This is a genomic window from Phocaeicola faecalis (assembly GCF_021730445.1).
Lineage (GTDB): Bacteria > Bacteroidota > Bacteroidia > Bacteroidales > Bacteroidaceae > Phocaeicola > Phocaeicola faecalis.
Map to the genome: position 1 here is coordinate 1 of NZ_JADNRM010000010.1, position 57,671 is coordinate 57,671.

The 57,671-nt window shown below is 41.8% G+C and carries 36 protein-coding genes and 3 pseudogenes (1 of these 39 running past the window's edge); 13 read left to right on the forward strand and 26 right to left on the reverse strand.

Annotated features, from left to right (window positions below):
* The 11 genes and pseudogenes from IR173_RS18225 to IR173_RS10915 all read right to left on the reverse strand — a co-directional run.
* A pseudogene (locus IR173_RS18225) lies at positions 1 to 202 on the reverse strand (S26 family signal peptidase); the annotation flags it as partial.
* Between the two features lie 272 nt (positions 203 to 474).
* Positions 475 to 1,626 (reverse strand): 6-bladed beta-propeller, encoded by a 1,152-nt coding sequence (locus IR173_RS10875; RefSeq protein WP_237039628.1) that lies wholly within the window; start codon positions 1,624 to 1,626, stop codon positions 475 to 477.
* Between the two features lie 63 nt (positions 1,627 to 1,689).
* The gene (locus IR173_RS10880; RefSeq protein ID WP_237039629.1) at positions 1,690 to 1,932 is read right to left on the reverse strand and encodes an NVEALA domain-containing protein; all 243 of its coding nucleotides are present in this window, start codon (positions 1,930 to 1,932) and stop codon (positions 1,690 to 1,692) included.
* 188 nt (positions 1,933 to 2,120) lie between these two features.
* A pseudogene (locus tag IR173_RS10885) lies at positions 2,121 to 2,962 on the reverse strand (DUF1573 domain-containing protein).
* Between the two features lie 3 nt (positions 2,963 to 2,965).
* Positions 2,966 to 3,217: an NVEALA domain-containing protein gene (locus tag IR173_RS10890; protein ID WP_237039630.1), complete on the reverse strand. Its 252-nt coding sequence runs from the start codon at positions 3,215 to 3,217 to the stop codon at positions 2,966 to 2,968.
* Positions 3,218 to 3,319: 102 nt separating this feature from the next.
* Entirely contained in the window at positions 3,320 to 4,342 is a 1,023-nt protein-coding gene (locus tag IR173_RS10895) for a hypothetical protein (protein ID WP_237039631.1), read from the reverse strand.
* A 251-nt stretch (positions 4,343 to 4,593) separates the two neighbouring features.
* Positions 4,594 to 4,725: pseudogene (locus IR173_RS18305) on the reverse strand (DUF1573 domain-containing protein); the annotation flags it as partial.
* A 656-nt stretch (positions 4,726 to 5,381) separates the two neighbouring features.
* Positions 5,382 to 6,419: a BF3164 family lipoprotein gene (locus IR173_RS10900; protein ID WP_022507892.1), complete on the reverse strand. Its 1,038-nt coding sequence runs from the start codon at positions 6,417 to 6,419 to the stop codon at positions 5,382 to 5,384.
* A 152-nt stretch (positions 6,420 to 6,571) separates the two neighbouring features.
* Positions 6,572 to 7,453, reverse strand: coding sequence for a bifunctional methylenetetrahydrofolate dehydrogenase/methenyltetrahydrofolate cyclohydrolase FolD (folD, locus tag IR173_RS10905; protein WP_117462830.1), 882 nt, complete (start codon positions 7,451 to 7,453; stop codon positions 6,572 to 6,574).
* A 112-nt stretch (positions 7,454 to 7,565) separates the two neighbouring features.
* Positions 7,566 to 8,888, reverse strand: a complete 1,323-nt coding sequence (gene ffh, locus IR173_RS10910) for a signal recognition particle protein (protein WP_022507890.1) — start codon at positions 8,886 to 8,888, stop codon at positions 7,566 to 7,568.
* A 105-nt stretch (positions 8,889 to 8,993) separates the two neighbouring features.
* Complete coding sequence (locus tag IR173_RS10915; RefSeq protein ID WP_237039632.1) at positions 8,994 to 10,316, reverse strand: MATE family efflux transporter; 1,323 nt, start codon at positions 10,314 to 10,316, stop codon at positions 8,994 to 8,996.
* 226 nt (positions 10,317 to 10,542) lie between these two features.
* On the opposite strand from IR173_RS10915, the gene IR173_RS10920 reads away from it, so the two are divergent.
* Positions 10,543 to 11,898: an OmpP1/FadL family transporter gene (locus tag IR173_RS10920; protein WP_237039633.1), complete on the forward strand. Its 1,356-nt coding sequence runs from the start codon at positions 10,543 to 10,545 to the stop codon at positions 11,896 to 11,898.
* A 203-nt stretch (positions 11,899 to 12,101) separates the two neighbouring features.
* Here IR173_RS10920 and IR173_RS10925 read toward each other — a convergent pair whose 3' ends face one another.
* Both IR173_RS10925 and IR173_RS10930 read right to left on the reverse strand, forming a co-directional pair.
* A complete protein-coding gene (locus IR173_RS10925) occupies positions 12,102 to 13,436 on the reverse strand; it encodes a FimB/Mfa2 family fimbrial subunit (RefSeq protein ID WP_237039634.1) in 1,335 nt (444 codons plus the stop codon).
* Entirely contained in the window at positions 13,417 to 14,391 is a 975-nt protein-coding gene (locus IR173_RS10930; RefSeq protein ID WP_237039635.1) for a fimbrillin family protein, read from the reverse strand. Before IR173_RS10930 ends, IR173_RS10925 begins: the two co-directional genes overlap by 20 nt.
* Before the next feature lie 424 nt (positions 14,392 to 14,815).
* Between IR173_RS10930 and IR173_RS10935 the strand changes: the two genes are divergently transcribed.
* Positions 14,816 to 16,069 carry a phosphoglycerate kinase gene (locus tag IR173_RS10935; RefSeq protein WP_237039636.1) on the forward strand — a complete coding sequence of 418 codons (1,254 nt, stop codon included), beginning with the start codon at positions 14,816 to 14,818 and terminating at the stop codon, positions 16,067 to 16,069.
* A 228-nt stretch (positions 16,070 to 16,297) separates the two neighbouring features.
* Positions 16,298 to 17,515, forward strand: a complete 1,218-nt coding sequence (locus tag IR173_RS10940) for a hypothetical protein (protein ID WP_237039637.1) — start codon at positions 16,298 to 16,300, stop codon at positions 17,513 to 17,515.
* A gap of 199 nt (positions 17,516 to 17,714) precedes the next feature.
* On the opposite strand, the gene IR173_RS10945 is transcribed toward IR173_RS10940, so the two are convergent.
* Entirely contained in the window at positions 17,715 to 20,141 is a 2,427-nt protein-coding gene (locus IR173_RS10945) for a beta-N-acetylhexosaminidase (protein WP_237039638.1), read from the reverse strand.
* A gap of 120 nt (positions 20,142 to 20,261) precedes the next feature.
* Here IR173_RS10945 and IR173_RS10950 point away from each other — a divergent pair, with 120 nt between their 5' ends.
* The 8 genes from IR173_RS10950 (at position 20,262) to IR173_RS10985 (ending at position 33,448) form a co-directional block, all read left to right on the forward strand.
* Positions 20,262 to 21,353, forward strand: a complete 1,092-nt coding sequence (locus tag IR173_RS10950) for an acyltransferase family protein (RefSeq protein ID WP_237039639.1) — start codon at positions 20,262 to 20,264, stop codon at positions 21,351 to 21,353.
* Between the two features lie 28 nt (positions 21,354 to 21,381).
* On the forward strand, positions 21,382 to 21,945 hold the full coding sequence (locus tag IR173_RS10955) for an RNA polymerase sigma-70 factor (RefSeq protein WP_237039640.1): 564 nt from the start codon (positions 21,382 to 21,384) through the stop codon (positions 21,943 to 21,945).
* 92 nt (positions 21,946 to 22,037) lie between these two features.
* Positions 22,038 to 22,967: a FecR family protein gene (locus tag IR173_RS10960; RefSeq protein ID WP_237039641.1), complete on the forward strand. Its 930-nt coding sequence runs from the start codon at positions 22,038 to 22,040 to the stop codon at positions 22,965 to 22,967.
* Between the two features lie 148 nt (positions 22,968 to 23,115).
* On the forward strand, positions 23,116 to 26,484 hold the full coding sequence (locus IR173_RS10965) for a TonB-dependent receptor (protein ID WP_237039642.1): 3,369 nt from the start codon (positions 23,116 to 23,118) through the stop codon (positions 26,482 to 26,484).
* Positions 26,485 to 26,497: 13 nt separating this feature from the next.
* On the forward strand, positions 26,498 to 28,108 hold the full coding sequence (locus IR173_RS10970) for a SusD/RagB family nutrient-binding outer membrane lipoprotein (RefSeq protein WP_237039643.1): 1,611 nt from the start codon (positions 26,498 to 26,500) through the stop codon (positions 28,106 to 28,108).
* A gap of 228 nt (positions 28,109 to 28,336) precedes the next feature.
* Positions 28,337 to 30,085, forward strand: coding sequence for a DUF4091 domain-containing protein (locus tag IR173_RS10975; protein ID WP_237039644.1), 1,749 nt, complete (start codon positions 28,337 to 28,339; stop codon positions 30,083 to 30,085).
* Between the two features lie 96 nt (positions 30,086 to 30,181).
* On the forward strand, positions 30,182 to 31,942 hold the full coding sequence (locus IR173_RS10980; RefSeq protein WP_237039645.1) for a DUF6057 family protein: 1,761 nt from the start codon (positions 30,182 to 30,184) through the stop codon (positions 31,940 to 31,942).
* 6 nt (positions 31,943 to 31,948) lie between these two features.
* The gene (locus tag IR173_RS10985; RefSeq protein WP_237039646.1) at positions 31,949 to 33,448 is read left to right on the forward strand and encodes a TolB family protein; all 1,500 of its coding nucleotides are present in this window, start codon (positions 31,949 to 31,951) and stop codon (positions 33,446 to 33,448) included.
* A gap of 258 nt (positions 33,449 to 33,706) precedes the next feature.
* Here the strand turns inward: IR173_RS10985 and IR173_RS10990 are convergent, their stop codons facing one another.
* The 11 genes from IR173_RS10990 to IR173_RS11040 all read right to left on the reverse strand — a co-directional run bounded on the left by IR173_RS10990 (position 33,707) and on the right by IR173_RS11040 (position 51,499).
* Positions 33,707 to 36,046, reverse strand: coding sequence for a beta-galactosidase (locus IR173_RS10990; protein ID WP_394800665.1), 2,340 nt, complete (start codon positions 36,044 to 36,046; stop codon positions 33,707 to 33,709).
* 145 nt (positions 36,047 to 36,191) lie between these two features.
* Positions 36,192 to 39,611 carry a glycoside hydrolase family 2 protein gene (locus tag IR173_RS10995; RefSeq protein ID WP_237039647.1) on the reverse strand — a complete coding sequence of 1,140 codons (3,420 nt, stop codon included), beginning with the start codon at positions 39,609 to 39,611 and terminating at the stop codon, positions 36,192 to 36,194.
* Positions 39,612 to 39,637: 26 nt separating this feature from the next.
* Positions 39,638 to 42,634, reverse strand: a complete 2,997-nt coding sequence (locus tag IR173_RS11000; protein WP_237039648.1) for a glycoside hydrolase family 2 TIM barrel-domain containing protein — start codon at positions 42,632 to 42,634, stop codon at positions 39,638 to 39,640.
* A gap of 28 nt (positions 42,635 to 42,662) precedes the next feature.
* Positions 42,663 to 44,222 carry a sodium/sugar symporter gene (locus IR173_RS11005; RefSeq protein WP_237039649.1) on the reverse strand — a complete coding sequence of 520 codons (1,560 nt, stop codon included), beginning with the start codon at positions 44,220 to 44,222 and terminating at the stop codon, positions 42,663 to 42,665.
* 12 nt (positions 44,223 to 44,234) lie between these two features.
* Positions 44,235 to 45,128, reverse strand: a complete 894-nt coding sequence (locus tag IR173_RS11010) for an SMP-30/gluconolactonase/LRE family protein (RefSeq protein WP_237039650.1) — start codon at positions 45,126 to 45,128, stop codon at positions 44,235 to 44,237.
* Between the two features lie 29 nt (positions 45,129 to 45,157).
* Positions 45,158 to 45,949: an SDR family NAD(P)-dependent oxidoreductase gene (locus IR173_RS11015; RefSeq protein WP_237039651.1), complete on the reverse strand. Its 792-nt coding sequence runs from the start codon at positions 45,947 to 45,949 to the stop codon at positions 45,158 to 45,160.
* A 5-nt stretch (positions 45,950 to 45,954) separates the two neighbouring features.
* Entirely contained in the window at positions 45,955 to 47,124 is a 1,170-nt protein-coding gene (locus IR173_RS11020; protein WP_237039652.1) for a mandelate racemase/muconate lactonizing enzyme family protein, read from the reverse strand.
* Positions 47,125 to 47,142: 18 nt separating this feature from the next.
* On the reverse strand, positions 47,143 to 47,835 hold the full coding sequence (locus IR173_RS11025; RefSeq protein WP_237039653.1) for an RraA family protein: 693 nt from the start codon (positions 47,833 to 47,835) through the stop codon (positions 47,143 to 47,145).
* A gap of 145 nt (positions 47,836 to 47,980) precedes the next feature.
* Entirely contained in the window at positions 47,981 to 48,853 is an 873-nt protein-coding gene (locus IR173_RS11030) for a helix-turn-helix domain-containing protein (RefSeq protein ID WP_237039714.1), read from the reverse strand.
* A gap of 42 nt (positions 48,854 to 48,895) precedes the next feature.
* Complete coding sequence (locus IR173_RS11035) at positions 48,896 to 51,139, reverse strand: glycosyl hydrolase family 95 catalytic domain-containing protein (RefSeq protein WP_237039654.1); 2,244 nt, start codon at positions 51,137 to 51,139, stop codon at positions 48,896 to 48,898.
* A gap of 144 nt (positions 51,140 to 51,283) precedes the next feature.
* Positions 51,284 to 51,499, reverse strand: a complete 216-nt coding sequence (locus IR173_RS11040) for a hypothetical protein (protein WP_237039655.1) — start codon at positions 51,497 to 51,499, stop codon at positions 51,284 to 51,286.
* A 380-nt stretch (positions 51,500 to 51,879) separates the two neighbouring features.
* On the opposite strand from IR173_RS11040, the gene IR173_RS11045 reads away from it, so the two are divergent.
* Together IR173_RS11045 and IR173_RS11050 are read left to right on the forward strand one after the other, a co-directional pair.
* Positions 51,880 to 55,110 (forward strand): SusC/RagA family TonB-linked outer membrane protein, encoded by a 3,231-nt coding sequence (locus IR173_RS11045; protein WP_237039656.1) that lies wholly within the window; start codon positions 51,880 to 51,882, stop codon positions 55,108 to 55,110.
* A gap of 21 nt (positions 55,111 to 55,131) precedes the next feature.
* The gene (locus tag IR173_RS11050) at positions 55,132 to 57,138 is read left to right on the forward strand and encodes a RagB/SusD family nutrient uptake outer membrane protein (protein ID WP_237039657.1); all 2,007 of its coding nucleotides are present in this window, start codon (positions 55,132 to 55,134) and stop codon (positions 57,136 to 57,138) included.
* A gap of 359 nt (positions 57,139 to 57,497) precedes the next feature.
* On the opposite strand, the gene IR173_RS11055 is transcribed toward IR173_RS11050, so the two are convergent.
* Positions 57,498 to 57,671, reverse strand: partial view of a MalY/PatB family protein gene (locus IR173_RS11055; RefSeq protein ID WP_237039715.1) — the final stretch only. Its footprint extends 1,002 nt past the window's final position; 174 of the gene's 1,176 nt are visible here — the last part of the coding sequence; its start codon lies off the right edge, out of view; its stop codon occupies positions 57,498 to 57,500.

A 57,671-nucleotide genomic window follows, 5' to 3' on the forward strand; every position in this document is an offset into this window, starting at 1 on the left:
TCCCGCGTATCCTATAGAATCCGTTCCTTATTTCCAGCGTATCTCCCGGCAACCGGTGAATCTTCACCTCCTTGTCTTCCAGTGCATCCCATACATTGAAGATGCGGGCTCCCATTATCCATTTGTTCACCAATACATTATCGCCTGCCTGTAAAGCGGGATACATGGAGTCGGAAGGAATATGGAAGGTGGTGAAAGTGGTGATCTGAAAGAATACAAATACTGAATAATACGGTTAACAGTCTGTCTGCTATCCTCACTATAGTCTTTTTTACTAAGGTTTTAGAACTCATATTTACAATCCGAAAATTATTACTATTTACCTCTTTTTATGCGTGAATTCATTATGACGATATATAAAATTAGTGATTATCAAAGAGGCATTTTATCCTAATCAAGTAGGATTAAAAAGTGATACAGAACCTATTTTATAGACTGGTTTGTTACACCATTATGCAATAAAATTAGCTTCCATTATAAATCCTTTATCCTTATTTTACATATAATAGGATTGCTTTCAGCGTCTGTTTGTTTGAGTATTGTCACTAATTCTGGATTAAATTCATAGCCTCTTTCCTCAAGCTCTTTTAAGTCCATGGCATCTAGAACTGCTAAAAAATTACCATCTATATCTTGTGGAATAAAATATTTGATTTTCCCAAGCTGCAATTTTTTAGCTAATGTATCCAATGAATATGAATAACTTTTATCGTTTTTCTTATCATATATGCCAATAAAGTTTTTCTTATTTATAATATATACTACACATATTGCGTTATTTGTTTCAACAACATCATAATAAGATATGTAATTGGAATCAGATAAGTACTTGAAATAACTAGAACTCTGTCCTCTATTACTGATTTTATTCAGATATTCAATAGATGGGGGAGTATATCCTTCTATATTGAAATGATATACGGGAGTTGCTTTGTCTAATGTTAAATGATATACAGTCATATCAAAGGGAGTATATCCATATATATCTTCACCTAATTTATACAACATATAAGTAGCTCCAGTTAAATATCCTGATTTGAATTCTTTTGTTACAAAATGATTTTTTAATTCTCCCGATTTATCTGTTGTAAAAAAATAGCAACCGGAAAGCTCACTATCCTCAAATGCTTCATTGTACCAAACGAATCCATTTTCTGTTTCTATGCAACACGATGATATAAATGAAGGAAAGCGTAACTCTTTTATAAAAGAAAAATCAGGTAACGAATAATATAAAAGCTTTTTCTGTTCATCATCAAATATGGTTATACATCTCTTTTTTGAATTAATGGAAAAAGTGGTGGTGGTTAAATACTCTCCCGGACCGTTACCCGACTGTCCGACTTGTGTAATCCAACGGCCTTGTTTGTTAAAAGCGAGTAGGTTATCATCCTGACCATTTGATATTAATAAAAAGGAATCTGTTTCTTGTATTGCTTTCATACTCCCTACTAAACAAGAGTCATTAGTTTCTAAAGCCAAAAAAGAGCACTTCAAAATGGTTTCCGGACTTTCTGATTTCATTTCGTTAAAATTGATTTCTTTCACATTTATTACGTTTGTGTCTTTTATCTCATGACAAGAAACCATAAAAAGGAAAGAAAAAATAAATATATATTTTCTCATAAAAATGTTTTTTATAGCTTCCTGCAATATTGCAGGAAGCTATTTTGTTGTGCTATTTATGTTTTAATCTAATTTACAACATTGATGGCCTGAGCCACTGCATTTTAAAGAATGATCTTTTTCATTCTTTTTTACTTTCTGAAAAGAACATGTACCATCACCTCCATTTTCTCCATCAGCCAATGCTTCCACATTAGCCAAAGCCAACTCAGACATCACATCCGATTTCTGAGAGTTATACACATTAAATCCTGCTATCAGAGCAAATGCAGCAACAACTGTTGCTTTCAAAATATTCTTTTTCATCTCTTTTTGTTTTTTCGATGATTTATTAATCTTGTTTTCATCTTTTATCGGAAAGAACTCCACCGCAGAAAAAGCAAATACATGACTTGCAGATTCTGATTATTTCCATTAAGTTTGCATCGGACTAATCCTCCTTTCTTTAAGGAGAAACCCAAGGGAAGGAAGGGTTTCTCTAAATTAAACTTTATTTATTTGGCATTCCCTGCTATCATTAGCCGAAGCGGAGATGCCTTTGTATTGCAATACACGGTTATCATCTTGTTAAAATGACCTTTTTCTTCTGCCTCATACGTCACTNACGGACAGGTTCCTTGCTGTAACTCACCTTGGTGCAACCGCAAGATGTAGTGACATCCTGAATGACCAGCAGATTGTTGCCCTCATTGGTCAATACAAATTTGTATTCCTGCCTTTCCGATTGTGGAAAAGTCCCGAAATCCATATTGGCCGTATTGACGGAAACGTCTGTCATGGCAACTGACGAAGAAGGCATTTCGCCATTGGTCAATCTCTGCAGATAGAGCTCTTTCACCTTTGGATTGTGAACCGGGTTGCCTATCGCTATCACTTTGTTTTCCCGGTTTAATAAAAAAGATTGAAATGTCATTTCACCGGGAAAACGGTTTAATGCATTAAAATCATCCTTTTCATCGAGACAAACCGGATAAGTGAAGGCATCCCTCCGAGTAATGTAACGCAACTCTTTTACATCCTTGGGGTGGAAATAGAACACAAAGGGCACTTTCCCCTGAACCAATGAATCTACTTCGTGCATGAATTCTTTCCAACGAGGCAATTGCAATTTACAACTGGTGCAACCTACAGAGTCTACATAAGTAACTATCTTATATTCGGCATCTGCGAAAGAAAAATCAATCGTATCTTTCCCTTGAATGGTGAAAACAGAATGGGGAGGAAAGGAAATCTCTTTCCCATCCCATTCTTTAACCAAACGAGCGATTTTCTCTTTCTCTGATTCCTTGCATCCGGTTAAGAAAGAGAGAAGCAGAAATATAAAATAGTATTTCATATCTTAGTCAAGGCTATATACTTTGATTACTATATTCACTTTTTCTGTGATGAATGGGCAATCTATATTACCTTTTCCAACACAGTAATAATCAGCCTCATCAGAACCATCATCTTCACCGGAAGCAAGTGCTTCAATGTTGTTCAACAGCAATAATTCGTGAGCAGATTGCTCTTTCGTCATACTTTTAATGTACATTGCAGATAAGGCCACCAATGCAACCGCCAATGTTTTTGAAACCTTTTTCATATTCATTTGTTTTTCTGTTTTATATAGTAGTTTTATGTGTCGCAAAGCTAAGTGTTTCTTTTCATACGAGCAAGAAAAACTACCTTTCAACACCTTTCAAGTAAATATTTACACCCTTATACCTTTTGAAAGGTATGGGTAAGTTAGCTGGAAATATCCATCTTTCAAGCTGTTTATCGCTATTTCCGTGTCTATTTCTTTTAATATTTTGCGAAGGCGGCTGTTTAATGTGTACAATTTGTCCAGATTGATTTCATCGTCGCCCCAAATGGCTTTCACCAAGTCTGCTCCATGCATGCGGTGGTTTTCGGCTTCTGCCAATAGTTTCAGTAACAAATTGGGATGGGGAGGCAGTTTTGTCACCACTTTGCCATCTCGGTATATGATGCTTGCATCGGGGGCGTAAGCTACATTGTCCGATAGCCGTATATTGGGGGGAGCCAACCAAAAGTTGTCCTCCGATTTTTCAGAAGTTATTTCTGTTTTCTGTTTAGTCTGTAAGAATGAAACGATTATTCCCCCAATGCATCCCCCTATTATTCCCCAAAAGATATAAAGAAGAAGATTGTAATTCAGAATGCTGAAGAAGGTCAGGTCTATGGCTGGCTGCAATTTCATTTCGTTTTTAGCTCCGGCATAGAATGTGGGGAGCGAAGTATAATGCTTACCGGCAAGGGAGTCACGGTTTTGTGCCCTGTATGGGCGAGTGGAAATAGTTATATCAATAAAAGTCTTTATGTGATTGATTCCTTTGGCTTGCAGTTCTTTTTGCCACAACTGGTTTAATGTATCCGGGTGGGCGTATTGGCGGTTAAGGATAGCAATAGTATGCAGTATTTGGGTATGCAAGTCTTTATCTATGTTTTTGCTGCTATTCACACTGTCCAGTTGATATGTTTTTTTTTCATTCTCATGTGTGATTTCTACGTGTTTGTATTCCTTTTTAGAAATAGACTTGGAGTATATTAATGCATCCGAATCAACTGTTCTATTATTCAAGTCTTCATGCACTGCCTTTATCAAGGTTGCTTCTGCTACTTTGAGCATTTCTTTGCGTTCGGCACAATAAGAAATATAAAACCATATCGCTGATATGACTGCAATAACGGAATATATAATATATCTCTTCATGGTTCTTTATATTTAGTTCATAGTAAACTTCGTCACAAAAGTAAATATTATTTCTTGTATTCTTTTATTGGGGAAGAAATTATTGTTAGAAGTTGTTTAAAAATTAATCAAAATATTTATTAAGCATGATTTTACAGCAAGCCAATTGCACCATAGCCACCGCTGTATCTACATGGAACTCGTAGTCAATTGTAAGCCTTCTGAATTTTTCAAGCCATGCAAAACTTCTTTTCACAATCCAGTGTTTGGATAAATGTCATTTCACCGGAAAAACGGTTTAATGCATTAAAATCATCCTTTTCATCGAGACAAACCGGATAAGTGAAGGCATCCCTCCGGGTAATGTAACGCAACTCTTTTACGTCCTTCTTATTAAAACGATACCCAGAAAAAGTCCCATAAGCAATTATTTTCCCTTGTGATATCCATCATCCGTCCCTCTTTCCAGAGCTGTTTAAAAATGGCTGAAACATTTTTATTATAAAGTTTCCGTATCAGCCAGATAATTTCTTCCTCTCTCCCTTCATTAGCCGTTGAAACACCCTGTTGATGGGGTTCCGGCAGTGAGTGGACACCTCATCATCACCCTTTCAGCCCCCTTTCATTCGTAAAAAAGGGAATTGCCGGAGACAGATTTGAAAGGGCTTGACAAGCACGGCTGAAACGAAGATGAGAGGATATTCTGTCATTCTTAACAGGCTGATAGTCTGCATATTTTGATTAAAATGTAAGGATGAACGGAAAAAAGGAATAACCGGATTGGTGAAGGTGGGATACAATCTGCCCTCTATAAAAAGATGCCGAGCTTTTTAAAAAAGATGCCGAGCTTTTTAAAAAACCTCCTGGTCTTTTTTGAAAACCTCAAGGTCTTTTTTGAAAACCTCAAGGTCTTTTTACAACATTCAGGATGGCATATTTTCAGATGTACGTATGCACAAGCCTACACGTACGTATGCATAAGCCTACACGTATATACGCATCGGGCTACACGGACGTACGCATAAGACCACACGTATATATGTCATTGTGGCAGGCTCCGTCAAAATACATACTTCACTATCTGATTATCCGTATTTACATCCGTTGCCAACAAGCAATGATTTGCCTCATCCACATAGATGCCTGTAACCGGACGGTCTAACGTGTATTCCTTACGCAGCTTTCCGTCAAAATCAAACACCCGAAGCTGTTTTGCCCCCTGCTTATATTCTTTCTCCTTCACAATATCGCTAAACTTACGTCCATCATAAATGGCATAAATATAATGCCCGGTCACTTGAATATCATAATAACACATCCGACCGGCAGGAATACCATATCCTTCTGAAGTGACATGAAACTCAGGTTCACCATCTTCTCCCTTATAGTTGATATGACGGCCGTTCTCTATATTATAAATATCAAGCACATCTCCCAATTGAGTTACTGTCACCAAAAGTTTCTTATCCGGACTAAACGAAATAAAGCTACGCCAGCCTTGTGCTACAGCAGGTGCACTTTCTTGCAACCGCTTCTCGTCAGTTATTGGTATGCAGTGGGACTTATGCAACAAGTTCCCCGCCATGTCTGCCCAACTAAAGCGATTTTCTCCCGAATAGTCAGGAATAACAAAAGAATCCGTATCCGATAAATCAAAGTCTAAAGGACGCATAAATGCCTTGTCCAACGAAATGTTTTCCTCCAGTTTCGGTTCTTGTCCCGGTGCAATGCCGCCATATCGAGACAAACGATTTTTTGAGCCATCCAACACCCATGCTGTATTATCTCCTCCCCAACGAATATTTTCAGCCGAAATCATCTCCTCAGGGCCCTCACCCCGTTTACCGAAAGAAGAAATATACTTAAAGCTTGGATATGTGAAAACATGATAATAATAATCCACATTATGAAGGTCAAAGACTACCGCTTTATCTCCTTGCACCCTAATTCGGTATGCATAACGAAAAAGAGCTGTATCAATGGGAACCTCTTCTCCCTTTAATTGAACATTCTGAACATCCTCATTAGCCTGTTTCTTTTGTCCACCACATGAAGTTATTAATACGAAAGCGAACAATAATACAATTACATTCTTCATTTCTTTATTTTTTTAATTTTATCATCCCCTGTACAATATCAAAGACAACGACTTTGGGCTGTTGCATCCGGAAACACGAAGGTGTATCAAAATGAAAACAAGCCATCATCCTGACACACCCTCAGCATTTCGGTGCATTAAAGCAATATCCTTTACTTATAAATAGCTTTTTTACCGGCTAACAATGTGTTTTTCATTAACGAAACGATGGTCATCGGCCCTACCCCTCCCGGCACGGGAGTAATATAAGAACATTTCGGAGCCACTTCGTCAAACTTCACATCTCCTGTGAGTTTGAAGCCCGACTTCTTACTTGCATCCGGCACACGAGTAGTGCCCACATCAATTATTACAGCTCCCTCTTTCACCATGTCGGCTTTTACAAAATTAGGCTGACCGAGAGCAGCAATGATAATATCCGCTTCCTGACATTCTTTAACCAAATCCTTGCTACGGCTATGACAAACCGTTACTGTAGCATCACCCGGATAAGATTTCTGCATCATCAACATAGCCATCGGCTTGCCTACGATATTGCTGCGTCCCAGCACTACACACTTTTTACCTTGTGTTTCAATATTATAGCGTTTCAGCAGCTCGAGGATTCCGTTCGGAGTAGCCGATACATAGCAAGGAAGTCCGATTGACATACGTCCCACATTGATGGGATGAAAACCGTCCACGTCTTTACGATAGTCGATGGTCTCAATCACCTTTTGTTCCGATATGTGCTTGGGCAATGGAAGTTGAACGATAAAGCCGTCTACATCGGCATCTTCATTCAGTTCTCTGACTTTAGCCAACAACTCTTCTTCCGTTACATCAGCCTCATAGCGAATGAGACTCGATTTAAAACCGCATACTTCGCAAGCCTTTACCTTGGCTGCCACGTATGTTTCACTTCCTCCGTCATGGCCGACGAGGATAGCTGCCAAGTGAGGACGCTTGCCTCCTTTGGCTACAATTTCGGCAACTTCAGCAGCTATTTCCTGCTTTACTTGTTCCGAAATGGCTTTTCCGTCAATTAATTGCATATTCTCTTTGTTAAATGATTCTTTCCAACAAATGTAGTATAAATCAGTCAGTCGACATAATAAAAAAAGGAGAAAGTTTTGTACTTCCTCCTTTCCTTATATATATAAGGTATTACTTCTTCATTTTAGGCATCATCTTACCCATCTTACTGCTTGTGACCATCTTCATCATCTTGCGCGTCTGGTCGAACTGTTTCAGCAGACGGTTTACTTCCTGAATAGTGGTACCGCTACCCTTGGCAATACGTGTACGACGTGTTCCGTTCAGAACTTCGGGATGCGTACGCTCTTCGGGAGTCATGGAATAGATAATGGCCTCGATACTCTTGAAGGCATTGTCATCGATATCGATATCCTTGATTGCCTTGCCCACACCCGGAATCATAGAAGCCAGTTCTTTCAAGTTACCCATCTTCTTTATCTGATGAATCTGAGCCAGGAAGTCATTGAAGTCGAACTGGTTCTTCTGAATCTTCTTCTGAAGACGCTTGGCTTCTTCTTCATCGTATTGCTCCTGTGCGCGTTCTACCAACGATACGATATCACCCATACCGAGGATACGGTCTGCCATACGTGCAGGGTGGAACTGATCAATGGCATCCAGCTTTTCACCTGTACCGACAAACTTAATCGGCTTGTTTACTACCGTACGAATAGAAAGAGCGGCACCACCACGGGTATCACCATCCAACTTAGTGAGCACCACACCATTGAAATCAAGACGCTCATTGAACTCGCGAGCCGTATTTACTGCATCCTGACCGGTCATTGAATCAACAACAAATAATGTTTCATCAGGATTGATAGCTTTCTTAATCGCTTCAATTTCGTTCATCATCTGTTCGTCGATAGCCAGACGTCCGGCTGTATCGACAATCACCAGGTCATAGCCTTTTGCCTTTGCCTCATGGATAGCGTTCAGTGCAATCTGCACCGGGTCTTTGCTGTCCGGTTCACTATACACAGGGACTTCGATTTGTTCTCCTAAAACAGTTAACTGATCGACAGCAGCAGGACGATAAACGTCACAAGCCACCAACAACGGTTTACGGTTCTTCTTGGCTTTAAGCATACGTGCCAACTTACCGGAGAAAGTTGTCTTACCCGAACCTTGCAAACCCGACATCAAGATGATTGCAGGACGACCGTTCAATTCCAGTTCGGCAGTTTCGCCACCCATCAATGCAGTCAGCTCATCATGCACAATCTTTACCATCAACTGGCTCGGTTTGACAGCTGTCAACACATTCTGCCCCAGCGCCTTCTCTTTTACCGTATCTGTAAAGTTCTTGGCTACCTTATAGTTAACATCGGCATCAAGCAACGCTTTACGCACATCTTTCAGGGTCTCTGCGACATTGATTTCGGTGATTTTTCCTTCACCTTTCAGGATTTTAAAAGACCGTTCCAGTCTCTCACTTAAATTATCGAACATATATCTTTAATTATAAATTACGAATTATGAATTATAAGTTACTGAACTTTAATCACTAACCTTAAACAGCTTTTGAGGTGCAAAAATACAAAAAAGTTAATTATCTCATATCTTTTTGTTCTGCCATTTTGCTTTTTTCAAGTAAATAACGCTGCAAATCAATAATAAAGCATAGTAAATTACCTCGGTGGAGAAACAGACAGATACGGGAGCTTTCACAATATACCCTATCCAAAAGATATAGGAGGTGTAAATAACAAGAGTCGCTGTCTCCAATATCAAAGCAGCCTGTGTGTTGCCTGTACCCGAAATTCCATTGAAATAAATATTGGCAACCGAAGCAATCAGCATAGCACCTCCTATGACATAAAGAGAAGGTACAGACTCTACCAACAATGCTTCTTCATTGGTATAAACAGAAAGCATTGCCTGCGGAAACACGACCAAAACAGCAACGCATACCACCATAATGATGAAAGACATACGGGCAATGCGCCCCATCAGTTGCATGACGTGGCTCACCCCTCCGGCACCAATCAGATTACTCACCAGCGAATTGGTAGTAGTGGACAAAGACTGGACGGGTATCAGCATCACCACATAAATGCTTCTCACTATATTTGCAATGGCCAGTTGGCGCTGCCCCAATCTCTCTACGGCAACAAAGAAAACAAACCAAGTTGCCATTGCCAGAAAATATTGTACCATCGTAAAACAAGAGATGCTCAAAATACGTCCCAGTAACGTGAAATCAATGCGCGGCCAATGATTCAGCCCATATTTCCGGAAGTCGATTCTTGCCCAAGTATATAAAAGGAAAAAGACCAAAGAAGAAGCCTCTGCAATAACCGAAGCAATGGCAGCCCCTTTCAGCCCTAAAGCAGGCAAACCGAAATGACCGAAAATCAGAGCATAATCCAGCACGACATTTACCATAGCCATGACAATGGCATTCAAAGTCAGTACCTTCGTGCGCGTGATACCTATATAAAGAGCACGGAACATGACATTGACAAATGCAAAAAAGAAACCGAATATACGCCAGTTCAGGAACTCTTTGGTAGCATCGAATATGGCATCCGAAGAGATGAGCAACCGTATCAGTGAAGGAGCTGCCGCATGGGTCAGCCCGAAAAGAACGACTGCCAATATCAACAAGAAAGCACAACCCTGCATCATAACAGGTCCTACATCTCTGAATCTGCCTTCTCCATTACGGCGGGCTATCATAATCTGCGAACCTGTACTAAAGCCAAAGGCTATCGTAAAGACGCAAATGTAAAACAATCCACCCATGGCCGAAGCACCGAGTTCCACTTCACCCACTCTTCCCAAGAAGGCGGTATCTGTCACATTAATAATGTTTTGTGCCAATAACCCGAGGAATATCGGATAACTGACGTTCCATATTTCTTTGTTCGTATACATACTTACTTTTTGAGTGCTTAAAAGGGTTACAAAGGTAGGAATATTTATTCTGTTTTACATTATTCCATGACTTAATAACTGTTATACCATATTATTGCAAACTTCAATAGTTTCTCATGAAACAGTTGAAGCATTCATCTAAAAGCGTAATTAATTGCACAATTCTTTTGTTTATGTGTTATTTTATCCTACCTTTGCGCCCACAAATCAAAAAATGAAATAATTAATGAAGAAAATTCTACTGATTGGCGCAGCGACGCTAATGGTTTCAAATCCAACTTTTGCAGGAGGTATCCTGACTAATACAAATCAACATGCTTCTTTTCTTCGTATGCTATCCCGTGGTGCTACAACCGAAATAGACGCCGCATTATCCAATCCTGCCGGACTGACTTTCTTGCCGAAAGACGGATTTCATGTGGGATTGAGCATTCAGAGTGCATACCAGACTAGAAATATTGATGCTAGTTTTATGACATACAACGGCATTAGCGCCACAGGTCCTACAGTTTCGGACAAGCCTTTCGAGAAATATTATAAAGGAACAGCAGCTGCACCGATTATTCCCAGTGTGTTTGGTGCCTATAAGAAAGGAGACTGGACTATTTCGGGATTCTTCGCTATTACCGCCGGAGGTGGAAAAGCATCTTTCGATGACGGATTGCCTATGTTCGATGCCTCGGCTATGGCAGGTATTTTTTTAGGAGGTTTGGAAGCAGAAAGGCCTACGGTTATAACTCCTGACATGTATGATATCACAAGCGCCATGGACGGCAAACAATATATTTACTCTTTGCAACTAGGATTGTCTTACAAAGCTACCGAATGGCTTTCTGTATTCGGTGGAGGCCGTATGAACTATTTCACAGGCGGTTATAAAGGATTTCTGAATGCATACCTGAAAGGAACAGACACAAACCTGTTGCCACTTGTTTTGGATTGTGACCAGACGGGGTGGGGACTTACACCCGTTATCGGCGTGGATGCCAAATTAGGGAAACTGAATATCGGTGCCAAATACGAATTCAAAACTAATCTGAATATCGAAAATAACACGAAAGATATAAAATATCCCCCAAGTGCCAAAGACATGGTAGCCCCTTATGAACATGGTGTAAACACTCCCAATGACATACCTGCCATGCTCTCTATCGCAGCGGCTTATGAATTCCTCCCCGTGCTGCGCGCCTCTGTAGAATATCACTTCTACGACGACAAAAACGCAGGTATGGCAAATGGGAAACAAAAATATCTGACCAAAGGGACCAACGAATATCTGGCTGGTATCGAATTGGACGTAACCAAGCAACTGACTCTTAGCTGTGGCGGACAAATCACAGACTATGGACTGTCTGACAATTTCCAGTCCGATACAAGCTTTTCTTGCGACTCTTATACTTTAGGATTTGGAGCAAAAATAAAGATGAACCAACATCTCAATCTGAATGTAGGATATATGTGGACTACTTACGAGGATTATACAAAAAAATCAGCAAACTATAACAATACAAAATTACCCGGAACGAACGTATATAGCCGTACTAACAAGGTATTCGGTTTAAGTGCGGATTATAGTTTCTAAAAAGAATCTTAATTTTAAGGGAGGGGAGTGTGTCAAAACAAAACCAGCCTATCCAATCGTCAGTTGTAGGGGCAGGGTTTGCCTGCCCGAAGACACAAAGTAAACTGTTTTCGGGCGAGCGAACCCCGCCCCTACGAACGAAACGACAGCATTATCCACGTTTTGACACACCTCCATTTTTTATATACTTATCGTCCTACCCCCTATTCTGCAAAGTGGTGAGTAGTAACGGCACGAATCAGATAAAGTTTATCCTTTCCCGCTTTCGTAACCCTCTTTCCGCCAATAAACTGAAAAGAATAGAAAACACCCTCTTTATCGCATAAATAACGCGTATCTAAATCGTGCGTTATTTCCAATTCTTCTTGATTTCTAGCCTCTATCTTCTCATTCAAGTCAATCAATCTATCCCCATTAAACCGGTCTCTAATCACTTTAGCTTCCTGCTCTGTAGGGAAACGCCAATTCTTTATACTATTGACCGAATAACCTTCAGGGATGGACCGGGCAGTCGCTATTTGACTTTCCCACTCTTCCAAACTCATTAGTAATAAATCAATTCCATTCCCATCGCTACCTTTATTGGAAGCCACAACAATGCAATCATTCCAGATGCTTCCAACCTCAGGCAATCCCGATATATTCTCATCTCCATCCGTATCTTCATCATCGGAATTATCTCCATCCGTACCAAACTTAAACTCAACATCTATCGCATCCTCCCAACCTTTAGCTATCAAGCTTCCATCGATAGAAATATCTCCCGTATAGCTGCCACCTATATTATAAGGATGATTGGCTTGAGGAACTGCTGTACTGATATATCCATACGTATGGCTTCCTTTAGAATCTTCCAGCGTTATAGACAGGGTTGCTTGAGAACTGCTACCGGGAAAGATATAAACAGGCCCCGCAGTCCATCTCCCATCCGTTCCCAACGAACAATCTATCTCCAGCGTCTTGTTCTCACCTCCATATTTCCCTTCAAAATTAAGAGATGAATATAAAGGCGATACACCTACTTTCACCTGCTTAACCTTATCCGCTTTAGTCAGAACAACATTAAGAGAAGCCACCCTGTAAGTAAGCATAAGATTCACCGTTTTATTCTTTCCTTCCAACGTAACGTCAGCCATTCCCATCATCATTGCTTTTGATGCACAACTGCCCTCCTGCATAGTGATTGCATCATTAATTCGGGGATTATCGGGCATGGCATATCCTTTGGATACTCCTGAAAGAGCCACTACCTTAAAACTTCCCGAAGGCAACTGTAAATTCATTTCCACCTCCTCCGAAGTTATCTTCTGTTTTGCCGCACAGTCTCCTTTCTCATTGAAGGCATACAGATAAACCGGATATTCAATAGATATATTTTCACCGGAACGAGCCGTTATTTTCAATGCTGTCTCATCAGAAGAGGGCATATCTTCTTCCCCTCCATCATCCATTACACGCTGGCAAGCAAAAGAAAATAACGAGAACACAGAAAAGAGCAGTATGTAACAGAGCAAACTTTTATTTACTTTCTTCATCATTGGTCTTTATATCAAGATTAATATCTTCCATTTTCCCTCCGTCATTCCAGCTATCAATCTCACCTCCCGTTATTTGTATTTCTTTTCCATTAACCGCAAGATTGTATTTCTGATGGGTACCCTCTCCAAACTTATTATTATTTGCAAAACTCGCAATGGAAGCTTTATAACTCTTACCTGCCACCGAGTAATCCAACGTCAATGAAACGGGAGTATCGGATGTTTTCTGGTTCAATATAAGATAATAGGAAACCACTCCATTCCCATCCGCCATTGAATGGTTGTTCAGGGAAACACTCAACAAATCGGAATCACCTTCCCGCGTAAGAGTAACCTCCTTTGTATCAAACGAGTATTTGGCAGATGATATGATATTGATGCCTTCCAGCGATAAATTATTCAAAACTGCATTGGATAATGTACCGGCAGCTTTTATATCGAATTGCACCAAACAGGAAACATGACGAAAAGCGTGATTGCCGGTAAAAGCCACCGTCCCATCGGCGCCATAAGCCTGAGTCACTTCCGCCACCATAAAATCATATTTCTGGATGTTTTCCCAACTGCCATCCTGTCCATTTAAAGATGGCATACAAACTTTTGTTTTATCAGTACTCGCATCATTATATGGATAAAAAGCAGAAAATGTACTTTCACTCACCAAATCATCCCAATAAGCTTTTGAAGAAGTCCATTGCACGGAATAAGTCCACTCCATGACTGGATTATCATCCACAAACATACCGATTTTATCACCTTCTGCAAAAATAGCACTCCCCACTTCGCCCGAATAACGGGGAGTCGACTCATCGTGTATAGCCCCTATTTGGGCTACAACATACATTGGTAACTGCTGACCCTCCTGCTTTTCAGAGTCTTCTTCAAATTGTTCTTGACAAGACAAAAATAGAATACTGCCTAAAAAACAGACAGTAACACCGTTCAAATACTTCATTGTATCTAATTTATATTTTAAAATATAAGATATACATTATCGCATATCCGTTAATAACATCAAGATAGGGCAAGCTGATTAGTCGTTGATACAGAAGTTTTCAATTAGTGCATTAATGGCTATTATTCAGTTGTACACACAAGTGAAAGTACTTTTTATCTCTTTACAGTCAAACTTTTAATTAACTTTTATTTTATAGATTTTCGTTAATAAACTATTTATGAGAATTTTAACACGAAAAAAATATTTTAGCCTTTATAATAGGACTATTGAAGACACATTATTATATTTAGAAAAATGCTTTCTGCAAAAAAGAAGAAAAATATTATGTCTCTAACACTCTGCGAACAAAAAATATTAGTAACTTTGCCACACCCTTAATAAACGAGATTATAATTATACACTATAAACAAATTAAGAGATTATGCAAACAATTGACAATTTCAACTTTGCCGGTAAAAAGGCGATTGTCCGCGTGGACTTCAATGTACCTTTGGATGAAAATGGTAAAATCACTGACGATACCCGTATCCGTGGTGCTCTTCCTACACTGAAAAAAGTTTTGGCTGATGGTGGTAGCTTGATTATCATGTCACACATGGGTAAACCCAAAGGAAAAGTCAATGCTAAATTCTCATTGAACCAGATTGTAGACGCTGTTTCTGAAAAATTGGGTGTGCCCGTTAAATTTGCTCCGGACTGTGCTAAAGCAGGTGATGCTGCAGCAGCTTTGAAACCGGGAGAAGTCCTGTTATTGGAAAACTTGCGTTTCTATCCTGAAGAAGAAGGAAAACCTGTCGGAATCGATAAAGAAGATCCCGCATACGAAGATGCTAAAAAAGCAATGAAAGCTTCTCAGAAAGAGTTTGCTAAAACATTGGCTTCATACGCTGACTGCTATATAAATGACGCATTCGGTACTGCACACCGCAAACACGCTTCTACTGCTGTCATCGCCGACTATTTCGATGCAGACCACAAGATGCTGGGCTATCTGATGGAAAAAGAAGTAAAAGCCGTTGATAATATTTTGAAAGACATCAAACGTCCTTTCACTGCCATCATGGGTGGTTCTAAAGTTTCTACCAAAATCGGTATCATTGAAAACCTGATGGATAAAGTTGACAACTTGATTCTTTGTGGCGGTATGACTTATACTTTTGCTAAAGCTCAGGGTGGAAAAATCGGTAACTCTATCGTTGAAGACGATAAATTGGAATTGGCTCTCGACATCATTGCCAAAGCAAAAGCCAAAGGTGTAAATCTGGTATTGGGTACTGACTGCGTAGCAGCCGACGCATTCTCTAACGATGCTAATACTCAGGTTGTTCCTTCTAACAATATTCCTGACGGATGGGAAGGTCTTGATGCAGGTCCTGAAACTCAAAAATCATTTGCTGCCGCTATCGAAGATGCCAAGACTATACTTTGGAACGGTCCTGCAGGTGTATTTGAATTTGATAACTTTACAGCCGGTTCACGCGCTATCGCTGACGCTATTGCAAAAGCAACTAAAAACGGTGCTTTCTCATTAATCGGTGGTGGTGACTCTGTAGCTTGTATCAACAAGTTCGGCATGGCTGACCAAGTATCTTACATCTCTACAGGTGGTGGTGCTTTGTTGGAGGCAATCGAAGGAAAAGTTCTTCCGGGTGTTGCAGCTATCAAAGGTGAATAATTTCATTGATTTGATATAATAAAAAAGAGGCTGAACTCAGAAAGTATTTTGAGTCAGTCTCTTTTCATTTTTGTAAATATTTCATAGAACAGAACCGCCTCTGTCATCTCCTCGACCATTCCATCTTATTCAATTATCTAGTAATATTTTCATTTATAACCAGGCACATGAACGATTTTCAAAAAAATTATGTAATTTTGCCACCTATTCAATATAACTCGATAAATTATGAGAAGATATTCACTACTATTTACAATTTTGCTACTATCGGCAACAACAAGTTTTGCACAACTAAAAGATTTTAGTTATAAATTCTATGGACAGATTCGCACCGACTTATTTTACAACAGCCGGGCTAACGAAGAAACGGTAGACGGACTTTTCTATATGTATCCCAAAGACAAAGTATATGATGCCAACGGCAAAGACTTAAATGCGACAGCCAACGGCAGCTTTTATGCTTTATATACTCGTATGGGATTGGACGTACAAGGCCCCAAATTAGGAAATGCAAAAACTTCTGCCAAGGTGGAGCTGGATTTCCGAGGTTCGGGTACAACATTCTCGGTAGTACGCCTGCGCCATGCCTATCTGAATTTAGACTGGGGTACTTCTGCTTTACTATTGGGACAAACATGGCATCCCCTGTATGGTGATGTTGCTCCCCAAATATTAAATCTGAATATGGGAGCTCCTTTTCAGCCTTTCAGCCGTGCACCGCAAATCCGCTACCGTTACAAAACCGGAGATATACAAATAACAGGTGCGGCCCTGTGGCAGTCACAATACCTTTCTCAAGGTCCTGAAGGTAAAAGCCAGAAATATATCAAGAACAGTTGTGTGCCTGAGATATATGCCGGCATTGACTACAAACACAACGGCTTATTAATAGGAGCAGGCATCGAAATGGTATCTTTAACTCCTCGTACACAAACCACTGTGGAGGATAAGATATATAAAGTGAGCGAACGTATTACCAGCCTGTCATACGAAGTGCACATGAAGTATAATACTGCAAAATGGTTTGTTGCCGCTAAAAGCGTATTAGGTTCAAATCTTACACAAACCTCCATGTTGGGAGGTTACGGTGTAAAATCAGTTGACCCACGTACGGGAGAACAGGAATACTCACCCAACCGTAACAGTAGTTCATGGATTAATATCGTATATGGAAAGACATGGAAACCCGCACTTTTCTTCGGCTACATGAAAAACCTCGGAACAAGTGACGCTGTAACCAAGATGTACGGAACAGGAACAAACATAGACCAGCTAATCAGCGGGACAGCCGAACTGACTTATAATGTTCCTCATTGGAAGTTAGGAGTGGAATATAATCTTACTTCTGCGTGGTATGGTTCTCTGAATCAATCTAATGGGAAAGTGATTGATACTCATTCCATATCCAATAACCGTTTGGTGGCAACCGCATTATTCATGTTTTAAGAGATAATGAAATGGAAAAGATGAAAGAGTTTTTCGTTATAACAGTTTCTTTAAAAACTCTTCCATCTTTTTTCATTATAACAGTTTCCTGCCCATCAGTTCAATTCCCTATTACCTTATATTTCACATCAAGTTATTGTGAAACATTGTGTTAAACCCCACAATACATTAAAAGGTAATTTTTTGAAAAGTATTCTAATCAATATATCTCAATTTCATCCAAAGCGATAAGCCCGGGAACCTCACTCCTGTCATGTGGGCTATAACAATCTATACCATTCCTGATTTTACCTCCGCTAAAAAATTCAATCTTCACCCCTATAATATCCGTTTGCACCGGAAACTCAATCACTTCATCAAATCCCTTAAAAGTATTCTCTTTTATATCGTAAGTAAAATCCTTTTCGACTATCTTCCGAAAGTTTTTATCCGAATCTGAAACAAAGACAATTGCTTTGCTTACCGGCAACACACCTCCGGCAGCATTATATAAAGTACCGAATCTTATCTTGCTGATATTTGTTCCATCAAGTTCCACCACAAAAGTAACCTTATCATCTGCATCAGGAAGGATTCCCACCCATGGAGTAGACGAGGCATCATTTCCCCTTTTTCCATTCGTCAATCCCAATGTAACGCTATCAGCACCCAAAACATCATTCTCATCCCAAACATCCCCTTTCATGCCTGTGGGCTCAGGAGTTATTTTGTATTTCTTTCCCGAAATCAGATTACCATATAATTTTTTATGTGTGACTTTACCCACAGGGTTTCCATCTACAAAAGCAGCCGCTTTCAGTTCATAAACTCCCGACAAAGGGAAAGGGCCGGTATATAAATTCCCGGCAAGAGTAGGTTCAGTGCCATTTATAGTATAATAAATTTGTGTATTGGGGCAGAAAGTTTCCAACTCCACATTCAATATTCCGCTTTCTGTGGCACGCGTATTAATATTTACATCAAAGAAATTACGACACGCCTTTACCCCTAGAATATCCAAGCGTTCAAAATCCTCTTCCATACGTTCACAAAAAGAATGGAAATCTTTTCTATCCATCGGAGTCCAACCCGTTTCGGCAATAGCCATCAAACGCGGAAATATCTGATAATCCCTCCTGTCTTCCGTCGGCATATATTCCGACCAACAATTGGCTTGCAGACCGATAATATGTCGCTTCACCAGACTGTCCGCATCAGTCGGAACCGGATTATAACTGTATGTCTTCTTCAACGTATTATATCCGCCGATAGTCACCGGAGCTATTTCTGGGTCTTCCTGATAATGGTCCAAATAAGCATAAGGATTAGGAGTCATAATGGCGTCATGACCGGCCTTTGCAGCATTCACACCGCCTTCCACACCACGCCAAGACATAACTGTCGCATTCGGAGCCAAACCTCCTTCTAATATTTCATCCCAACCAATAATATTACGTCCTTTAGTATTCAGATATTTTTCTATCCTTCCCACAATATAGCTTTGCAGTTTTTCTTCCTTCGTATGCTTCTTACCATCTATAGGATTGGGAACTGCATCTTCCTTCAATCCCAATTCACGAATCAGTTTCTGACAATGCGAACATTCTTCCCAAGCGTTCTTGGGACACTCATCACCACCTATATGAATGTATTCACCGGGAAAAAGTTCCACCACCTCATCCATCACTCCTTCCAAAAAAGAAAATAAAGTATCTGTGGGACAAAAGACCTGATCGAATACTCCCCAAAGTTTGGCTACCTCATAGGTGCTGTCCGGGGTACAAGACAACTCAGGATAAGCAGCAATGGCAGCTAAAGCATGTCCGGGCAATTCTATCTCCGGAATCACCGTAACATATCTGCTCTTTGCATAAGCAACCACGTCTTTTATCTCTTCCTGAGTATAAAATCCGCCATGAGGTTTACCATCATACTTAAATGGATAATGAGTGTAAAAGTAGTCTATCATCGTTTCTGAACGCTTCGAACCGACTTCCGTCAACTTGGGATACTTCTTAATTTCTATTCGCCAGCCCTGGTCATCCGTCAGATGCCAATGAAAAGTATTCATTTTGTGCATGGCAAGAATATCAATAAACTTTTTTATATAGTCCACCGATGCAAAATGACGGCATCCGTCAAGCATCGCTCCACGATACCTGAATGCCGGAGCATCATTTATTTCCACACAAGGAAGGCTCCAATCAGCATTACGCACCGGTTTATCTCCATAAACCTCCGGTGGTAACAACTGATACAATGACTGCAAGCCATAATAAAATCCGTTTGGAGCAGAAGCAGTAATCTTTATTTGCTTTGGAGTAACGGATAAAGAATAAGCCTCTCGTGACATTCCTGCCACACTGTCAAAAACAATAGATGCCACATTTTCATGCAATTCGTCCGATATCTTCAACTTCAGTCCGGCTATATTAAATAATCTAGAAGAAAAGTCGGAAGCAATATCCTTCACTTCCTGAGAAGCATTTACAACAATCGGCACATCATTATCCAAATAAAAACGTCCGGCTTTTTCATCCAAAACAGTGGGAAAAGGAACAATATTATACGCATTAACAGACTCTTTCATTTGGCATCCACACATTAGCAGTCCAATGAAAAATAAAAACAGACTCCTTTTTTTCATAATAAATACTGTGTTAAGTTTTAATTTATGGGGGTTTTAATTCTTTGCTGACAAAAATAACAAGAAAAACGGAATTAAATACTATCTTTGTCGGAGTTAACCAAATTTATTCTAATACACATGACAGCAAATACCCCCAAACGATTGCTCGCTCTCGATATTCTGAGAGGCATCACCATTGCAGGCATGATTCTTGTAAACAATCCCGGTTCATGGGGTTATGTATACACCCCTTTAGAGCATGCCGCTTTTAACGGACTCACTCCCACCGACTTAGTCTTTCCTTTTTTCATGTTTATCATGGGAATATCAACGTATATTTCATTAAGGAAATATGAGTTTTCTTATTCACATACGACCTTGCAAAAGATAGTCAAACGAACAATCGTCATCTTCTGCATCGGGTTATGCTTAAATCTATTTGCAAAATCAGCATTTACCCATCATCTCAATTTTGAAAACTGGCGCTATATGGGAGTCATGCAACGACTTGCCATCAGCTACGGCATTACCGCTTTGATAGCTATCACAGTAAAACATAAATATTTCCCTGCTATCATCATTACCACACTGACAGCATATTTCATCTTACTGGCTATGGGAGACGGATTTATCCTGTCGGAAACGAATATTATAGCCCGCTTTGATGCATGGGCATTGGGACCCTCCCATATGTACCACGACTCCGGGATTGCTTTTGACCCGGAAGGCTTACTAAGTACTATCCCTGCCATCTGCCATGTCATGGTAGGCTTTTACTGCGGAAAATTATTCTTTTCGGCCAAAGATAATAATGAAAAGATACAACGACTGTTTATCATTGGTACCTTATTGACCTTCATCGGTTTTCTATTGAGCTACGGATGCCCTATCAACAAAAAGATATGGTCACCTACTTTTATTATTACTACTTGTGGACTGGCATCGAGTTTTTTGGCTCTTCTTATCTGGATTATAGACATTAAAGGCTATCAAAAATGGTGCATATTTTTCCGGTCATTCGGAGTTAATCCATTATTCATATATGTATTTGCCGAAACGATAGGTGTTATTTTAGGAGTGACAGGATGTAGTAATTTTATCTATGAAAGAGTACTTGTACCAATTTTGGGCAATTACCCTGCTTCACTTGTTTATTCTTTGCTCTATATCCTGTTTTGCTGGAGTATTGCACATATATTATATAAGAAGGGCATTTATATAAAAATTTAAAATCAATTTAGAAGAAAACTATAAACAGATGGATAAAGAGGGCAACTTATCATTTATTTCAGAACTGACAGAAGTATTTAAAAACAAGCAACAACAATTCATACAGTTTGCATATTCTTATGTACGAGACAAAGAAGATGCAGAAGATATTGTCATGAGCGCTTTCACCACTATGTGGGAGCGCCGTGACGAATTACAAGAGCACACTAACATTTCCGCCCTGCTTTTGACGGCAATCAAAAACCGTTCACTTAATTATCTACAACATCAGGAAGTACGCATGAATGCCGAACAGCAAATCAGTAATATGAAACAAAAAGAAATAGCTCTGCGCATTTCCACACTGGAAGCCTGTGACCCGGAAAAACTATTTTGCGACGAAATACAATCCATAATACATACAGCAATCAATGAGCTTCCATCTACCAGCAGACAAATATTCATATTGAGCCGAATAAACAATATGTCTAATAAAGAAATTGCCACCCGGATGGATATCTCTGTGAAGACTGTAGAATTCCATATCACGCGTTCCCTAAAACAGCTTAGGGCCAAATTGAAAGACTATCAGTTTGTGTGGATTTGGCTATAAGAAAAAGAAATATTGAGATTTTACTAAAAAAATTCATTTTTCCATTAGGGTTCTTTCATCCTATCCGGTTATATATATAAAACAGGGGAAGAATGAACACTGATTTATTACATAAATACTTTAAAGGAGAAACCACAGAACAAGAGGAAAGCCTCATTGTAGAGTGGGTAGAAGAGAGCGCTGAAAATAAGGCACGTTATCTGAAAGAGCGTATGCTATACGACGTATCTCTTTTCTCGGACACAACAACCGGCAAGAAAGAAAAGAAAAATATATTTCTATATTATATAGTTCCGGCCATGGCAGTAGCGGCTATGTTCGCACTCCTATTCTATATAGGTATTCCTCACACTCCGACCACAGAAAGTGTATTATCACAAACGATTCGGATTCCAGCCGGTCAACGTGCTCAAATGGAATTACCGGATGGCTCCCTTGTTTGGCTCAATTCCCAAACGACATTGACATACGATGCCAGCTTCGGAAAGAAAGACCGGAAAGTCACATTAGACGGTGAAGCATATTTTGAAGTAGCACACAATAAAGAGATTCCCTTCTATGTGCAGACAGAGAAAATTAAAGTGCAAGTAACCGGAACTAAATTTGATGTATGCTCTTACAAAGGTTCGAATAACTTTATCGCCCGACTCATTGAAGGTTCCATCAACCTGCTGACCAATGATACAGAAGAAAAGGCACTCAGCAGCCTGAACAAAGGGAAATACTTTTCGATGGAAAACGGTAAATATAAAACCGGAGAGCTGACCAGCAACAATGCTTTAGCCTGGATGGAAGGAATATACTATTTTGATGATGTGCCTTTCAAAGAACTCCTCAGTAAAATAGCCCTGTATTATAATTACAAGATAACAGTGGACAATCCGAAGATATTGGAAGGCTACCGCTGTACAGGCAAATTTAAAGATTTGGACGGTATAGAACACATATTAAAAGTGATTCAGAAAGACCACCCATTCAAGTACCATATTGACAATGAACATAATAAGATAACAATAGAATAAAATCACATAAAAGTTTAACCTTAAATATTTTTAAAGCCATGACATAGAAATCCATCAAAAAAGAATCGAGAAGTACCCCCATACTCCCCGATTCGACAGCTAACAAATGACCTTAATCAAATTTATTAACTTAACACATTACAAAGATATGAGAAAAATTTCTTTGGAAGGGTATTTATACCCAAAAAGTTCAGCTTTTAAACAAATATTACGAACTATGAAAATTGCAGTCTGCCTTTTACTGGCATCTACTCTTAGTGCATTCAGTATGGATGTGTATTCTCAAAGCGCTAAAGTCAGCTTGGAATCAAACACTATAAAGGTAGCTCAATTAATCTCTGCTATTGAGGCACAGACTAATTATCTATTTGTATACAACAAAAAGAACGTTGATTTAAACCGAAAAGTCAAAATCAACGCTACCCACAAAGCCGTTTCTGAAATATTAGACGAAGTCTTTGAAGGAACCGGTATTTCTTATGTCATGGAAGGTAAGAATATCGTCCTGACAAAAGGGAATGGCACAATTGGTGAACAGCAACCCAATACCATTACCATTAAAGGTACAATTACCGACACACAAAATGAGCCCATCATTGGTGCAAATATACTTCAGCAAGGTACAACCAACGGTACTATTACCGATGTCAACGGTGAGTTTACTCTGGAGGTACCTTCTGACGCACAATTGATAATCTCCTATATCGGTTATAAGAAAATCATTATCCCTGTAAACGGTCAGACTACCTTCACCGTCAAAATGGAAGATGACGCCCTCAAATTGGATAATGTAGTAGTTACAGCGATGGGTATTAAGAAAAAAGAGGCCTCATTGACTTATTCTACCCAACAATTGAACGGTGATGAACTGACACGTGCCAAAGATGCCAATATGATTAATTCACTGGCCGGTAAATCTGCCGGTGTCACCATTACAAAAAACTCTTCCGGTTTGGGCGGTTCTGCAAAAGTATCTATCCGTGGTGTCCGTTCTGCCAATGAAAACGGCAATAACCAACCATTGTACGTCATTGACGGTGTCCCTATGCTGAACAACACTACTGAACAATCATTCAGCGTAATGGGTGGTAATAATGATGCCGGTAACCGTGACTCCGGCGACGGCATATCCAATCTCAACCCAGATGACATAGAAAGTATGAGTATTTTAAAAGGTGCATCTGCTGCCGCACTTTATGGTTCTCAAGCTGCCAATGGTGTAATCTTAATTACAACCAAAAAAGGGAAAGCAGGTATGCAAAGAATTACATTCTCTTCCAACCTGACAGTCGACCATGCTGTTTCATTACCCGAATTCCAAAACAGCTATGACGTAGACGGTTTAACCAATTGGGGTACCCAAAATACTTCCATGAAGAATTATGATAACGTAGGTGACTTCTTCGGAAACGGTATTACTGCAATCAACTCATTGAGTATTCAAGTAGGAAAAGAAAAAGTTCAGACCTATTTCTCATACGCCAACACAACTGCGTCAGGTATTATCGATGCCAACAAATTATACAAACATAATCTGGCATTGCGCGAAACCGCTACACTATTCAACGATAAACTTACATTGGATGCCAATGTGAACCTGATTTCCCAAACAATCAAAGACCGCCCCACTTCCGGTGGTTATTACATGAACCCGTTGGTAGGACTTTATACTTTCCCACGCGGCAAGGATATGAGCGAATATCGCGACAATTATGAAGTTTTCGATGAAGGACGTAATCTGCCATTGCAAAATTGGTATACCTCCACAGCCGATTTTGAACAGAATCCTTACTGGATTGTAAACCGTATCACCAGTAAAGACAAACGTTATCGCGCCATTGCATCGTTGAGTGCAAACTTCAAGGCCACCGACTGGCTGACTTTACAAGCCCGTGGCAATATCGACTTTATCAATGACAAATACCAACAGAAATTCTATGCCGGCACAGCAGCCAATCTTTGCCATGCAAACGGACGCTATGTAGACATGAACGACCAGGAATTTTTAATGTATGGTGACGTAATGGCCATGTTTAATAAAACATGGAAGGACTGGAGCGTAAATGCAGCTGTCGGCGGCAGCATCAATGTGCAGAAAACCAATATGCTTAAGTTGGATTCCGGAAAGGCCGGTTTGTATTATGCAAATGTATTCACAGTTCCCAATATGATTCTTAATACCGGAACTGCCTATATTGACGAAACCCTGAATCAACGCCGCACAGTACAATCTATATTCGGGACAGCACAAATCGGTTGGAAAGAAGCCGCTTATATTGACTTGACCGCGCGTAATGACTGGTCATCCACTTTGGCAGGAACCAGCAGCCGCAAGAAAGGCTTCTTCTATCCGTCGGTAGGTTTGACATGGATTATGTCCAAGAGCCTTCCTATGCCCGAATGGATTAACTTTGCAAAAATTCGTGGTTCATGGGCACAAGTAGGTAACGACCTTCCTATCGGCATCACTTCTCCTATTCCGACTATCACAGCCGGTGGCATCGTTCATCAAATTCAATATGACATTGACGAAAACCTGAAGCCTGAAATCTCTTCTTCTTGGGAAATCGGTATGGAATGGAAATTCTTCAACAGCCGTCTGGATTTGGACTTCACCTACTATCGGACAGATACAAAAAACCAATTATTGTATATCAGCACTCCGACAGGCGCACACCCACACAAATATATCAATGCAGGTAAAATCCGTAACTCAGGTGTTGAACTGACTGTAGGCGTCACGCCTATAATGAATGAAAACTTCCGTTGGAAATCAACAGTAAACTTCTCTACCAATAAAAATAAAGTGGTTTCTTTAGGTGGCAATGACGAGTTCGTATATGGTGATGACGGTTTGTCAATGCCTTACAGAATGCGCGTTAAAGAAGGCGGTTCACTGGGTGACCTCTATGGTAACGACTTCAAACGTGAAAACGGCAAGATTGTAACCGATGAAAAGGGAGTGCCGGTACTCGAAACAGGAAACAATGTATTGATTGGAAATGCTAACCCAGACTGTATGCTGGGATGGAGTAACACATTTACTTACAAAGGCTTCAGTCTTTATTTCTTGGTCGATGCTACAATCGGTGGTGACGTCATCTCGCTGACTCAGGCTGCTCTTGACCTGAAAGGGCTTAGCAAAGTATCTGCCGAAGCACGTGACAAAGGCTATGTAGAAGTAGAAGGACAGAAATTTGAAGATGTAAATGCTTTCTATAATAAAGTGGCAACACGAGGTGATGCTTGTACATCCTATTATCGTTACGACCGGACCAACGTTCGTATGCGTGAGATATCACTAGGGTATTCATTTCCGCAGAATATGCTGGAAAAGACAAAATTTATCAAAGGTCTTGACCTCTCATTAGTAGCACGCAACTTATTCTTCTTCTACAAAGACGCTCCGTTTGATCCGGATGCAACAATGTCTGTAGGTAATACCAATCAAGGTATTGACGTATTCGGCATGCCGTCTACTAGAAACATAGGTTTCAATATTAAATTCACATTCTAATACTCAGACCATTATGAAAAGTAATAAATATATTCTCTCCATATTATTAAGCGGAATTATTGGAATGACCGCTTGTACAGACAGTTTTGAACGCTATAATACTCCTGACGGAGCATTCACCGAAGATTTGCAGGATTATGATTTTCAAAGACAGCTCATCCCATTCAAAACTTCTCAAACTGCAATCATCTATCAGACCGGAGTAGACGGTACCGACTGGCAATACCAAATTATGCAGAGTTTGGCTGCCGATATGTTTGGCGGATACTTTCATGATATGAAAGGCGATTTCAACGACAAGAATTCCACCTACAACCTTAACCTAGGTTGGACGAGTGCTCAATGGAGTTACAACTATGCACAGGGAATGCCCGCTATTGCCAGTGCAGAAAAGATTGACACCAAAGAAGAATATCCAACTTTCTATGCTGTCAACAAGATTATCAAGGTAGCCATGATGCATCGTGTATCAGACTATTACGGTCCGATTATTTACAAGAACTTCGGTAAAGACAACCCTGCTCCCGAATCGCAACAAGAAGTATACAACGATTTTTTTGCCGACTTGTCAGAAGCTATAGACTTACTGAAAACACACGTTGCTGATAATGGTCCTGAAACATTTGCCGGTGTAGACATTATGATGCCCCCGGGAAAACGCAATTATGCCCAATGGATAAAATTCGCCAATTCATTACGCCTCCGCTTGGCTATGCGCGTTTCCAATGTAGACAAGAGTCTGGCCGAGGCTCAAACCAAAGCAGCATTAGACCCAAACAATGGTGGAGTGTTAGAAAAAGCTGATGATACAGTAGGTGAATATGGAATACGTAATCCGTTGGGGGGCGTCAACGGTTGGGATGAAGTCTTTATGAATGCCAACCTTGAATCTTTCTTGAATGGATATGAAGATCCTCGCATGGATAAATACTTCGTACCTGCAACAGGCAACTCGGGAGGTGACGGTGATGTAGCAGAATTATTCCCGATAAAGAATAAGTTTAAAGGAGTGCGTCAGGGTACAGGCATTGTTACCGACAATCGGTATGTCACTCATTCCAAGACCATTGTAACTACCTCAACTCCGATTATCGTAATGACGGCAGCCGAAGTGTGGTTCCTTCGCGCCGAAGCTGCATTAAGAGGATATGTAGACCCCGGAAAAGAAGCCGAATATTATAAGAAAGGTATAGAAACCTCTTTTGCACAATGGGGTGCAGGTGATGCAGGTGCTTACCTGACGAGTGAAAATGTTCCGGCTGACTATAAAGATGCTTTCAATGCAAAATTCGATGCCAAAGCAACGACCTCCATTACTCCTAAATGGGATGATGCCGCAACAAACGAACAAAAATTGGAACGTATCATTACACAAAAATGGCTGGCGTGCTATCCCGACGGCTGCGAAGCATGGGCAGAGCAACGCCGTACCGGTTATCCGAAGCTATTCAAAGTGGCTGTAAACAACAGTCAGGGAACCATCAACACCGATATCATGATTCGCCGTCTTCCATTCTCCAATGAATTGGATGCAAGTACCATCAGCCAATTAACCAGTTTACTAGGTGGTGCCGACAATGGCGGAACACGCCTGTGGTGGGATGCCGGAAGAAATAATTTCTAAAAAGGCAAAAAAGCACAAGTGTTTTATCACAGTTATGTATTAAAAAAATTCGCTTCAGATTTCAGGGTATTAGCATAAGGCAAAAAGAAGTGTCAAGGCGGAAAGTAGCATTGCTTTCCGCCTCTTTTATTTATTTCACTGATATATTTCACAGGATTTATAGAAACCTATTTGGATATTAGCTCTCACTACGCTACCTTTGCATACAGAAACAAATAATCACAACCTATGAAAAGACTCATTATTCTAGGCACTTTCTTATTATCAATAAGCTGCCTAAATGCTCAGACTTCAACAAACTACGAAGAAGCAAGTAATCCAATTGCAACCAATCCCTCTTTATGGGCTAAAGTAAGTGCTCCGCAAGTCAGCTGGGGTAGCACAGATATTAGATACAAAAAAGAAGAACCTGCTCCGATTGCCCGACTTAAAAAAGACATTAACCTTACTGCATGGAAGGGTGAAAGAGTTTCGGCACAGTTTGTTGTATGGACTCCTGAAGCACTCGACAACTTATCTTTTATAGTCAGTGACCTAACCTCCGGCAAAGAAACGATTTCAAAAGACGACATCCGTACCGGTTTTGTACGTTATGTCATGACCGACGAATTAAATAAAGACGGAAAAGGCGGATGCGGCTACCGTAAGAGTTCGGATTATGACTCTACACTTGTAGCAGACCCTATCGACCATATCGCCTCCACCCTAGTGGTACCTGCCAATGCAACACAAGGCGGATGGATTAGTGTCCGTGTGCCTCAACAGGTAAAAGCCGGAAAATATACCGGTACCGTTACTGTAAAAGATGGAGATAAAGTCTTATCAGAACTGAAATTAGCAGTAAATGTAAAGAATCACACTTTGCCGGCTTCCACCGAATGGGCTTTCCATCTTGATTTGTGGCAAAACCCGTATGCCGAAGCACGTTACTATAATGTAGAACCGTTCAGCAAAGAACATTTTGACCGTATGCGTCCCGATATGCAAAATTATGTAGATGCAGGCGGAAAAGTCATCACTGCCTCTATCATGCACAAACCTTGGAACGGCCAGACTTATGATCCCTTCGAAAGCATGGTAACTTGGTTAAAGAAAGCAGACGGAACTTGGTATTTCGATTATACCGTATTCGACAAATGGGTGGAATATATGATGTCATTGGGAGTTAAAAAGCAAATTAACTGCTATTCAATGGTACCTTGGAGACTCTCCTTCCAATACTTCGACCAGGCAAGCAATTCATTCAAATATCTGGATGCCAAACCAGGCGAACCTGCTTATGATGAATTTTGGGGCAATATGCTGACCTCTTTCGCCAAACATCTGAAAGAAAAAGGATGGTTCGACATAACACATATATCTATGGACGAACGCCCGATGAAAGACATGTTGGCTACATTAAAAGTGATTCGTAAAGCCGATAAAGATTTTAAAGTTTCTTTAGCAGGAACCTATCACGATGAATTAGTGAAAGAATTGCATGACTATTGTATCGCCATAGGCGAGAAGTTCCCTGCAGAAGTGATTAAATCACGCAGAGAAGCCGGACAGGTCACTACCTATTATACCTGTTGTACCGAACCCCGCCCGAATACTTTCACTTTCAGTGCACCGGCTGAAGCTGAATGGTTAGGTTGGTTTGCTGCCAAAGAGAACTTGGACGGTTACCTCCGTTGGGCTTTAAACAGCTGGGTTAAGAATCCTTTGCAAGACAGCCGTTTCACAGCATGGGCTGCCGGAGACACTTATATGATTTATCCCGAAGGACGTTCATCCATCCGTTTCGAACGTCTGATTGAAGGTATTCAAGCTTACGAAAAGATTCGCATCTTAAAGGAAGAATTCGAAAAGAAAGGAAACAAATCAGCTATCAAACAAATTGATAAAGTATTGAAAACATTCGACGAATTCAGTCTGGAAAAGATTCCGGCTGCTACGGTTGTTGCTAAAGCTAAAGAAGCTATCAACAAATATTAAGAAACAATTTATCGGGAGGATGTATCAGAACTTATCAGGAGTTTTGACACATCCTCCTTTATTTAATGACACTTGCAGAATAAACGAAACTCATTGATGAAGAAGAATATTATAATTAATATAACAAGCTGGCTGTGCATAGGTTTGCTTCTATTTTCATATTTGGAACGGCAACTTGCATTCCACTATTTTTATATCGAACAATTTCGTTTGTTCCGTTTCAACCAAGACTACGCTCTCCAACTCTTTTCCCATCCCGGAGGTATCTCTGAATACATTGCTTCTTTTTTAATTCAATATTTCATCCACCCGCATATCGGACCGCTGATTATGACCTGTCTGTTTCTCTTTATCAGCATCGGTGTGCAGACCATCTGGAGGAAGCTGTCTCCCAATTTGGAAATGCCGTTGGCCTATCTGACACCGGGCATCCTACTATTATTGGCCGATATGGATTTCAATCATCATCTGGAAGGCATCCTTGCCTACGCATCGGTAGTCTGGATACTCAATTTATACATCCGCATCCGTTCCTCATTGATTCGGATTTCATTCATGACCATCGCCTCATGGCTACTGTTCTACTTTGCAGGTCCGGCATTCGAAGCAGTCATATTCTGTGCTATTTTCTATGAATTCTATAAAAAATCATCTTCTAAATGGTATTCCCTTCTTTTACTCCCTTTAGGTATTTTTCCCGCCTTTTGGTGGTATCAGACAGGACTGGGAGGAGAAGCACGCATTGTATTCTCGCCCGATGCTTATTTCCATCCCCGATTGGCATTACAACCTATTATTTATTATGCTTGGGGTGCATTATTACTCATATTCGCACTAGCCTGCCTATGTGGTAAATTCAAAGGATTTAAAAAGAAATGGATGGTCTATACCTCTCCTATTCTTCAAATCATATTGGCAGGATGGTTCCTACACAACGGAACAAAGACATACAACTCCCCTACGTTGTATTTTGTAAAAGAGCTCGATTATTACGCCAGAACCGAACAATGGGACAAACTTCTTTCTGCTCCCCTTCGTTCCGATAAAAACGCCATGCACGCCTGCTTCCAAAATCTGGCATTGGCACAAAAAGGCATTTTGGCCAACAAAGCATTATCGCTCAAACAAGTAGGGACAGACGGTTTATGGATTACATGGAACCGTTCCACCACAGCTTCCACCTTATTAAGTGATGTTTATTATGCAATGGGAAATGTAGCCCTTGCCCAACGAATGGCTTTCGAGGGAATGATTTCTTCCGAATGGACTGTAAATCCCCGCCTGCTAATCAGACTGGTGAAGACAAATTTGATTTATGGCAATCATGCCGTTGCCGGCAAATACATCAGAATGTTGGAAGACACGCACGCTTATAGAGAGCAGGCACTTGCTTTAAAACAATTTCTGAACAATGATGAAGCTATAGACAAAGATTCTGAATTGGGGTTCAAACGACACTGTATTGCCAAGACCGACGGCTTGGCCCAAATAGAAGGAGTTCCCTATGATTTGCTCCAAATCGTCGCTTCCAATCCCGAATGTAAGACGGCATTCGAATACCTAGGCATATTCTGTTTAATGAATAAAGATATCATTCCGTTCAACCAACTTATAGAAACCTATCATAATGCCAAAGGGTTGTCGCCTATGCCGGTGAGTTTTCAGGAAGCCATCATTCTCGCCCACGAAGGAGACACAGCAGCATGGACTCGATTGGGCGTAACTCCACAAGTGGCAGAACGTTTCCGTGCTTTCAAGCAAACGGTACTTCAAAACAGAGGAAGTGCCGCATTACCCAATAAGCTGCATGCCGGTTTCGGTAATACATACTGGTATTATTATATGTTCAAAAAATAAAACAATATGAAGAACTCTATCTTATTCCACATATTTTTGCTTTGTATCTGCTGCATAGCCTGCACCGGCACAACTAAAGAACCGGTTGCCGATGTAACGCTGGACGAACTGCCGTCTATCTTTCCCGATTACGCCGATGTCACCATTCCCCCACATATCGCCCCCTTACGTTTTCAGTTATTGGAACCGGGAGACGAAGCAATAGCCGTACTCAGCTGCGGCAATGAAAAGATGATAACGGCAGCTTCCGCTGACGGACAATTTCTCTTTTCAGAAAAAGAATGGAACAAATTACTAGACAAGGCTGTCGGAAAAGACATTAATGTAAAAGTATATCGAAGAGAAAAGAACGAATGGCAAAGCTACCCCACTTTTCTGTGGCATGTATCTGCCGACCCGATAGACGAGTATCTGGCCTACCGACTGATAGAACCGGGATATGAATTGTGGAATAAAATGGGAATCTACCAACGTCATCTCACCGATTATGAACAAACACCTATCATTGAAAACAGCCTGACAAACCATAACTGCATGAATTGCCATTCCTTCTGTCAGCAAGACCCGGAGAAAATGCTGTTCCACATGCGTGCCGAACTGCCGGGTACTTACATTATAAATGGAAAGAGCATAGAAAAACTGGATACGAAAGCCGGTGAAAAAGTGCAGTCATTGGTTTATCCGTCATGGCATCCTACGGGCAACTTTGTGGCTTTCTCCGTCAACAATACCCGTCAGTCTTTCCACATGAACGATAAAAACCGGATTGAAGTCTATGACCTGTCTTCCGACGTGGTAGTATATGATGTCAATAAGCATGAAGTAGTGACCGACTCGCTGATATTCTCCAATAAAGCCTTTGAAACTTTCCCCACTTTCTCACCGGACGGAAAAACACTTTATTTTTGTTCGGCTCAGGCGAAGGAACTTCCCAAAGACTTCAAATCAGTGAAATACAGCCTTTGTTCTATCAGCTTCGACCCCGAAACCCGCCGTTTCGGTCATCAAGTCGATACACTTTACAGCAGTGAACAAGCCACTGTCCAAATAACCGAAACAGAACACAAAAGTGCCTCCTTCCCCCGAGTTTCTCCCGATGGAAAACAACTTGTCTTTACACTGTCCGAGTATGGAAACTTTTCCATTTGGCATAAAGATGCAGATTTATATAGAATAGATTTGAATTCGGGTGTCATGCACCGTATGGATGAAGTAAACAGTGACGATGTGGAAAGCTACCATTCATGGAGCAGTAACAGCCGTTGGCTTGTTTTCAGCAGCCGGCGCATTGACGGTCTTTATACACGTCCGTATCTGGTACATATTGATGAAAACGGAACGTCTGGCAAACCTTTTGTCCTCCCGCAAAAAGACCCTGATTTCTACTCACGCTTCATGTTCTCATATAATATTCCTGAATTTGTAAAAGGTAAAGTAGAAGCCGAGGCACATACTATCGCAAACACTGCACGCAAGCCGGGAAATAGAATCAGAATGGGGAAATAATACTGACCAGAAAGCACGCTTTTACACGTACGTCCGCATGAGGCTACACGTACGTGTGACCTCATGCGGACGTACGTACAGGCCTATACGTACTAACGTGTTTTTTCACTCGAAAGAATGTGTGAATAGATACTCCTCCTATTCACAGAAGCATTCTCATTATAGGCGTTTCTGCGAGATAGGAGGAGTTGCAACAGTCTCAATTACGGACTATTACTTTTAGAATTAAGATTGTATTATAAAAACTCTAAGAAAGAATCAGAAATTAAAAGGGGTACTCTTTACATAAGCCTTATACTTCTTTATCATACCCGGATACGACTCTTCAGCACGTGGCAGATAACGGAAACCGGAAACTTTTACGTCTTCTCCCAAACTTATTACAAACTGGTGAGGATATTTATTTCCATCACGAGTGCTCCAATAGGTAGATTCCTGCAAATCATATATTTTATCGGCAGTAAAGTTGCCCCAACTTGTGCTTTCACTATCAGCATATTCAATCTTCCAATGCTGACGGGAAAGCGGCTTACCATTTTCATCCAACAAATAGAACTCGGCCACGGCAGCATTGTCTTTTCCATCTTGCGCACTCAATGCCTCCAGACAGAAATAACGTCCTGCAACAGTTTTTCCAAATTTAACTTCCTGCCAGCCGTTACCTGCTGACAATTCGCCAACGGCAACCGGGCTCTCGCCTTTCAGATTAAGATTTTGCCCTTTAGCGCGATGGGTGGCGGGAGCCTCAGCGCGTAACATATCAAGAATAGGTTTCTTTAATCCCGATACCGTTGCTTTCTCAGGTCCCATCAAATCAAGAACAATGATTTCATTCTTACCTTTTTTCAGCCAACAGCCAGGCATGAACAAAGTTTGCTGCGGTCCGATTTTCCAAAAACGCCCCATCGCCTTTCCATTAACCCAAACCATTCCTTTTCCCCACGTTTGCATATCTAGAAAAACATCTCCTACTTGGTCTAACTCAAACGTTGCACGATAGTATGCAGGTGCATCAAGTTTTTCACCCTCCACATATTTCTTTGACTCTGCAAAGTCGTGAGCAACCGGGAAACTATAAACTTCCCAATTCTTCAACTCCCGTTTATCCGTCTCGGTCAGCAGTTCAACCTTATCCGTAATTCCTTTACGGTCATGGATAGCCACATCAAAATTAACACGTCCCATCGCTTCAACCAGAATATCAAGTCGGGTACCTTTCTGCAGCGAAGGAAGTACCAACGAATTCTGTCCGCGTCTGCGATCCAGACGTCCCAACAGTTTGCCATCGGCGTACACTTGTGCCCAATCGTGTACTTCATCTATTAACAAAGTAGTACCTTCCTTCACTTCCGGCAAAGAGGTGCGATATAAAATCGTTCCCCAACCTTGGTCGAACTGCTCCATCGGTTTGATATCCTCTGAAAGTTTCGGTTCGGGCAGATTGTCAAATAACGGAGCCACTTCCTTCAAAGCAAATTCGGGAATCTCAATTACCGGATAAGCAGCCGGAACATCGGGTATCACTTGTGCTGAGTCGGCATACTGCATCAACATCTCCCGCAACTTATAATATTTAGGAGTTGCCCAACCCGCTTCACTGATAGGAGCATCATAATCATAAGAACTACACATGGCAGAATAAGCAGGACTATTTGCTCCTCCCCAATGTCCAAAAGTAGTTCCTCCATGCGTCATATACAGAGAAAAAGAGATATGGCGGTCAAGCATATCTTTAATGCCCGAAACCATTGTCTCAGCATCACGAGTTTCATGTTTACGTCCCCAATGGTCAAACCATCCGCTCCAAAACTCGCTACACATTAAAGGTGCATTGGGACGAGCTTCTTGCAATTTTTTAAACTGTGCATCAATATTGGCTCCTGTTCCGAAATTAATTGTCCAAACCAAATCATCCAATCCGTTACGTTGGAAAGTAGAACTCCAGTCACACTGAAACAGAGGCACATCTGTAAAACCGGCTCCTTTGACTATATCGCGTATGTTGGCAATATATTCTTTGTCAGTAGCATAGGCTCCATATTCATTTTCTACCTGTACCATAATGATATTCCCTCCGCGGCTCACCTGCAAATCCGCCAGTTCCTTACCAATCTCATTCATAAAGCATTTTGTTCTTTCAAGGAAATAGGCATCATTGGTACGAAGCTTGATATCTTTCTTTTTCAACAACCACCAAGGTAATCCTCCCATCTCCCATTCCGAACAAACATAAGGACCGGGACGCAACATGATATACATTCCATGTTTCTGTGCCAAACGGCAAAATGCAGCTATGTCATTCTGCCCTTTAAAATCAAACTCGCCCTCTTTTTGTTCGTGGATGTTCCAAAAAGCATAAATACAAATAGTATTCATGCCAAGTGCCTTACACATCTGTATACGATGTTCCCAATACTCGGCAGGAATACGGGTATAATGCATCTCGGCTGCTTTTATCAGAAAAGGGGTTCCATCCAATAAAAATGTTTTATCACCAATAGAAAAAGTATGTTTCTCCTTTTGTATGGGACTACATCCCATAAATATCAAAGAACAAAGGAAGAAAAACAAGACAAAGACTTTACTTGATTTTTTCATAATACGACATTAATAAGCTGATTGTTTTAAAGTACAAAGATAAAAACAACCCTTCTTTCCTAATTTAATTTGCCGGAAAGAAGAGTTGCACAAAACGGAACTAATAAATAAAACTCTAGGAATATCAGGTACTGAACATACAGCTTTATTCCACTCTCAGTGTCACTTTACCTTTTATTATGTCATTACTCTTAATCGGTTTCCGATAAGGAGCATAATATCCGTCCAAAAACATTTCGTTGCCGGCAGTTACAAAGTCGGCAACAAGAAAACAGATTTTATCTTTTCCCAACCAAGAACGCCAATGCTGCTCACCATTTGAACAAGCCGTTACTTTATGCCCGTTTCCGTCACACAATCCTGCATACCAAATATTTCGGCGAGTAGCCCGAAAGTCATTGCTACCCAATTCATTAAAGTCTTTGCTCCACGACCACGAAGGTTGTATTCGCGGATTTGTTTGTGCAGGAAGACCCTGATAAAATAAATCGGCAGTACCTACCGGACGGCTGATATGGTCATCAGGATACACACTCCACATTCCCTTACGACGCCAAAACGTCTGGTCATAGCTTTGTGGTGCCTCAAAAACCAAGCCCCATTGTCGCGGATTTACATTCTGTAAAGCTTTAAAATGATAGTCAACTGCCAATTCACCATTAGCATTAACCGTCAAACGATAACTGCCTTCAAACTCCTTATAGCTTCCTGTTACAGTTACTATTACATTATTTTCTTCCTTATATGCCTTTACTTCCACTGCGTTCCAATCTGAACATAAATCGTTATAAATAGGCGTATTAGCATTGTGATTGGGATAACATCCACCTCCAGTCAACGGAAGCGCCATCAACCATGGACCGCCTTTCAAGACTTCTTTTCCTGCCTTCCTCAGAGACAAGATTTGCCCATTAAATCTGCTGATTTCACAACAGAAATTCTTTCCACTGATTACATAAGCCTTTTTACCGACTTTCAGTTTAGTCGACTGCGACAACCATTGAGGCAGCTCATTTTGTTTTTGTTCTCCTACCGGTATCAGATATTCATCAACAATAAACCCACGAGGATCAGTAAATGACAAATAAAGTTCATTTGCCTTATCGGGATTGGCTATTGGTATACGTATCCTCCCATCTTCCGAAAGAGAAATGGAAGCAGAAACCGTACCCTGTTCCTCGCCATATTGATAAGCAATCTTTATCTCATCCATATTCAGGTAAGTATATCTGTTCTCCACATCCACAACCAATTCATTGGCAGGTGAAAGAGCTTCGGTAAGAACTTTGACCGGACTATAAATTTTCTTCATATCCCAATATTCCGGTTTGGGGCGACGCCAACCGTCAATAGGCCCCCAAGCTCCATACCCGACAGCATTCCCGTCAGGCAATTGGAAGATATCATCAATGCCCGACCAAATAGAACCGCCCAGCACTCCTCGGGTCTGATACATATTTTCCCAAGTAGGAGCCAAGGCCAATGCCCAATCACTACGTATCCCCGGGTCGGTCACCAGTTCACTGCGGTTATAAACATTTAAATGGCAATACTCTCCATAAATCATGGGGCGATTACTCTGCGCAGCCACTTTATAGCCATTAGGCCCGGGATAATGAATATTCGCAATAGGAGCAGTACTTCCCTGATTATTAAAACCTCCATACGCCTGGTCGTGAAACGTATGCGGACGAGTAGAATCGGCTTTATACACATATTCTTGTATTTGGGCAAATTCTTTGTTCCAATAAGACTCATTAGCCATAGACCAAAACAAAACAGAAGGGTGATTACGATAAAAATGAATCGTCTCCATATTAGCTTGGAGTATATAAGGATAGTATTGGCTATCTTGATAATTGAGTGTTTTCCAATTTTCATTGGCATGATGTCCCACCCAGCAAACCGGAGATTCTACTTCGACAAACATTCCCAGTTCATCACAGATATCCAGCATTTCCTCACAAGGAGGATAATGTGAAGTACGGACAAAATTACAGTTGGCGGCACGATAAAGTTCAATATCCTTTCGTTGCAACATTGCATCCACGACACGCCCCGTCAAAGGATGCATCTCATGTCGGCATACTCCCCGCAACTTAACAGCACGCCCATTTACAAACAACTCATTTCCACGAACTTCTATCTCACGAAAACCAAAACGTTTCTCCACGGTTTCTATCACTTCGCCATTTAGACAAAGCTCCATTCTCAACGTATAAAGATTAGGCTGTTCATTATTCCATAACAGCGGGGCAGTAACAGTATCCGAAAGAAGCCCCTTCCAAGTCTCTCCGACAGCCAGTTTCGGAAGACATTGCTCTATGACATTAGGCAAACCATTGACAGACAATCGCAATGTCAATCCACTCTGCACGTAAGTTGCCTTATTCACTACAGCAGTCTCTATCTTCAGAACCGCATTCCGATATTCACTATCCAAATCTGTTACAATACGCAAATCCGACACATGGGTTTGAGGAACAGCCATCAGTGTCACCTTTCTGGTAATACCTCCCAACTGATGGGCGGCATACTGAGTCAGACTGCCCAGCATGTCAGCCAAAGATTCGCTTCTTACAGCAAGTGCCAACTCATTAACACCCGGTTTTAAATACTCTGTCGCATCTATCTCATATACAGTCATCCCCCCTAAATGATAACCTGCTTTCACCCCATTTAGATAAACATAGTATTCACTATGCACTCCGTCAAAGCGTAATTTGACATTCTTATCTTTCCAATCTTCCGGCAAAACAAACGACTTACGATAACCTGCATACGCCATCGAGTCCACCTTAAATCCCTGCATCGACCATTGGCCGGGAACAATAACAGACCTCCACCCGGAAGAATCCGGGTGTTTATAAAACTCTTTTTCAGGCTGAGGATTAAACTGCCATGTTCCATTCAAAGACAAAACCGGCCGATAAGTACCCGTAACACTTTTAGGAAGAACCGTATAAATCGGCAACACTTTTTCAACATCCACATCCGTATCAATACGATAAGTCTGCACATTTCCCAATGCCTCTTTCTCTTTACCTTCAAAAGGAACCGGAGCTTTAGTATTGGAAGAATAAAGGTTTAATTCGGAAACAATGGCATTTGCTCCTTTTCCGGCCACTTCAAACACCAATACCAACTGACTGTAAGCATAAGCTTTACGTGGTAAGTCCAACAAATATCTTTGCTCCTTTCCCGCTTCCAACGTCACATTCTGTATTTCATTTCCATCTACCACAATACGTTGTTTACGTTCATGGTCAGCCAGATAAACCACCTCCAATTGATAGTCGGCATGAATATCCAAATGATTAAAAGCATAAATCACTTTTCCACCGAAATTGCATGTTATAGCTTCCTTACTACCTTTTACCTCGGGAGGCATCGTATAGTTCTCTCCTTTTATTAAAAAAGGCTGCGCACCGGGTACACCACAATCATTGGCTGCAACCCTCGTCAATGAACTTTCCTGAGCAAGTGCCGGCAATGCTCCTATAAGCATTGCTCCGACTATTGCCCCAATACGTTTCAATCTCTTTATTATATTAACCTTCATCATAAAATGACGCACACTTTTTTATTCGATTATTTCATTCTCAGATTTATCTGTCCATAGCAAGGCAGAGCTTCCAATGTCTTACAATAATTTCCCCATGCTATTTCAGGATAATCCCAACGATTATTTGTGTATAAAATCAATTGTTCATCGGCACGTTTGTTTATCCGACAAGCTACTGAAGCATCTTTTGAGATGACCGATATCCGATGTTCGGAATCTGTTTCCGTAGAAAGTGAATAATAATAAATATTCTCTTTCATACCTTTTGCCATTTGTGTAAGAGGCTGCTTACAATTGGCACCGGCATCTGCCCAATAATAATAGTTGTGCGTATCAGCCTGCCAAACTTGAACCGGTTTTTCGCCGTATGCTGCCTGTTTAGACTGATAAAGGGAAGTACGACCTTCATTTCCGGCAAATTCACCCTCAGGATAATAATTCCAATACCCTTTACGCTTCCAATCCAAGTGTTGGATAGCATCCGACAAATAGAAAGACAACCCCGTCTCACGCAAGAAACCATTGGGCACACCGGAAGTTTGGTAATTAACCGACAACTCTCCTTTAGGAGATATCAATATATCAAACTCCGCTACAACTCCCCGGTAATTGCCGACAAGCACTACTTTGACTGTTCCGTTCTCTTTCTCAGTGTAACTGAATGATGTTTTTTTCCAGTCCGAATCTGAAATCATAAAATGATTGGCCATTTTACGAACCTCTGCACCTGTCAAATGATTCAGGTTAACATAAAGATTAAGGAACGGACCTTTTTCTATTATCACTTGCTCACCGGCTTTAGCATTGACTATTAACCCTGTAGCCTTATCAAAAGGTATTTCAAAGCCTTCCCCTCTTATAATCAGTTTATCACCATTATCTGTTACAATCAGCTTTTCTCCGCCAACCACAACAGGATAGTCTATCTTTTCTACTCCCAATACAAGACGATAAGCATCAATCAAATCTCCTTCCGAAGTAAAGAACTCTACCAACAGCTTCTCACCCTCTTCCCATTGCTCGGCAGGAATTGTCAACAGACCTTTCTGATGAGGCTCGACAGAAGTCAGTTTCAAAGACTTCCTCGTTCCTTTGTAAGTATAAAATGCACTTATTTCATCCAGGTCGGTATGGTCAAAACGGTTGTATACAGTCAACATCAGTGGTTGCCCGGCAGTAAAAGAAAGATTGTCATCTGCCAGTAAACGCACAGGTGAATAAGCTTTCTTGGTAGACCAAAATTCCGGTTTCGGACGTCTCCATACGTCTACAATACCCCATTCTCCGTATCCGACACAGTTCCCTTGATAATTTTCAGGTTTGGCAGTGTGGGCAAACTCTTTCCAGAATGCAGTTCCAACCTTAGGCTGAGGTAATGCAAACACTTCATCCACATATCCCCAAATAGCTCCTCCCAATCCGCCCGGCGCATTGTACAAGCCATCCCACATCATATCAATAGATTTCCCCCAGAATTCACGGATATTAGGGTCGGTCTGCAAAGTGGCATAGGTGTAACAAGCCGGATGAGCCCACTCATCGTATAATGCCGGCATACCATGTCCTTGAAAATTACGGGTAGACATCCCCCATTGGTTGATATCGCCATACACATTCTGATAGTGCATACTCAGAATATCAAATATTTTAGCCTTCTTTTCCATAGCCGAACCCGGATAGCTGAAAATAACGGGGCGCGTGGTATCCGTAGCCTTCACCCAATCCCAGCACAATTGGAAATTAGTACCATAAGCACTTTCATTACCGATGCTCCAAAACAAGACAGAAGGATGAGAACGGAAAGCTTTCACCATTTCCTGACATTGTCCCAAGTAACGGTCGGCATAAGCCGAATCACTCTGTGTATTACCCGGAGCATAATTCTTCTGCCGATAAGTATCAACAAAGCAAACAGCCGTTTCACTTTCCACATATACACCATAACGGTTACAAAACTCCAAAAAACGTTCCGAAGGAGGATAATGAGAAGTACGGACAAAGTTCATATTAGACTGCTTAAAGAGCAATACATCCAGACTATCCAACTCAGCAGTAGTGGTACGCCCCAATGTAGGATGGATATCATGACGACAAGCTCCGCGCAGTTTCACCTGACGGCCGTTAACCAACATACGGTCTTTAACAATCTTCACATCCCGAAAACCGATACGGCGGTCGAAACGAGACAGTTCTCTATCATCCTTGTACACTGCCACTTCCAATGTATACAGATTAGGATGTTCCGCATCCCATTTCAATGGGTTTGCTACAGGCAACGAGAACGTATTTTTCCCTTTCGCCAACTTAAAACGGCTTTGCGGCAACTGTACATTTCTGCCTTCCTTATCCTTCAACTCCAATCTTGCTTCCGCACCTTCTTTACCGATAAACTCACAAGCAAAACGCAACTCGGCATCTTTATAAAGTGAATCCAAATGGGTTTCCACACTCACATCATACAGGTGAGATTCAGGTAAAGCGAACAATGTGACATCACGAAGTATGCCGCCAATAGGATGATGTGCATATCCGGAAGCATAAGAAATCTCGTCTAAACGGTCTGCTACCTCCAATTGAATTTCGTTCTTCTTCCCTACACGCACCAGCGAAGTAATATCAGTTTCCCAACGGGTAAAACCACCATGATGCTCACGAACAAATTTACCATTTACACTCAACTTGGCATGACTGTATACGCCGTCGAAACGCAAAATAACCTGCTTTCCCGCATAGTCGGCCGGTATGATAAATGTCTTCTTATAAAAGAACGGTTTATCATGTTCAATGGCAAATCCTTGCATAGCCGCTTCGCCGGGCACTTGAATAGTAGTCCACCGGCTTTGGGGAGAATATTTAAATGCCCATGTTCCGCTTAATGACATGACAGGTTGCTGCACTCCTTCCAACTGTGAAGGCAAGATATAACTTCGCCCCGAACAGACAGCAGCGGATGCTGCATTCAGGGAAGAATATGAAAGCAGGCAAATACCTGCCATTAATAAAGTCTGTTTTATCGTTATCATAATGATATAAATAAGGTTAGTACTCTTTTTACCACCAAAGCCAATAGAAACCAATCAAAATGGCAATGATGATGCAAGAAAAAATATTAAATAACTTACTTGTATGAAACAACGAAGCATGAATAGCGGAGCATTGGCCGGATGAGCGGTTACGTCTGCCTAGCATAATGATAAGACCGCAGCATAATAAAAAGACAATGCCCATTCTATCCATCCACGGCAAAGCCGGACAAAGTATTTTCAGCAAAGCAGAAAATACAAATGACCCGAGTGCTGCCGAAAGCGCACCGTTTGCCGTTGCTCTCCGATAAAAGAAACCGGCAAGAAAAATAGCCAATGCACCCGGACTCACAAATCCGGTAAATTCCTGAATATAATGAAACGCCTGATCCAACCCCGAAAGTAAAGGAGCGATACACACTGCCACCAACAACGAAACAGCACTTGCCCAACGTCCGGTACGCACCAACTCGGTCTGTCCTGCTTTAGGACGAAAATAGGAACGATAAATGTCCATTGTAAAAATGGTGGAAATGCTATTCATCATTGATGCCAGCGAACTGACAATCGCTGCCGTCAGAGCCGCAAATGCAATTCCCTTTACCCCCACAGGCAGCAGATTGCTCAGCAACCAAGGATAGGCTTCATCCGACTTTTCCAGAGGAGCATTCAAAGCAAATGCCGCAATGCCCGGAATGACGACCAGCAACGGAATCAATAATTTGATGAAACCGGCAAACAACATACCGTTTTGTGCCTCGCTCACCGATTTGGCTGCCAACGCACGCTGAATAATGTACTGGTTGCATCCCCAATAATATAAATTGGCAACCCATAACCCTCCTATAATAACCGATACCCCGGGAAGATCCATATATCCGGGATGTGACTTATCAAGTATAAGATGGAACTTATCTTCCGCCTGTTCACAAAGATTGGTAAACCCTGAAATAACCCCTTCCCCATTGCCCAGCATATCGAGTGCAATGTAAGTGGTTATCAATCCGCCGCCTATCAAGAACACAACCTGGATAACATCGGTCAACGCCACGGCTTTCAGTCCTCCGTAAATGGAATAAATTCCGGCAAAGGCTGCCAATCCTATTATCCCTGCCAACATAGGAACTCCCATAATATTCTCAATGGTCAAGGCACCTAAATAAAGAATGGAAGTTAAATTGATAAATATGAATACCGCCAACCAGAAAAAAGCCATCACCGTCTTCACCCGGCGGTCGAAACGCTCCTCCAAGAATTGTGGCATCGTAAAGATTTTCTTCTCCAGAAAAACAGGAATAAAAAACTTAGCCACAATCAGCAGCCCCAACGCCGCAATCCACTCATACGTCGCCATAGCCAATCCGATGGCATAACCAGACCCCGACATACCGACAAACTGTTCTGCCGAGATATTGGATGCTATAATAGAGGCCCCTATTGCCCACCAAGCCAATCCCCTGCCGGCCAAAAAATAGTTATTGGCATCCTGCACCTCCCCTTTAGAACTACGTGAAACATAAAGTCCTACAAGCAAAATAAGCAAGCAGTAGGCTATAAAGATAATCAAATCAATCGTTGATATATTCATGCTGTCGTCCTCTTAGCGGATTATAAACGGATAATGATTCTCTCCCGGAGCAACTCCGGGTATATCGGCCACAAACAAACTGCCACTCAGTGGATAGGCTTGTATCTCGGCTTCCGACAAACCGTCTCTGGCCGTTGTAATGAACAACTGATTACGCTCCTTACCACCAAATGTGCACGAAGCCACATTGGGAACAGGAACTTCTATTTTATCAACCAGTTGTCCCGTTGCCGGACTCCAAACATACACGCCGAATCCTCCCCAATGAGCCACCCACAAAAGTCCGTTAGCATCAATGGTCATTCCGTCTGGCACTCCATACTCCATAGGAACCTGTACAGCAGTACGAATAAAATAAATAGCACCGGTCAAATAGTCATAAGCATATTCTTCAATGCATCTTCTGCCGGAATCAGCATAATACATACGGTCTCCTTTCCGGTTCCAAACAATTCCGTTCGGGATACTTTGTTGTCCCAAAACAGATGCCAAAGATAAATCATTATCCACACAATACAAACTTCCGTTTCCATTATGTTCACTGCAATGCATCACTCCGCACCAGATACGACCTTCCGGAGATGCCTTACAGTCATTGGTACGCCATTGCGGATGCAAACATGGAAGCTCAATCAATGTCCTATATGTCCTTTCTTTCAAGTCATAAGCGATAAAGCGGTTTTTCATTGCCAGCAGCACTTCATGGTCATGTCCCTTCCAAGGAATAATAGAAGTTACCATTTCCGGAAAGGTATGTTCTTCCACCGTACCTTCATTGGAACCATATTGATATAAAATCCCATTATCAATGTCCACCCATAACAAACATTCTAAACCAGGCATCCATGTAGCGGCCTCGCCGGTCCGGTTATAACACCGATGTAATAGAGTTGCATTCATCATCATCTATATTAAACTACCTATTGAAAACTGATTTAAACATCCTGCATCAACGCAGACCGTCCTCCATCCATCAGAATGGTCGTTCCACTTATAAATTGAGCCATGGGTGAAGCCAGATAAACACATAATGCACCCACTTCCTCCACCGTACCGATTCTTTTCACCGGATGAAGGTCAATCGTACGCCGACGTTCGGCCATCGCATCCGGAAACGAATTGAACCAAGTATCATTTCCTGCTGTATCTATAAATCCAGGAGCCACCCCGACCGTCCGTATCTTCGGCCCCCACTCTATAGTCAGACTCCGTACCAGTCCGGTGATAGCCGTCTTTGTAACATTATAGGGGAAACACCCCGGAATGGAACAGAAAGCATGATTGGAAGTCATCAGCAAGATGACCCCATTGCCACTTTGTTCTAAATAAGGTTTACAAAGTTTGGCCAAACGCCAGTGAGAAGCCAAGTTCAGGTCCAGATTGTATGTCCATTGGCTTTCCGAACATGCTGCCGCACCTTCAAATACATTCATCCCGGCGTTGGAAACAACAATATCCAACCGCCCGAAGGTCGTAATCACCTCTTGCACAAACTGTTCCAATTCCTTTTCCTGCGTGACATCCGCCTGAACATAGAGTGCCTTGCGACCCTCTCTTTCCACAGCCTGCAAAAATACAGAAACACTGTCATCAGTGCCCGGCTTACGCGAACATCCTGCCACACAAGCTCCTGCACGAGCAAACTCACGTGCCGTGCCCAGTCCGATACCGGAGGATACTCCGGTAATCAGAACAACCTTTCCGGTTAAGTCTATTTGAAACGGCATACGCATTAAATATAAAAGTTCTCAGGAGGATTGTTTATAATACCCGGATGCTTTTCCATCTCCTCTTCCACCAAATCCACTCCCAGCCCCGGGCGGTCCGACAGATGTAAATGCCCATCATAAACCATATCGGCAATAGGATGGTCAATAACCGTATCCCTCCAGGGAACATCATTGAACATAAACTCTTGACGGAAAAAATTAGGAACGGAAGCACACACATGAGACGAAGCAAGAGTGGACAAGGGGCCGTTAGGATTATGAGGAGCCAATAGAACCTGATAAGCCTCAGCCATCGTAGCCATCCGTTTCATCTCAGAAGGTCCTCCGCAGCGGGTTATATCCGGCATGATTATATCACATATATGTTTTTCAAGCAATGAGCGAATGCCAAAGCGGGTATAATGACGTTCGCCCACACAAATAGAAACATCCGAGGGAATGCGTTCACGCATGGCACGCAATGTTTGAGAACTTTCCGGTCCTGCCGGCTCCTCATACCAGGCAATATCCAATGTTGCCAAACGCTCCGCCATCTTCACAGCAATGCGGTAATTCAGCATGGCATGGGTTTCAATCATAATATCCACCTCCGGACCTACCGCCTCACGGACTGCCTTTGAAACGTTGAATGCCAAATCCTGTTGTGCAGGAGTCAGTGTAAGATTGGACGCCAAATCTTCACCATAGAAATAATTGGTATGTGCAAACGGGTCAAACTTCAACCCCGTGAATCCGGCTGCCTTCACCGCACGTGCTTGTTCAGCATAATCGGCTTCATTGTGCCCCCCTTTCGTAAACCAATAATTGGCATACAACAGAATATCCTTACGGTAAGCTCCTCCCAAAAGTTCATAGCACGGCACCCCCAATACCTTGCCTTTCAAATCAAGCAATGCCATATCAATACCGCTAATGGCACACATACTGGCACCATAGGGACCTACCCAGTTTAAGTCACGATAAAGCTTTGTCCAAATAAAATCCGTCTTCATCGGATCAAGCCCGATAATGCGGTTGCCTATATGTTTTGCCGCCTCGTATACGATAGGACTTCCCGGCCAGTTAGTAGCCTCACCCACACCCGTATAACCTTCGTCTGTATATATCTTCAATAAAGTCCAATTGTACTTGATGCCCTGCACCAACCATACTTTTACATCTGTTATTTTCATCTTTACCTATTTTATAAACTACATAATACCAAATTTATCAAATGCATCCCGGGCTTTCATGCCTTCCTGTATCTTCTTCAAGACGGTACGTTCGCCACGCGCTTTTTCAAGAGCACGTACAAATACTTCTTCTTCTATTTGGCGCGGCACCACACACACACCGTCAATATCCCCCACCAACATATCTCCGTCATTCACCAACACGCCATCAATTTCGATAGGCACACGATAATCAATCACTTTTCCGCGCGGAGCCTGATCTTGAGCATAGGGACCATAAGAAAAACAGGGAAAGTTTAAAGCCAGAATACCTTTCGTATCACGGGAATAACCATTCACAACCGCACCGGCAGCTTTACACTGCATGGCACGTGCACTCATCAATTCCCCCCATAAAGCATAAGAGGGAGAAGAACCGGAGCAAATATAGATTTCACCTTCTTTCAAATCGTCTAATGCTTCGAGCATCAAACCGAAAGAGCGCTTCAGCACCGGGTTTATTCCGCTTGTTCCCTGATTGTCATACACATCGGCTTCGAGTACGGTCATGGCACGCCCTGCCACAAACATATCGTCGCGAAGCGGACGAATACGAGGCGGCAAGAATTGATGTGTATATCCCATCTTGTCCATAATATCTCCGACAACAGCCGTATAGAGTTCTCCCTTTATCAAGGAAACCAGCTCTTTGTCATCGTTCCATTCTTTCATTTTTCTGTTCTATTAAAAGGTTGTTTTTACTTTATTATAGTAACAGCAAAGGTAATCTGCTTTAAAGAAAGAAAGAACTTTTCAGAGCTATGGCACTTATGTAAAAAGGTGAAAATATGGCCAAAACATATACAAAACGGAAATACTATTTTGCCACATCACGCGGAGACACTCCCATCTGTTGTTTAAAGATGCGTGAAAAGTATTGTGGCGACTGAAAACCACATTGGAAGCACACTTCCTTTATAGACATTTCCGTGCTTCTTAAAAGTTCGACCGCTTTATTGATTCTTATCTGATTCAGATAATCTAAGGGAGAAAGATTCAAATACTGTGAAAATAGGTTTCTGAGATAGCGTTCACTGATGCCTACTTCTTCCGCCACCTTATTTATATTAATATCCGAATGATAGTTCAAACGGATGTAAGCAATGGCTTTTCTCAGCGATTCATTAGTGCAGATAGGTAAATAAGCCTCATCCATATAACGATAGATAAGCACCAGCAACTCTGCATAATACATCACGACCAAATATTGATAATATACACTTTTTATCTCCAACTCATTCACTATACGCTGCACTACCCGCATGATACGAAGGTTATTCACTATTTTAATCAGCCTGTTTTCTTCAGAAAATAAAAAGACGGAAGTGGGCACCGAATTATCTTTGCCCACCCGGGAATTCAAGTTAAAGTTGGAAAAGATTTCCGGCAAAAACTCCAACTGCATCAGAGTTGTCCCTTCACTGCCCGCTTCAAACAAATGATTAACATCCGAAGTGATAACCATTATCTCTCCTTCCTTGAAGGTCACACTTTCATTATCCAAATGGAGGATACAATAGCCCTTTTTCACATAGTTTATTTCAATGCGCAAATGCTTATGAGGGCCATACGTTTCCGAAGGATAAAACGAGATAAAACGGAACACATCCGCCAGACGCTTACTCTTTAAATTCTCGGTTATCTGCTCCAATATCTCCCAAAGGGAAGAGGGTACGGCACATTCATCCATAATCTTATCTATTTCTCTGTTACACAAATCTAAACTTTTCATCTACTTCACAACTAAGTCAATCCGGCTACCCGGCTGAGTCTCATACTCCATCACTTTATGTTCGAAAGGAGAAAAGACAGCAAGATGACCACCCTTTTCGGAATAAACTTCCAATCGGACAATCTTTCCATCCTTGAGAGCGGCCGAGACAAGGAAACCTCCCATGGCCCGTAGATTGTTAAAAGATGCATTCTTCCAGGTTGAGGGAATTGCCGGAAAGACCCGTATCACTCCTGTATGGCTCTGCAACAACATTTCATGTATGCCCGAGGCAAACGCAAAATTTCCCTCAAGCGTAAAAGGACGATAAGTAAACTTTGATTTTCCGCTACCCGACTGATCTCCATTGGCATGGAATGTATTTTTCAGACAGAAACATTCGGCGAAAGTTCTCAATGCCTTTGCCGCTTCTTCACCGTTAAATGCACGCGCCTGCATATTGGCAAACCAACTATAAGTATATCCGGTCCAGTAATCCGGCCCATAGTCACTCATTCTTTTCAGAGTGGCACGGATGATGTGTTGCGCCTTCTCACCGTCGCTCCAGTCTATGATGCCCAACGGATGAATGGCCAGTGCATGAGAGAAATGACGATGCGATGCATTATAGGGAAATCCTTTGGCAAAGGTAAGGCTTCCATCACTATACAAATCAAAATCAGGCAACTGACTTCTCAATTTGCTCCAATGCTCTGCCTCAGCCCTTATTCCCAGTTCATTTGCCATTTCAGCACCTGCATCAAACAGAAAATGCATCAATGACAAATCATAATTCGTCATATCCTTAAACCACGCCTGCAGTGAGTTATCATATATCTCGGGACTTGAACTGAACTCCAGCCGACGAACTCCTTTGCTGTCGACAATGGAATTCTGCTCCATATATATAGCCACGTCCTTCAAGAAAGGGTAAGCCCTTTCTTTCAAAAACTCCTTATCGGCAGAGTATTTCCAATGCAAATAAAAGTGCTGTGCCAACCAAGCTCCCGCCGTTTGAGACATGGCATACTGAATCCATCCTCCCATAGGCTCACCTGTCAGGGTGCAGACTCCGGGCACATTCATCCCCTCTGTTTCAAAGTATTGACGGGTATAACGTTTGTAAGTATCACGTTGATTCCACAACGTATTCAGATATCCCAGTCCCTCAGACAAGTGATTACCCGCATACGCAGGCCAATAACTGAGTTGGGTATTCAGGTCATGATGATAGTCCCCCTTCCAAGGCGGCAACTTACCATTGTCTGCCGTCCACACGGCTTGCAAAGAAATGGGATAGGAATTCTCACGAGCTGCCGAACCGAACTTATACATCTCATTATAATACTGTTTTTGTAGGATACTATCCGGAAGAGCAACGGATGACTGTGCCCAATAATTCTTCCAATAATCAAGGTGCACTGCATAATCTTTTTCCAAACCGCGCAGCATAGCAGCCTCCGTCTCTTCTTCCGCCTGTTCGCCGCACAAAGAAGAAGTGACACTCCACGTTCCATACAACGTTTTTCCCTGCCGTTTCCATTTCACCACCACATCGTAAGAAAAGTCGCCATATCCTTTCTGATGATACACACATTCATTGTCTTTACGCACTACACTTCCCTGCTCATACCCCAGCCGTTGCAAGTCCTGTCCAGAAACCGGACTGGCTTCGGAACTGTTTCCTGTTTTCTTATAGTGAGGAGTCACCAGCAAAGGTTCCAGTTCCGTTGTGAGATTTTTAAAGACAAACCATCCCACCGGCTTAGTAGCATGGACAAAAGTCTGCATCCGGGTGCCGTTCTCCCAAATGGCCTCACACAAAGCATTATCCAGATACAGGCGCACTTGCACAGGTTTTCCAAGTTCAGTCAATGGAAACTCTAAAGCCGCCCCCGGTATTTTGGAAGGGGCAGGCATCCTGTTATAGGGTTCGTCGAATTTCTTCTGCACAGGCCGATAATCGCGCATACGGATATGCTCCTTTACCCATGCAAAACGATAATTATCCCCCGAAAGGCTGTCCACCAGACGCAAATCCCATAAATCAGTACGGTCTAGGGAGAAACGCAAGGCGGTATCTTTTTCCCACACCAATGCACCTACCGTGGCGTTCCCCAATGGAATGCCTTCATCCCAACTTTGTGCCAAAGCCGGAAAGACCAAATCATTATCAGATGCCGTAACAGGGCAATAATCTACAGAAGTGCTACAACTCATCATGCCCACCACGAAGCCTAGCATCAATATCTTTTTCAATTTCATGTCATTCAGTATATTAAATTCAAGAATCTATTGCAAACATACACAAATCAGACGAAAACAGCAGCCTAAACTTCGAATTTACTTTTAACAAATTCGGAACAAATAGCAAGAAAACATATAGAAAATGGACATAAGAAGATATACTTAGCCGGCAAGAGCAGTACCGTAAGCCTTTTCGTCCTCTAGATTAACGTGAGTTCGGGATAAGTGTTTTTGGGGGAGTTTCCACAGTAATACACAAGATTTCAGTTTAATAAACCAAACGGAACGATAGATATTTCGTCCGGCAAGCTGATACATTCTTTGCAGCGAACCGTCGTATTCATTAATCATTGCCATTGGCTCAGTAAATAGTGTCACTGATTTGCTAGTTTCTGTCACTGATTTATTAGTCGATGGCAGAAACTAACGAATACCTCAAAAGCCGATTGGCTTTATGTATGGAATCTAATTACTTTTCAAAGGTAAGGATGATAGAGTATTATCTGGCAACCGGACTTCTTTCTATAGTTAGCACAGCGGTTCCTCCCCTTTATTTAATATAATAATGTATATCTTATATCCTCATAATGAGCACATTTCGTCATTTCCGTTTTTTATAATTATCTTTTTTGTAAGTACCGAATTCGTTAATCCATATCATCCGCTTCTTTCGCCGCTTCATTTCATTCATTGTAATTTTGCCTCAAACAAAATACCTCAATGAAAGGGGTATTCAAATCTTAATTAAAACTAATATTATGCCAAAGAAAAATCAAGCTATGAAGCTCATCTTGCTGGCCGGAGCCTTAAGTTTTCCGGTCATCGGTATGGCAGAAAAGATGCCTAATCAATCCGAAGCAAGCATTTCCCAACAGAATGGGAAAGTTACAGGTACCGTAGAAGATGACTTAGGAACAGTAATCGGAGCCACTGTAATAGTAAAAGGAACGACTAACGGAACCACTACCGACATTGACGGACGATTCACCTTAGAAGGAGTAGAAAAAGGAAGCATTCTGCAAATCTCTTTCGTAGGTTACACCACTAAAGAAGTGAAATACACCGGACAATCCATCCTTAAGATTATGCTAAAAGAAGACAGCCAAACACTGGATGAAGTGGTAGTAGTAGGTTTCGGTACCCAAAAGAAAGTCAACCTGACCGGTTCGGTAGGTACCGTTGATGCCGAAGCGCTTGCATCCCGTCCGGTGCAGAACGCCGTACAAGCCTTGCAGGGTATAGTGCCGGGACTGCAAATTACTACAACCAGCGGCGCACTGGACAACAAGATGAGTATGAGTATCCGCGGTACAGGAACTATCGGTGACGGTTCTGACGCCAGTCCTTTAGTATTAATCGATGGCATGGAAGGTGACATCAACTCTATCAACCCACAGGACATTGAAAACATTTCAATTCTGAAAGATGCCGCTGCCGCCTCCATCTACGGCTCACGCGCACCTTTTGGTGTGATTCTGGTAACAACTAAAAGCGGTAAAAGCGGCAAGACCTCTGTCAATTACAATAACAATTTCCGCTGGGGACAACCTGTCAGAATTCCTAAACAAATGGATTCGTATACATTTGCCACCTTCTACAACGATGCCAATATCAACTCAGGGGCGGGTGCCTATTTTACCCCCGACCATCTGCAACGTATTAAAGACTATCAGGACGGTAAAATAACAGACGGAGTATTGGCAGATGCCAACAATCAATATTGGCTCGACGGATATGCCGGCGGTAATGCCAATACAAACTGGTATGATGTGATGTATCGTGACTGGACGTTCTCACAAGAACATAACCTGAGCTTCAGCGGCGGTAACGATAAAGTAAATTACTATTTATCCGGCAACTTCATGGATCAAAAAGGATTGATGGAGTACAATCAAGATACTTACAAACGCTACACCGGAACAGGAAAAATCAATGCGCAACTGACAGAGTGGGCAAAAGTGAACTACACCAGCCGTTTTACACGCGAAGACTTTCATCGTCCTGCCTACCTTACCAATGCATTATTCCGTGACTTGGCACGCCAAGGCTGGCCTACACTTCCCTTATATGACCCTAACGGATATATGTACTTCTCTCCTTCTCCGGCACTCCCCATTCGCGACGGAGGTAAGCACAACATTCAAACAGACAATATATACCAGCAGATATCTCTCATCATCGAACCGATAAAAAACTGGATAACCCATGTGGACTTCAACTACAGAATCAATATAGTCAACAACCACTGGGATACACAGACTTTGTACAACCATGACGTACAAGGCAATCCATATCCCATCAGTTATTATCAGGACACAGAGGCTCACGAAGACCAGACAAAAGAGAACTATATGAACTTCAATGCCTATACAGAATATTCGCACAGTCTTGAATCGGGACATAACTTTAAAGGTATGATTGGTTTTCAAGCTGAAGAAATGAAACAACAAATATTCGGCGCGACCCGCAAAGGCATTATCGTCCCCGAACTACCTGAAATTGACATAACTACCGGACTGGATTATAACGGCAAAGTGGTAAGCCCATCCGTAAACGGTTCGCGTGCCGCTTGGTCTACCGCCGGTTTTTTCGGACGTCTGAACTATGACTACAAAGGTAAATATCTGGCAGAAGTCAATATCCGTTATGACGGCACCTCCCGCTTCCGCCGCGAACAACGCTGGAACTGGTTTCCTTCATTCTCCCTCGGTTGGAACATTGCCCGCGAAAATTTTTGGGAACCATGGAGCGAATATGTAGGAACACTGAAATTACGCGGTTCTTATGGAGAGTTAGGCAACCAAAATACCAAATCATGGTATCCTACTTATCAGACATTAGCAGTAGCAGCCAGCAGCGGCAGTTGGATACAAAACGGACTCAAACCCAATACGGCCACCGTACCGGGACTCATTAGCTCTACCATGGGATGGGAGCGTGTGCGCAACTGGAACATCGGCTTCGATTTCGGAGCGTTCAATAACCGTCTGACCGGCTCGTTCGATTATTATACCCGCGAGACATTAGATATGGTAGGACCGGCTCCCGAACTTCCGGGAATCCTTGGTCTGGACGTTCCCAAGACAAACAATACCGACTTGAAGACTTACGGCTTCGACTTCGAAATAGCTTGGCAAGACCGACTGAAAAACGGACTGGGTTACGGAATTCGATTTGTTTTATCCGATTCACAAACCAAAATTACCCGCTATCCGAATCCTACCAATACATTGGACAAATACAGAGAAGGCAGAATGTTGGGAGCTATTTATGGTTATGAAACGATTGGCATTGCCAAATCCGACGAAGAAATGGAACAACATTTAGCATCTCTTCCCAATGGAGGGCAAAACGCATTGGGGTCTACTTGGGAAGCCGGAGACATCATGTACAGAGACTTAAACGGTGATGGCAAAATAGATGGCGGAGGTAATAAATATGATGATATGGGCGACAAGAAAATCTTGGGTAACAACACCCCTCGCTATCAATTCGGTATCGATTTGAATGCAGACTGGAAAGGTTTTGACTTCCGGGCATTCTTTCAGGGAGTCATGAAACGCGACTACTGGCAGGGAAGTGCTTATTTCTGGGGAGCAACCACATTGTGGCATTCTACCGGTTTTGTGGAACATGCCGATTACTTCAGGGCAGAACCTTCCAACGATCTGCCTGCCAACCTGGACGCTTACTATCCGCGCCCCATCTTTGGCTCCGACAAAAATAAACAGACGCAATCCGGTTACTTGCAGGATGCCTCTTATATCCGCCTGAAAAACCTTCAGTTGGGATATACCCTGCCGGTATCCCTTACCAAGAAATTTGCCGTATCCAAATTACGCGTGTTCATATCAGGCGAGAACTTGTGGACAGGTACTTCACTGACCAAAATATTCGACCCCGAAACAATCGGCGGCGGTGATGCATACAATGGAAATGCTTATCCGTTAAGCAGAACTTTCTCTTTTGGATTGAACGTAACCTTATAACATATAAAAGAAATAACAATCATGAAACATAGTAATCTATTTAAATATGCAGCCGGAGTTGCCATTTTGGGCATCATGACTTCCTGCAATGATTTTCTAGATCAGGAGCCGAAATCTTCTGTTTCACCGGAAAAGTATCTGAAAGACGAATCCCAATTAGCGGCTTATGCCAACAAACTTTATACCGATATCCTGCCCGGACACGGATATGGATACGGACTTTTCGGAGACGACAACCACACAGACAATCAAGCCGGCTTCGGTTATGACAACCGTTATATTCCGGGACAATGGAAAACTTCACAATCGTCGGGTGGCTCATATAGCTTTGGAAATATCTACAGCTGCAACTACTTCTTCGAACGAGTACTTCCCGAATACGAAGCAGGCAATATTTCGGGCGCAAACGAAAAGATTCTCCAATATATAGGTGAGATGTACTTTATGCGTGCGTATGAATATTTCAAGAGACTTCGTTCTTATGGTGATTTCCCTATTGTCAAAACCACATTGCCCGACGAAATGGAACCGTTGGTAGAAGCCAGCAAGCGCTCGCCACGTAACGAAGTTGCACGTTTTATCTTGTCGGACTTAGATGCCGCCATCGAATTTATGGCTTCGGGAAAAGGAACCGAAAAGACCCGCATCAACCGTGAATGTGCATTGCTGATGAAATCGCGCGTCGCTTTATTCGAAGGTACTTGGTTGAAGTACTTCAAAGATACGCCATTCGTTCCCAACGGTCCGGACTGGCCGGGTAAAAGCAAAGAGTATAATGCCAATTACCAATATCCGACAGGAAATATAGACAATGAAATCGATTACTTCCTAACCCAAGCTATGGAAGCGGCCAAAGAACTAGGCGATGCAGTAGAAATGGTTGACAACACCGGATTAATACAGCAGTCGGCTACCGAACCGACAAATCCTTATATGGATATGTTCGGAGATGAAGACATGTCAGGCTACAGCGAAGTGCTCTTATGGCGCCCCTACAGCAAAGCATTAGGATTGACACACAATGTGGTGGTAGCCGCACAGCACGGCAATTATGGAATCGGGGTTACCCGTGGAATGGTGGACGGATTCCTAATGGCCAACGGTTTGCCCATTTATGCATCAGGCAGTGGATATCAAGGAGACGAAACCATAGCCGACGTCCGTAAAGAACGCGACTCCCGACTGAATGTCTTTTTGAAAGAACCGGGACAGAAGAATGTTTTATTTGAATCTGTGGAAGGTGAAATGGCTGTTCCCGTCGAACCTTATCCCGTCATCCTTAACAACAATGCAGAAAAAGGATATTCAACAGGTTATTCACTCCGTAAAGGAAATAATTATGATCAAAAATATGTAAGTAACGGAAGCAACTATACCGGTGCATTAATCTTCCGTGGCACAGAAGCTCTTCTCAATTATATCGAAGCGTGCTATGAAAAGAATGGCTCTTTAGACAACACGGCTCAAAGCTATTGGGCACAAATCCGAAGACGTTCACACGTAGATACTGATTATAATAAAACAATTGCCGCCACCGATATGACAAAAGAAGCACTCAATGACTGGGGAGCTTACTCAGCCGGCAAGTTAATAGACCCGACTCTTTATAACATCCGCCGTGAACGCCGCTGCGAACTTATGGCAGAAGGGTTGCGTTATATGGATCTGATGCGTTGGAGAGCCATGGACCAAATGATTGCCACTCCTTATCATATTGAAGGTTTCAAACTGTGGGGAAGCATGCAGGAATGGTACAAGAATGAAGACGGCACTTCACAACTGGTTTACGGCATGGACAACTCAAAGGCAAATGTGTCCGACCCGGCACTCAGCCCTTACCTGCGCCCATACGAAAAATATGGCAATAACTTGGCCAAAGACGGGTATCGCTGGGCAATGGCTCATTATCTGGAACCATACAGGATACAGGATATAGATATCACCTCAGGCGGTGGCTCTATTGAAGATTCGCCCATCTATCAGAATCCTTACTGGCCGACTGAACCGAATATGCCTCCGTTGAAATAATAAGATGAACTTTTAATTTGAAATTTGAACATCCTAATTTGAACATCCTAAAAGGCTAAAGAAAGAGGGTGTGTCGAAACAAGAATAATCCTTCCGAAAAGTTACAGATTGTAACGACCAAACTTAAAAGAGCCGTATCGAACTCTGTCTCGAGTAATGATACGGCTCTTTCTCTTGCTTTTTAGGATGCTCAAGTTTCAGATTAAAAGTTCTTCTTTGGTTTAACTTAGTTTTGACACATTGTTTGAGATATAACAATTACAATCTGTCACTCTTCGGAATGGTCATTTTAGCTTTGACACATCCCTGATAATTCTAATCTTCACCAGATAAACCGCTGGAGCGCTACAAATACTTTCCTAGAAAGCCGCCCCTTGATAAGCCTCAGCCAATTGGTTCATCGCTTTCTCTATAATGCAACGCGGACTTGCCACATTCAGACGCATATATCCTGTACCTTCCTGTCCAAACATGACTCCATCATTCAGTGCCAGATGTGCTTTATCTGCAAAGAAATCGTTCAATGCTTTCTG

What these genes read in the sequence shown, in the direction of transcription:
- IR173_RS11035 (WP_237039654.1), bottom strand. Translation starts at nt 51,139, where the DNA reads ATGAAATTGAAAAAGATATTGATGCTAGGCTTCGTGGTGGGCATGATG.
- IR173_RS10930 (WP_237039635.1), bottom strand. Translation starts at nt 14,391, where the DNA reads ATGAAGTATTTGAACGGTGTTACTGTCTGTTTTTTAGGCAGTATTCTA.
- IR173_RS10940 (WP_237039637.1), top strand. Translation starts at nt 16,298, where the DNA reads ATGAGAAGATATTCACTACTATTTACAATTTTGCTACTATCGGCAACA.
- IR173_RS10895 (WP_237039631.1), bottom strand. Translation starts at nt 4,342, where the DNA reads ATGAAGAGATATATTATATATTCCGTTATTGCAGTCATATCAGCGATA.
- IR173_RS10965 (WP_237039642.1), top strand. Translation starts at nt 23,116, where the DNA reads ATGAGAAAAATTTCTTTGGAAGGGTATTTATACCCAAAAAGTTCAGCT.
- IR173_RS10915 (WP_237039632.1), bottom strand. Translation starts at nt 10,316, where the DNA reads ATGTATACGAACAAAGAAATATGGAACGTCAGTTATCCGATATTCCTC.
- folD (WP_117462830.1), bottom strand. Translation starts at nt 7,453, where the DNA reads ATGCAATTAATTGACGGAAAAGCCATTTCGGAACAAGTAAAGCAGGAA.
- IR173_RS11005 (WP_237039649.1), bottom strand. Translation starts at nt 44,222, where the DNA reads ATGAATATATCAACGATTGATTTGATTATCTTTATAGCCTACTGCTTG.
- IR173_RS11020 (WP_237039652.1), bottom strand. Translation starts at nt 47,124, where the DNA reads ATGAAAATAACAGATGTAAAAGTATGGTTGGTGCAGGGCATCAAGTAC.
- ffh (WP_022507890.1), bottom strand. Translation starts at nt 8,888, where the DNA reads ATGTTCGATAATTTAAGTGAGAGACTGGAACGGTCTTTTAAAATCCTG.
- IR173_RS11050 (WP_237039657.1), top strand. Translation starts at nt 55,132, where the DNA reads ATGAAACATAGTAATCTATTTAAATATGCAGCCGGAGTTGCCATTTTG.
- IR173_RS10970 (WP_237039643.1), top strand. Translation starts at nt 26,498, where the DNA reads ATGAAAAGTAATAAATATATTCTCTCCATATTATTAAGCGGAATTATT.
- IR173_RS11010 (WP_237039650.1), bottom strand. Translation starts at nt 45,128, where the DNA reads ATGATGATGAATGCAACTCTATTACATCGGTGTTATAACCGGACCGGC.
- IR173_RS11015 (WP_237039651.1), bottom strand. Translation starts at nt 45,949, where the DNA reads ATGCCGTTTCAAATAGACTTAACCGGAAAGGTTGTTCTGATTACCGGA.
- IR173_RS11030 (WP_237039714.1), bottom strand. Translation starts at nt 48,853, where the DNA reads ATGGATGAATGTGCCGTACCCTCTTCCCTTTGGGAGATATTGGAGCAG.
- IR173_RS10975 (WP_237039644.1), top strand. Translation starts at nt 28,337, where the DNA reads ATGAAAAGACTCATTATTCTAGGCACTTTCTTATTATCAATAAGCTGC.
- IR173_RS10955 (WP_237039640.1), top strand. Translation starts at nt 21,382, where the DNA reads ATGGATAAAGAGGGCAACTTATCATTTATTTCAGAACTGACAGAAGTA.
- IR173_RS10950 (WP_237039639.1), top strand. Translation starts at nt 20,262, where the DNA reads ATGACAGCAAATACCCCCAAACGATTGCTCGCTCTCGATATTCTGAGA.
- IR173_RS10880 (WP_237039629.1), bottom strand. Translation starts at nt 1,932, where the DNA reads ATGAAAAAGAATATTTTGAAAGCAACAGTTGTTGCTGCATTTGCTCTG.
- IR173_RS10995 (WP_237039647.1), bottom strand. Translation starts at nt 39,611, where the DNA reads ATGATGAAGGTTAATATAATAAAGAGATTGAAACGTATTGGGGCAATA.
- IR173_RS10890 (WP_237039630.1), bottom strand. Translation starts at nt 3,217, where the DNA reads ATGAATATGAAAAAGGTTTCAAAAACATTGGCGGTTGCATTGGTGGCC.
- IR173_RS10945 (WP_237039638.1), bottom strand. Translation starts at nt 20,141, where the DNA reads ATGAAAAAAAGGAGTCTGTTTTTATTTTTCATTGGACTGCTAATGTGT.
- IR173_RS11025 (WP_237039653.1), bottom strand. Translation starts at nt 47,835, where the DNA reads ATGAAAGAATGGAACGATGACAAAGAGCTGGTTTCCTTGATAAAGGGA.
- IR173_RS10875 (WP_237039628.1), bottom strand. Translation starts at nt 1,626, where the DNA reads ATGAGAAAATATATATTTATTTTTTCTTTCCTTTTTATGGTTTCTTGT.
- IR173_RS10985 (WP_237039646.1), top strand. Translation starts at nt 31,949, where the DNA reads ATGAAGAACTCTATCTTATTCCACATATTTTTGCTTTGTATCTGCTGC.
- IR173_RS10960 (WP_237039641.1), top strand. Translation starts at nt 22,038, where the DNA reads ATGAACACTGATTTATTACATAAATACTTTAAAGGAGAAACCACAGAA.
- IR173_RS10935 (WP_237039636.1), top strand. Translation starts at nt 14,816, where the DNA reads ATGCAAACAATTGACAATTTCAACTTTGCCGGTAAAAAGGCGATTGTC.
- IR173_RS10925 (WP_237039634.1), bottom strand. Translation starts at nt 13,436, where the DNA reads ATGATGAAGAAAGTAAATAAAAGTTTGCTCTGTTACATACTGCTCTTT.
- IR173_RS11000 (WP_237039648.1), bottom strand. Translation starts at nt 42,634, where the DNA reads ATGATAACGATAAAACAGACTTTATTAATGGCAGGTATTTGCCTGCTT.
- IR173_RS10900 (WP_022507892.1), bottom strand. Translation starts at nt 6,419, where the DNA reads ATGAAGAATGTAATTGTATTATTGTTCGCTTTCGTATTAATAACTTCA.
- IR173_RS10980 (WP_237039645.1), top strand. Translation starts at nt 30,182, where the DNA reads ATGAAGAAGAATATTATAATTAATATAACAAGCTGGCTGTGCATAGGT.
- IR173_RS10920 (WP_237039633.1), top strand. Translation starts at nt 10,543, where the DNA reads ATGAAGAAAATTCTACTGATTGGCGCAGCGACGCTAATGGTTTCAAAT.
- IR173_RS10990 (WP_394800665.1), bottom strand. Translation starts at nt 36,046, where the DNA reads ATGAAAAAATCAAGTAAAGTCTTTGTCTTGTTTTTCTTCCTTTGTTCT.
- IR173_RS11045 (WP_237039656.1), top strand. Translation starts at nt 51,880, where the DNA reads ATGCCAAAGAAAAATCAAGCTATGAAGCTCATCTTGCTGGCCGGAGCC.